General features: G+C 59.7%; 39 protein-coding genes and 5 pseudogenes. 13 read left to right on the top strand and 31 right to left on the bottom strand.

Going from position 1 to position 51,849, the window contains the following annotated elements:
* On the top strand, positions 1-260 hold a 260-nt coding region (locus tag HHL24_RS38250), incomplete at its 5' end, for an IS66 family transposase (RefSeq protein WP_169489448.1).
* Positions 261-1,089: 829 nt separating this feature from the next.
* Here the strand turns inward: HHL24_RS38250 and HHL24_RS38245 are convergent.
* The 3 genes from HHL24_RS38245 to HHL24_RS38235 all read right to left on the bottom strand — a co-directional run bounded on the left by HHL24_RS38245 (position 1,090) and on the right by HHL24_RS38235 (position 3,952).
* Positions 1,090-1,554: a hypothetical protein gene (locus HHL24_RS38245; RefSeq protein ID WP_169490490.1), complete on the bottom strand. Its 465-nt coding sequence runs from the start codon at positions 1,552-1,554 to the stop codon at positions 1,090-1,092.
* 100 nt (positions 1,555-1,654) lie between these two features.
* Positions 1,655-2,218, bottom strand: a complete 564-nt coding sequence (locus HHL24_RS38240; protein WP_169490489.1) for a peroxiredoxin — start codon at positions 2,216-2,218, stop codon at positions 1,655-1,657.
* 396 nt (positions 2,219-2,614) lie between these two features.
* On the bottom strand, positions 2,615-3,952 hold the full coding sequence (locus HHL24_RS38235) for an EAL and HDOD domain-containing protein (protein WP_169490488.1): 1,338 nt from the start codon (positions 3,950-3,952) through the stop codon (positions 2,615-2,617).
* A gap of 298 nt (positions 3,953-4,250) precedes the next feature.
* On the opposite strand from HHL24_RS38235, the gene HHL24_RS38230 reads away from it, so the two are divergent.
* Both HHL24_RS38230 and HHL24_RS38225 read left to right on the top strand, forming a co-directional pair.
* Positions 4,251-6,065 carry a putative bifunctional diguanylate cyclase/phosphodiesterase gene (locus HHL24_RS38230; protein WP_169490487.1) on the top strand — a complete coding sequence of 605 codons (1,815 nt, stop codon included), beginning with the start codon at positions 4,251-4,253 and terminating at the stop codon, positions 6,063-6,065.
* Positions 6,066-6,156: 91 nt separating this feature from the next.
* A complete protein-coding gene (locus HHL24_RS38225) occupies positions 6,157-7,614 on the top strand; it encodes an HDOD domain-containing protein (RefSeq protein WP_169490486.1) in 1,458 nt (485 codons plus the stop codon).
* A gap of 30 nt (positions 7,615-7,644) precedes the next feature.
* On the opposite strand, the gene HHL24_RS38220 is transcribed toward HHL24_RS38225, so the two are convergent.
* The 7 genes from HHL24_RS38220 to HHL24_RS38190 form a co-directional block, all read right to left on the bottom strand.
* Complete coding sequence (locus tag HHL24_RS38220) at positions 7,645-9,144, bottom strand: TolC family protein (protein ID WP_169490485.1); 1,500 nt, start codon at positions 9,142-9,144, stop codon at positions 7,645-7,647.
* The gene (locus HHL24_RS38215) at positions 9,134-10,588 is read right to left on the bottom strand and encodes an HlyD family type I secretion periplasmic adaptor subunit (protein ID WP_169490484.1); all 1,455 of its coding nucleotides are present in this window, start codon (positions 10,586-10,588) and stop codon (positions 9,134-9,136) included. The genes HHL24_RS38220 and HHL24_RS38215 overlap by 11 nt, the downstream gene beginning before the upstream one ends.
* Complete coding sequence (locus HHL24_RS38210; protein WP_169490483.1) at positions 10,585-12,762, bottom strand: type I secretion system permease/ATPase; 2,178 nt, start codon at positions 12,760-12,762, stop codon at positions 10,585-10,587. Before HHL24_RS38210 ends, HHL24_RS38215 begins: the two co-directional genes overlap by 4 nt.
* An 80-nt stretch (positions 12,763-12,842) precedes the next feature.
* The gene (locus tag HHL24_RS38205; RefSeq protein ID WP_169490482.1) at positions 12,843-16,727 is read right to left on the bottom strand and encodes a calcium-binding protein; all 3,885 of its coding nucleotides are present in this window, start codon (positions 16,725-16,727) and stop codon (positions 12,843-12,845) included.
* A 387-nt stretch (positions 16,728-17,114) separates the two neighbouring features.
* Positions 17,115-17,606 carry a hypothetical protein gene (locus HHL24_RS38200; protein WP_169490481.1) on the bottom strand — a complete coding sequence of 164 codons (492 nt, stop codon included), beginning with the start codon at positions 17,604-17,606 and terminating at the stop codon, positions 17,115-17,117.
* A gap of 613 nt (positions 17,607-18,219) precedes the next feature.
* Positions 18,220-19,302: a hypothetical protein gene (locus HHL24_RS38195; RefSeq protein ID WP_169490480.1), complete on the bottom strand. Its 1,083-nt coding sequence runs from the start codon at positions 19,300-19,302 to the stop codon at positions 18,220-18,222.
* A 337-nt stretch (positions 19,303-19,639) separates the two neighbouring features.
* The gene (locus HHL24_RS38190; RefSeq protein ID WP_169490479.1) at positions 19,640-21,016 is read right to left on the bottom strand and encodes an EAL and HDOD domain-containing protein; all 1,377 of its coding nucleotides are present in this window, start codon (positions 21,014-21,016) and stop codon (positions 19,640-19,642) included.
* A gap of 275 nt (positions 21,017-21,291) precedes the next feature.
* Between HHL24_RS38190 and HHL24_RS38185 the strand changes: the two genes are divergently transcribed.
* The 3 genes and pseudogenes from HHL24_RS38185 (at position 21,292) to HHL24_RS38175 (ending at position 23,913) form a co-directional block, all read left to right on the top strand.
* Positions 21,292-22,035 (top strand): acetoacetate decarboxylase, encoded by a 744-nt coding sequence (locus HHL24_RS38185; RefSeq protein WP_169490478.1) that lies wholly within the window; start codon positions 21,292-21,294, stop codon positions 22,033-22,035.
* A gap of 336 nt (positions 22,036-22,371) precedes the next feature.
* Positions 22,372-23,103 (top strand): annotated as a pseudogene (locus HHL24_RS38180) (acetoacetate decarboxylase); the annotation flags it as partial.
* Between the two features lie 93 nt (positions 23,104-23,196).
* Entirely contained in the window at positions 23,197-23,913 is a 717-nt protein-coding gene (locus HHL24_RS38175) for an SDR family NAD(P)-dependent oxidoreductase (protein ID WP_169490495.1), read from the top strand.
* A 66-nt stretch (positions 23,914-23,979) separates the two neighbouring features.
* Here HHL24_RS38175 and HHL24_RS38170 read toward each other — a convergent pair whose 3' ends face one another.
* The 11 genes from HHL24_RS38170 to HHL24_RS38120 form a co-directional block, all read right to left on the bottom strand.
* Positions 23,980-24,774 carry an ABC transporter substrate-binding protein gene (locus tag HHL24_RS38170; protein ID WP_169490476.1) on the bottom strand — a complete coding sequence of 265 codons (795 nt, stop codon included), beginning with the start codon at positions 24,772-24,774 and terminating at the stop codon, positions 23,980-23,982.
* Between the two features lie 270 nt (positions 24,775-25,044).
* Positions 25,045-26,103, bottom strand: coding sequence for a succinylglutamate desuccinylase (astE, locus tag HHL24_RS38165; RefSeq protein WP_230417746.1), 1,059 nt, complete (start codon positions 26,101-26,103; stop codon positions 25,045-25,047).
* Positions 26,087-27,427: an N-succinylarginine dihydrolase gene (gene astB / locus HHL24_RS38160; protein ID WP_169490475.1), complete on the bottom strand. Its 1,341-nt coding sequence runs from the start codon at positions 27,425-27,427 to the stop codon at positions 26,087-26,089. The genes astE and astB overlap by 17 nt, the downstream gene beginning before the upstream one ends.
* Positions 27,428-27,436: 9 nt before the next feature.
* Positions 27,437-28,900 (bottom strand): succinylglutamate-semialdehyde dehydrogenase, encoded by a 1,464-nt coding sequence (astD, locus tag HHL24_RS38155; RefSeq protein ID WP_169490474.1) that lies wholly within the window; start codon positions 28,898-28,900, stop codon positions 27,437-27,439.
* A gap of 2 nt (positions 28,901-28,902) precedes the next feature.
* Entirely contained in the window at positions 28,903-29,940 is a 1,038-nt protein-coding gene (gene astA, locus HHL24_RS38150) for an arginine N-succinyltransferase (RefSeq protein WP_169490473.1), read from the bottom strand.
* A complete protein-coding gene (gene aruF / locus HHL24_RS38145; RefSeq protein ID WP_169490494.1) occupies positions 29,937-30,995 on the bottom strand; it encodes an arginine/ornithine succinyltransferase subunit alpha in 1,059 nt (352 codons plus the stop codon). Before aruF ends, astA (HHL24_RS38150) begins: the two co-directional genes overlap by 4 nt.
* 54 nt (positions 30,996-31,049) lie before the next feature.
* Positions 31,050-32,285, bottom strand: a complete 1,236-nt coding sequence (locus HHL24_RS38140) for an aspartate aminotransferase family protein (protein WP_169490472.1) — start codon at positions 32,283-32,285, stop codon at positions 31,050-31,052.
* Between the two features lie 226 nt (positions 32,286-32,511).
* The gene (locus HHL24_RS38135) at positions 32,512-33,561 is read right to left on the bottom strand and encodes a GlxA family transcriptional regulator (protein ID WP_169490471.1); all 1,050 of its coding nucleotides are present in this window, start codon (positions 33,559-33,561) and stop codon (positions 32,512-32,514) included.
* Between the two features lie 37 nt (positions 33,562-33,598).
* Complete coding sequence (locus HHL24_RS38130; protein WP_054043063.1) at positions 33,599-34,390, bottom strand: ABC transporter ATP-binding protein; 792 nt, start codon at positions 34,388-34,390, stop codon at positions 33,599-33,601.
* 79 nt (positions 34,391-34,469) lie between these two features.
* Positions 34,470-35,183, bottom strand: a complete 714-nt coding sequence (locus HHL24_RS38125; RefSeq protein ID WP_169490470.1) for an ABC transporter permease — start codon at positions 35,181-35,183, stop codon at positions 34,470-34,472.
* A gap of 4 nt (positions 35,184-35,187) precedes the next feature.
* On the bottom strand, positions 35,188-35,877 hold the full coding sequence (locus tag HHL24_RS38120) for an ABC transporter permease (RefSeq protein ID WP_169490469.1): 690 nt from the start codon (positions 35,875-35,877) through the stop codon (positions 35,188-35,190).
* 274 nt (positions 35,878-36,151) lie between these two features.
* On the opposite strand from HHL24_RS38120, the gene HHL24_RS38115 reads away from it, so the two are divergent.
* The 4 genes and pseudogenes from HHL24_RS38115 to tnpC all read left to right on the top strand — a co-directional run.
* Entirely contained in the window at positions 36,152-37,129 is a 978-nt protein-coding gene (locus HHL24_RS38115; protein ID WP_230417745.1) for a LysR family transcriptional regulator, read from the top strand.
* 405 nt (positions 37,130-37,534) lie between these two features.
* Positions 37,535-37,882, top strand: coding sequence for a transposase (locus HHL24_RS38110; protein ID WP_054043694.1), 348 nt, complete (start codon positions 37,535-37,537; stop codon positions 37,880-37,882).
* The gene (gene tnpB / locus HHL24_RS38105) at positions 37,849-38,214 is read left to right on the top strand and encodes an IS66 family insertion sequence element accessory protein TnpB (RefSeq protein WP_169490468.1); all 366 of its coding nucleotides are present in this window, start codon (positions 37,849-37,851) and stop codon (positions 38,212-38,214) included. Before HHL24_RS38110 ends, tnpB begins: the two co-directional genes overlap by 34 nt.
* Before the next feature lie 62 nt (positions 38,215-38,276).
* Positions 38,277-39,617 (top strand): annotated as a pseudogene (tnpC, locus tag HHL24_RS38100) (IS66 family transposase); the annotation flags it as partial.
* Here the strand turns inward: tnpC and HHL24_RS38095 are convergent.
* Both HHL24_RS38095 and HHL24_RS38090 read right to left on the bottom strand, forming a co-directional pair.
* The gene (locus tag HHL24_RS38095) at positions 39,615-41,696 is read right to left on the bottom strand and encodes a recombinase family protein (protein ID WP_169490467.1); all 2,082 of its coding nucleotides are present in this window, start codon (positions 41,694-41,696) and stop codon (positions 39,615-39,617) included. The pseudogene tnpC and the gene HHL24_RS38095 sit on opposite strands and share 3 nt — an antisense overlap.
* On the bottom strand, positions 41,683-41,886 hold the full coding sequence (locus tag HHL24_RS38090) for a hypothetical protein (RefSeq protein ID WP_169490466.1): 204 nt from the start codon (positions 41,884-41,886) through the stop codon (positions 41,683-41,685). Before HHL24_RS38090 ends, HHL24_RS38095 begins: the two co-directional genes overlap by 14 nt.
* A 306-nt stretch (positions 41,887-42,192) precedes the next feature.
* Between HHL24_RS38090 and HHL24_RS38085 the strand changes: the two are divergent.
* Positions 42,193-42,411 (top strand): annotated as a pseudogene (locus HHL24_RS38085) (transposase domain-containing protein); the annotation flags it as partial.
* Between the two features lie 188 nt (positions 42,412-42,599).
* Here HHL24_RS38085 and HHL24_RS38080 read toward each other — a convergent pair.
* The 8 genes from HHL24_RS38080 to speB all read right to left on the bottom strand — a co-directional run bounded on the left by HHL24_RS38080 (position 42,600) and on the right by speB (position 50,742).
* The gene (locus HHL24_RS38080; RefSeq protein WP_169490465.1) at positions 42,600-43,055 is read right to left on the bottom strand and encodes an Lrp/AsnC family transcriptional regulator; all 456 of its coding nucleotides are present in this window, start codon (positions 43,053-43,055) and stop codon (positions 42,600-42,602) included.
* Between the two features lie 214 nt (positions 43,056-43,269).
* Positions 43,270-44,385, bottom strand: a complete 1,116-nt coding sequence (locus HHL24_RS38075) for a succinylglutamate desuccinylase/aspartoacylase family protein (protein WP_169490464.1) — start codon at positions 44,383-44,385, stop codon at positions 43,270-43,272.
* A 480-nt stretch (positions 44,386-44,865) separates the two neighbouring features.
* Positions 44,866-45,645 carry an ABC transporter substrate-binding protein gene (locus HHL24_RS38070; RefSeq protein ID WP_169490463.1) on the bottom strand — a complete coding sequence of 260 codons (780 nt, stop codon included), beginning with the start codon at positions 45,643-45,645 and terminating at the stop codon, positions 44,866-44,868.
* A 139-nt stretch (positions 45,646-45,784) separates the two neighbouring features.
* Positions 45,785-46,897 carry an arginine N-succinyltransferase gene (gene astA / locus HHL24_RS38065; protein WP_169490462.1) on the bottom strand — a complete coding sequence of 371 codons (1,113 nt, stop codon included), beginning with the start codon at positions 46,895-46,897 and terminating at the stop codon, positions 45,785-45,787.
* Positions 46,894-47,931 carry an arginine N-succinyltransferase gene (locus HHL24_RS38060; RefSeq protein ID WP_169490461.1) on the bottom strand — a complete coding sequence of 346 codons (1,038 nt, stop codon included), beginning with the start codon at positions 47,929-47,931 and terminating at the stop codon, positions 46,894-46,896. The genes astA (HHL24_RS38065) and HHL24_RS38060 overlap by 4 nt, the downstream gene beginning before the upstream one ends.
* Positions 47,932-47,947: 16 nt before the next feature.
* Positions 47,948-49,192 (bottom strand): aspartate aminotransferase family protein, encoded by a 1,245-nt coding sequence (locus tag HHL24_RS38055; RefSeq protein WP_329606807.1) that lies wholly within the window; start codon positions 49,190-49,192, stop codon positions 47,948-47,950.
* A gap of 72 nt (positions 49,193-49,264) precedes the next feature.
* Positions 49,265-49,705, bottom strand: coding sequence for a helix-turn-helix domain-containing protein (locus tag HHL24_RS38050; RefSeq protein ID WP_206003198.1), 441 nt, complete (start codon positions 49,703-49,705; stop codon positions 49,265-49,267).
* A gap of 188 nt (positions 49,706-49,893) precedes the next feature.
* Positions 49,894-50,742, bottom strand: a complete 849-nt coding sequence (gene speB / locus HHL24_RS38045; protein WP_169490459.1) for an agmatinase — start codon at positions 50,740-50,742, stop codon at positions 49,894-49,896.
* A 392-nt stretch (positions 50,743-51,134) separates the two neighbouring features.
* On the opposite strand from speB, the pseudogene HHL24_RS38040 reads away from it, so the two are divergent.
* Positions 51,135-51,541: pseudogene (locus HHL24_RS38040) on the top strand (IS6 family transposase); the annotation flags it as partial.
* 67 nt (positions 51,542-51,608) lie between these two features.
* Positions 51,609-51,849 (top strand): annotated as a pseudogene (locus tag HHL24_RS38035) (IS6 family transposase); the annotation flags it as partial.

The raw sequence follows: 51,849 nt of genomic DNA, 5'->3' as shown, positions 1-51,849 counted from the left end.
AGATGCAGGCGAGCCAGGTGTGGCGCTTCATTGCCGATCACCGGGTACCGTTCGACAACAACCAGGCCGAACGCGATATCCGCATGCCCAAGCTCAAACAGAAAATCTCAGGGTGTTTCCGTGCGGTATCAGGCATGGAAGCGTTCTGCACGATCCGCTCCTACCTTGCCAGTCTGCGCAAACAGAACCGTTCGCTGATCGATGCGCTGGCTTTGGGCTTCGCCGGATTCGTCGTTTCGCCGCTTCCGGCTGCTGAATAGTTACGCCGCCGCAAAGAAAGTAAGCAAAGAAAGCGGCTCGAACCGCTCATGCTAAGTGGGCACCCTTGCCTGGAGGGGGTAGTGGCTCCGTGGAATCCGGGCCCTCGCACCTTCGAGCGTTAGTGACAAAGGCATCATCAGCTCCCACTCCGCACTGCGTGCGTCGCGGACGGGTCTGCATGGGAAACCAGAGGCTTCGTTTGGCGCGGCGGAAGCCGTCGGCTTCGCCTCGGCGACGCGCCTCTGCACTCACCCGCCCCCCCCCACTTCAAATGATATGTCGGTGTGCTGCAGTCACAGTCACGGTCGCAGTTGCAGTTGCAGTTGCAGTTGCAGTTGCAGTTGCAGTTGCAGTTGCCATCACGGTCGCGATGGCGATGGCGATGGCGATGCAATGACGGGCCACGGCTCGGTGGCAAGACGCGGCGCCAAAACGTAGCGTGTGGTTTTATGAAGTACGCTTCGGTGCGCGCAGCGCCGCCGGAAGTATGACGCCCTTGTCACTCACGCCGAATGTGCAAGAACACAGATTCCAGATGCGCCACTACCCCCTCCAAGGCAGGAGACCCGCTTAGCAGGATTGGTTTGAGCCGCTTTCTTTTGCCTACTTTTCTTTGCGGCAGGCAAAGAAAAGTAGGTGCCTGCCCCGCACAGGGGCGACGCTAATAGACCACTAACAATTCAAGGAAAGGCCAACGCCCCAGGCAACCAGACAGTAAGCGCCGAGCAGGCAAACAGACGAAACAAGCGCCGCGCAGGCAAACAAATCAAGAAAAGCCCACCGCCCCAGGCATACAGAAAAAAAAGCGCGCCGCAGGCAAAAACATCCCTAAAGCCTCTGCTCAACAGCAAGCAAAAAAATCCGCGCCCACTGCTTAGCCTGCCGCTCGCCCAGCATGGGCAAAATCCAAACCTGATGCTTAGCGTCCTTGACGGTCAAAGCGACCTGCCATTGAGCATCATGGCCTTGTACCTCAGCGCCAAGCAGATCGGCAAAGATATAAGCACCCTGCTCGCCGCCAAGGCGAATCTCACATAGCCGCTTACCGGCAGCGAGCCGGACCGCCCCCCAGGTCCCGTTAAGCTCATGAGTCCAATCGCCATCGCGAATATTCGGCGCGACTTCCTTCCGACGCCGCCACCAATAGACAACCGCGGCAATCAAAAGCAAAACAACAAGAACAGCAACCCCCACCGCAACGGCCGACCCAAAAGCCGCCTGCAAGGCATAAAAAGCCCGCACTGCGCCATACACCAGCGCGATCAACGCAATGAATGCAACAAGAATCGGCATCGCAAACTCGCTAGACAAAAAGTCAGCCTAGCACGAGCAACGCCCAAACCTAACGGCAAGAAACCATTGCGAAAAATGCGCAGCCACGCAAGGTGAGGCGTTACGGCTGCTTATGTGTCGCCGCCCAATCCTTCACCGCCTTCAACGTGTTCTCGACGTGCTTCTCCGGCGACAGGCTCGTGTACTCGTAGATGATCTTGCCGTCCGGCGCGATCACGTACGACACGCGATTGGCCATGGAGCTATGCATCGGCAAGCCAGCATCATATGCGCCGATTACCTTCGAGTCGGCATCCGCCGCCACCGGGAATTTGCTGCGGCATTCGCTCACCGAAAACTTCGTCAACGTGTCGATGTTGTCGTGCGACACGCCGATCACCGTCGCGCCATACTTCTTGTACTCGTCGACGGCTTCAGCAAACTCGTGGGCTTCGATCGTGCAGCCCTTCGTGAACGCCGCCGGATAGAAATACAGCACCACCGGCCCTTTCTTCAGCTCGTCGGCAAGCGAATACGTGTAAGTCTTGCCGCCTAGCGAAGCCTGTGCGGTGAACGGCGGCGCGGTATCGCCCGGCTTGAGCGTGGCAGAGGCCGTCAGCGAATGCATCGCGAATCCCACCGACAGGACGGCGGCCAGTGCCACCGGTATGAGCTTCCTTTTCATCTGCAGTCCCTCGAAACGTTAATGCACGCGGTTGGCGCGATCAGCTGAAGGTCGCGGCGTTCGGCTGAACACCGGCAACCTCGACACGCTATTGGATCACGTACAGATAAGGTACGTCAGAACCTGCCTAAAAGATGCATACGGGAAGAATATGTCCTCGAGCCTGTGCCTGTGCCTGTGCCTGTGCCCGCAGCGGCAGCGGCACAATGCAACCCAATGCAATGCATTGCAATGCACGATCGCCCGGCGCCTGGCTGCCGGCTTGCCATGCCGCCCTCGCCCGCACCCTTTGTGGCACACGGCGATGCCAGTACCGATCCGAGCCCGTCCCGCCGCTTGAAAGCAGGCGACGCATGGGGAGTGGCGCCCGGGCGGCGCCGCAGCGGCGCTCAGGCTTCAAGCGGCCGCTTCTTCGATATGCGCGCCGAACCACGCCGCAGCGGACAGGTTCAGCTCCGCCAGCACCTCGGGCGTGAGCGCCGCGAAGCCGGGCGGCGCATCGGGTCCGGCTGCAATCGAGGTGGCATCGCCCCCCTCACCGGCCGCTTCGGCGATTCGTAACAAGGCGCCGAGCGCGCCACCGCGCGTAACGATCGCTTCGCGAATCTGCGGCGCCAAGCCGAGTTTCTCGAGGACAGCCGCGGGTGTGCTGCCGAGCACCACGTGGACCAGAGAAAAAATCCCGGTCATGAAAGCGGCATCGGCAAATTCGTCATCGGACGGGCGCAGCCAGCCTGCGGCCAGTTCCATGAAGCGCGAGCGCGTACCGGCCAGTTGCACCAGCGGATCGGCGCGCCACGGCAGATCGCCGCTGTCCGCGTACAGCAGCAGTTGCGCCCAGCGCGCGATCTGCCGCGTGCCGGTGGCGATGATGGCCTCGCGCAGCGAGGCGATATTGCGCCCCAGCCCGAACGCGCTCGAATTGACGAGGCGCAGCAGTTGCACCACCACGCTCGGGTTCAACTTGAGCTCCGCTTCGAGTTCGACAATCCCGGCATCGCGCGACAACAGCGCCAGCAAACGCAGCAGGCCAGGGCGCGGCGAGCGGTTGCGCGGCGCGGCCAGCACCTGCGGCCGCGCGAAGAAGTATCCCTGGAACAGATCGAAACCGAGCTCGCGAGCCAGCGCAAAGTCTTCGCGCGTCTCGACCTTCTCCGCGATCAGTGTCTTGCCATGGCCGCGTATCGTCGACGCCAGCTTTGCCAGCGCGGACCGCTCGGTCTGCAGGAAGTCGATCTTGACAATGTCGGCGTGCGGCAGCGCGGCGAGCAGTTCGTCCGACAGTTCACTGACATCGTCGAGCGCCACCTGAAAGCCGGCGCGGCGCAACTCGGTCAGCCGACGGCCCAGATGCGCATCGAACTTGACGGTTTCGAGGATCTCGAGCACGAAGCGCTCGGGCGGCATCAAATGGACGATGTCGTTAAAGAGCAGCGCGCGGTCGATGTTGACGAAGCCGCGGTGCTGGCCCAGCACGGCCGCCACGCCGATCCCGCCGATCGCGCGCGCCACGACCTGCGCCGTCGCCTGGGCGTCGTCGCTGACCTCGGCGTAGTTATGCGCGCCGGCTCGAAACAGCAATTCATAAGCATTGAGCGCGCCGTCGCGATCGAGAATCGGCTGGCGGCCCAGATAGACGAACTGTGCTCCGGACGCGGGGTCGGCGTATTCGGCACATTGTTCAAGCACCTCGACGTGCCGGGGGATTGCCCTGACAAAGTGACGTTCAGACATGGATCATCGGTGCAAGTGTTCGGAAAGCTTTGCAGTGACGTCATAGCCGGCACTGCACAACGGGTTTGCCGTATTAACGGACGCGAAGCGGTTGCACTTTAACCGAATCGCTGCCGCAACGACGCCGAGCCGCGCAGCCGCTTCCTTACCATTTGTTTTTCGCAGCAGGCGCTAAAGATTTCCCGCCGCCGGTCGTTATCTCGTTCTGATGGGGCGGCCTGATACCTCTTGACCGCCCGGACACGGCGGGCAGTGAGCCGCCCTGCCTGCAGACGAACACAGGTTGCCAGCGACAAACATGGAAGCGAACAGGATCACCGCGCCCCGCCGGGGCTCCTTGCGCACGGTCATCGACCGGGTTCGTGCGTTCGGCCGGCGTGCCCACAGCAAACCGCAGGCACGCGCAAGCCGCACTGCGCAACTGGAACAGGTGGTCGGCGCGGTCGACCTGCTGGCGCACGTCGATCACGAACTGCACTTCCTCTATGTTTCCGACGCCAGCCTGCGCTTCATCGGCTATCACCGGGAGTACCTCGAAACCATCACGCTGCACGATCTCGTGGCGCCCGCCGACGTGCCACGCCTCGATGCGCTGCTGACACGCGCCACCGCGACCGGCAATGTCGAGAAGGCCACGCTCGGCCTGATCAAATCGCTGACCTATCCGATCACGGTCGAGCTGCGCGTGGTGCGCAGCAACCACGACGGCGTCGACGGCTATGCGATCGCCGGTTTCGACGTCTCGGCCTGGCGTGCCACCGAGGAACGCCTGACCCAGGCGCTGCACCTGGACCGTCTGACCAACCTGGCCAATCAGCCGGCGCTGATCCCCGCGCTGCTGGACGCGCAACAACAAGCCGACGCCCACGGCACGCCGGTCGCATTGCTGCTGCTCGACCTCGACGACTATCAGCGCGTGAATCGCGCGCTCGGCTACGATGCCGGCGACGAGATGCTGCGCGACACCGCGCGGCGCATATTGAACATGACGAGCCCGAGCGAGACGGTGGCACGCGTAGCCAGCGACGAGTTCGCGATCCTCGTGAAACCCGCGGCCAACCGCACCGACGCGGCGGCCGCCGCCGAAACGCTGGCGCGCCGCCTGTTGACGGCGATCCAGCAACCGTACGTCTTCAACGGCCAGCAGGTGCATCTGTCGGCGAGCATCGGCATTGCGCTCTACCCCGACGTGCGCCATGCCAACGACAACGCCGCCCACGACACTCACCTGCTGCGCTGGGCCGACCATGCCTTGCTGCAGGCCAAGGCGGCCGGCGGCAACACGCTCGCCTTCTACGTTCCGGACGACAACCCCGCCGACGCCGAGCGCCTGAAGCTGGAGGCCGACCTCTACGACGGTGTGCGCAATGGCGAGTTCTCGCTGCACTTCCAGCCGATCACGAGCAGCCGCACGCACGGCGTGGTCGGCGTCGAAGCGTTGATCCGCTGGTTGCACCCGGTGCACGGCCTCGTTCCCCCTTCGATGTTCATTCCGCTCGCGGAATCGATCGGCCTGATCAACTTCCTCGGCAACTGGGTGTTGAAGGTCGCCTGCATGCAGCTGATCCAGTGGGACGCGCAGGGCATCTCCTTGCAATACGTCGCCGTCAACGTGTCGCCGCAGCAGTTCCGTGATCCGCGTTTCAAGGACAGCGTGCGCGAAGCGATCGAGTTGACGGGTATCGATCCGCGGCGCCTTGTGTTCGAGATCACCGAAAGCCTGCTGATGCATGACCCGGCGCATGCCAAGGTCCTGCTCGAAGATCTGACCGCGATGGGCATCCGCTTTGCCGTCGACGACTTTGGCACCGGCTATTCGAGCCTGGCATACCTGCAACGTTTCCCCCTGGCCAAGCTCAAGATCGACAGGAGTTTTGTCGAGAATCTGCTAACCTCCCGGAACGATCAGGCAATCGTTAGCGCTGTCGTCGGACTCGCGCAAACACTCGATCTCGAACTGGTTGCCGAGGGCGTCGAAACGGAAGCACAGCGCACCCTGCTCACCGAGATGGGATGCGACCACATTCAGGGGTGGCTCGTCTGCAAGGCGTTGCCCTCCGACGAACTCGCGCAGCGTTTCGAAGCGCGCACGCTTCACTTGCACACCGTATAGCGATGCAGGCAAACCTGGTGCGCGGCAGAAGATACCGGCTTGATGCCGGTGTAGCACTCATTGGAACATGTATGGTTTTTGCGGGACTCACATGGTAAAGGCGGCGGTGCTCGACCGGCTCTGGACGCGAATGAGCGAGCGCGGCGATTTCCCCATGCTGTCGCAGTCGCTGCGCACCACCATGGCGGCGATGAACAACGACGACCTCGACTTCACCGGCCTCGTGCAGGTCGTGTTGTCGGATTTCGCGTTGACGCAAAAAGTGCTGCGGCTTGCCAACTCGGCCATGTACATGGCGTTCGGCGGCAACATCACCACTGTGTCGCGCGCGCTGATGGTGCTCGGCATGGACGCGGTCGGCCATCTGGTGGTCGGCCTGAAAATCGTCGATCACTTTCATCACAGCGCGCCGCGCCGGATCGACGCGAAACTCGAATTGAACCGCACGCTGTTGTCGGGCTGCGTTGCGCGCAAGCTGACTGAGCGCGGCGATCTGCGCGCCGGGGAAGAAGCCGTGGTCTGCACGCTGATGCGGCAGATCGGCAAGCTGCTGGTGGTGTTCTATCTCGACGCCGAGTGGGATCAGATCCGCCGGCATATCGAAGACGGCACACTCGAAGCCGATGCCTGCGTACTGGTGCTCGGCGTTACGTTCGACGAAATCGGCGCCGAAGCTGCGGTGCGCTGGCGCTTGCCCGACATGATCCGTTCCGGCATGGGCGAGTTCGACCCGCTGGATGTCGAACAGCCGCGCCAGGTGCAGTGGCTGCGCGCCATCACCAATTATTCGACGGCGGTTGCCGACGTGCTGACCCAGCAGAACGTGCCGGACTGGCAGCGCGAGGAACGCATCGCCGAACTGGCGCAGGAATACAGCCACGCGCTGAACACCGATCCGGAAGTGCTGCATCAGATGAGCGTCGCGCTTGCCCGCGAAGAAGGCGGCGACGGCGTGATGGCCGAGATCGTCGAGTTGCGCGCCAATGCGGACGCAATCGCGCGCGAGGCGCTCAATCCAGAAGCGCGCATCGCGGCGGGGGTGGGCGATCTGCGCGGCCTGCCCGACGGCAGTGCGCTCGCGCCGGCGCTGGCGCTGGCCGCGGAAACCGTGCTGGCAGCGCTCGGCTTTGCGCGCACGGTGGTGTTCGTCAAGCACAGCAACGGCACCTTCAAGGCGCGCCTCGGGCTCGGCCCGAAGATCGACGCGGCGCTGCCGAAGCTGACCTTCAACACAGCCTTCGAGCCCGACGTGTTTCATCTCGCGATCGCGAACTCGGTCGGCATCTTCATCGAGAACGCACGCGACCCGAAGATGGTCGCGCGATTACCGGAATGGTTCCGACGTTCGTTCGACGATGCCCGCGCCTTCGTGCTGCTGCCGGTAGTCGACGAAACCGATCAGACGGTGGCGCTGTTATACGGCGACTGGTCTCATACGCAGGAGCCGCGCCGGATATCACAGAAGGAAATGAGCGCGTTGAATGAATTGGCAAAGGAGTTAGGACGTTTTTTCGGCTTGGGGCAGATGCGGGAAATGGAGACGACGTGAAGACGTGGCGTGATCGTTGATCACGGTGCTTCACTCTTTCCGGTTTTGTATTTGCCCTAAGTCGAGTTTGCCGAGGCTCGCCGCCAGACTCAGGCGCGCCACGAACCAGTCGGACAGCGTCGCGATGCGTTGATGCCGTGCGGCGACGAGCGCATCTTGCGCGTGCAACAATTCAATGATGCTCGCCACGCCGGCTTTATAGCGCGCCTGCGTGGCATCGAACGCGAGGGCGGCGTTTTCCTGCAAGGCGTCGGCCTGCCGCACGGCTTGTGCACCTGCCTGCACCGCCTCATAGCTCTTCCAGACATTCAACGCGACTTGCTGTTCGGCCTCGGCGACGTTCGTCTGCTGAAGCGCCGTCTGCGCCCTCGCCTCGCGAATCCGGTAAGTCGAGCCGAAACCCTCGAACAAAGGAATCGTGACCCGAACGCCGACATAACTGCTGCGCGACGTCGAGGACATCCCTCCAGTTGTACCGATCGATGCCGTTGGCCGATTGCTGCCCGAAATCCCAGCCTCGAGACGAACGCTTGGCAAAGCTTGCGCACGCATGCTGTCCTCCGAGGCCTCCGAGGCGTGCAGTTCGGCACGCGCCGCCTGCAGACGGGGATGGTTATCGAGCGCCTGATCCAGGAGCGTCCTGATCGGGTCCAGTTGCGGTGTGGTTCTCTGCATGGCAGCCCGCACATCCGCCAGCACGATCGGCACATCCGGACTTAACCCCATGTCGATCGCCAATGTACCGATCGCTTCATGCAGCGCGCTTTTTGCCTTAATGACGCTCAACGTCGCCTGATCATGTGCTGTGCGGGCTTGCAATTCGTCAGCGATCGACGCGACGCCGGAGTGCGTCCGAGCCTGCGCGGCCGCGAGACTTTGCGCCGCGTTGGCTTGTGCTTCATGTGCTGCTTCGGCTTGCGCTCGTGCGGTCACCGCGGCGAAATAATCGTGGGCGCTTGTATAAAGCACATCGAGCACCGCGCCATTGAACGATTGATTTGCGGCGATCATCAATTCACGCGCCTTCCTGACTTCCGCCGAACGCGCACCAAAATCGAACACGACCCATTCGAACGCCAACTCGGCCGCCCGTGCCGTGCCGTTGTACGATTCCTGCACTGCCAATGTGTTTGCTGACGCAGTGCTCGCTCGGTTGAGCGAGCCATTCAAGTTTCCCGACAGCGTCGGCCATTGAGCGGCCTGCGCTTCACCCAAACGCGCGGCTTGAACCTGCGCGCTTGCCCATGCGCGGCGGGTCAGCGGATTGCGGCACAACGCACGCGCCGCCACGTCCTCAAGTCCCAGCGGTGCGCTCGGCAAACCAAATTCGCAAGCCGCCACACCCGTGACCTCCGAAACGGTTGAAGCAACTGGCGGCGCAGTAATTTCGAATCGAGTGCCGAGAGGATCGAAGGCACCTGCCCCAACCTGCGCGGCCACCCAGGTTGGCAGGAGCGTAGCGGCAGCAGCAAAGAGACGACATAAGGCGAGCGACTTGCGCTGCGCTGATCGATGCTGACTAGCGCTCATGCAAACTCTCATCGACCCGCGTCAACAAAGGGCTCAGAAAATATTCGATCAATCTGCGCTTGCCCGTTTTGATCTCGACGCTCGCCGCCATGCCGGGACTGAGCGCGACGCGCTGACCGTCGATCATCATGCTCGACCGCTGCAGTTTGAGCCGCACTGCGTAGATCAAGCCGCGTTTTTCATCCTCGATCGCATCGTGTGAAACGCTGACCACCTCGGCCGGCAACGTGCCGTAACGGGTGTACAGAAAGGTTTCGATTTTCGCAGCAGCGGCTTGCCCCACGGCGACAAACCCGATGTCCTTGTTCTCCAGGAAAGCTTCGATCTCGGCGGGATGTTCGTTCGGGACAATCACCATCAAAGGTTGGGCGGCAGTCACGACGCCACCGACGGTATGCACCGCAAGTTGCTGCACGGCGCCGTCCACCGGCGCTTTGAGCGTCATGAAGCGATCATGCGCGTCTGCCTTGATGTACTCCTGGCGAAGCTCGGCCGCTTTTTGCGTCGCGTTGCCGAGGTTTTCGAGCGTCGCTCGGCGGGTCGAAGCAACAAGTTCTTCGCGTTGACGCCGCGCGCTCACGATCGCGGCGCCTATCTCGCCCATGCGGCTTTTCTGCGCGGCCAACTCGCCTTCCTGCTCGATCCGGACTTGCTGCTTCTCCAGATACTCATGACGTGAAACGTAATTCTTCGCCGCGAGCTCGTCGAAATCCGCTTCGCGGGTGCGGGCGATTTGCAACGTGCTTTGTAGCCTGCGGATCACCGCGCCGACAGTTTGCAGTTCGGCTGCATTGCGCGCGATTTCCGCGTCGAGACGCGCAAGCTTTGAACGAAACTCGGCGAGTTCGCCATCGAGAAAACGCTGCTCCTGTTCGACACGAGCCTGCGGCGGCAGCAGTTCGGCTGGCACTTGCGCATTTGTCCCGATCTCGATGCGTTGAGCCGAACCGCTATCAATACCTTTGAGCAACGCGCTGGCGCGCGCGGCGCTGAGCCAGCTTTCCGCCCAGTCGTCGCGCAAACGCAAACGATCCGCCGACGAAGCTGTCGAGTCGAGTTCGACGAGCACATCGCCCGCATTTACCAGCTTGCCGTCGCTGACATGGATCGCGGTGACTTTCGCCGTTTCTATCGACTGGATGATTTTCGCGCGGCCGTCCGGGACGATTTTTCCTTGCGCTGTCGCGACAATATCGATCTGGCCGAACACGGCCCATAGCAATGCGATCAACAAGAGCGAGACGATCGTCGCCATTGCAACGCGTGGCAACGGCGAAACCGGACGGCGTTGCAATTCCAGTGCCGCGGGGAGGAATTCAGATTCACCGGCTAACCAATGCGGTGCGTTCCGCTCGCGCACACGCCAAGCCGCGCGCCATACTTTCAGATACTGGCGCGCCATGTCCCGAGCCGCACCTAGCCATAGCAGCGCACGGATCGTCATACGCCCGCCTGCAAATTCCACAGCTTGGCGTAGGCGCCCTTTGCTGCAAGCAGCGCGTCGTGCGAGCCTTGCTCAATGATCGCCCCGCGCTCCATCACGATGATCCGGTCTGCCCGCCGCACGGCTGACAAGCGATGCGCAATCACCAATACTGTGCGTCCCCGGCAGATTGCTCGCATGTTGTCCTGCACGATGCGCTCCGACTCGTAGTCGAGCGCGCTGGTCGCTTCGTCGAAGATCAGAATGCGTGGCTCGTGCATCAGTGCCCGGGCGATGGCGATGCGCTGCCGCTGGCCGCCCGATAGTGTCGAGCCATGTTCACCGACTGCCGTGTCGTAGCCTTCCGGCAAGCCGACGATAAACTCATGCGCGCCAGCCAGTTTTGCGGCACGCATCACAGCATCGAGTGGCGCGCCGGGATCGGTCAGGGCGATGTTGTCGCGAATGCTCCGGCTGAACAGCACGTTCTCCTGCGACACGACGCCGACTTGACGCCGCAATGACGTCGTATCGATCAACGCGAGGTCCTGTCCGTCGATCGTGATGCGGCCTCGCTCCGGTGTATAAAGCCGCTGCACGAGTCTGGTCAGCGTGCTCTTTCCCGAACCGGACTGACCGACGATGCCAATCACCTCACCTGCCGCGATCGACAGATTCACGCCGCTGAGAATCGCGGGGCCGTCCGCGCGATAGCGAAACACGACCTCTTCCAACTCGATACGTCCTTTGACGGCAGGCAACGCACTCTTTGCGCCGGCCGCTTCCGTGCGGCTATTCAAAATGTCACCGAGACGCGCAACGGAGATACCTGTTTGCTGGAAATCGGTCCATAGCTGAGCGAGCCGCATGATCGGCCCCGCGACCTGACCGGCCAGCATGTTGAACGCGATCAATTCGCCGACTGTGAGCTTGCTGTCGATCACGAGCCGCGCACCGACCCACATCAGCGCCACGGTGACGAGTTTGTTCACGAGGCTGACGCCGCCACTCGCCCAGATACCGACCGTTGCGGCGCGAAACGTCGCGCCGATATAGGCTGCAAGCTGGTTGTCCCATTGACGCGTCCATTGCGGCTCGACGGCCATCGATTTGACCGTGTCGATACCGCTAATCGTTTCGACGAGGAACGACTGATTTTCCGCGCTACGGGCGAACTTCTCGTTCAGACGGCGGCGCAGCACGGGTGTGCAAGCCACCGAGAGCAACACGTAACAAGGCAGCGACACAAGCACGATCAACGTGAGCCAACCGCTGTAGAACAGCATTACCGCGATGAAGACGAACGAGAACAGCAAGTCCATCACGAGGGTGATTGCGTTACCGGTCAGAAACGCGCGAATGTTCTCCAACTCGCGCACGCGCGCGACTGAATCGCCGACGCGTCGTGCCTGAAAATACGCAAGCGGCAATTTGAGCAGATGGCGGAACAGACTTGCTCCGAGCTCGACGTCGATGCGGCTCGTGGTGTGCGCGAACACGTAGCTGCGCAGCGCGGTGAGCCCAACGTCGAATAGCACAACGATAGTGAGACCGACGGCGATCACGTCGAGCGTGGTCAGCCCGTGATGCACCAATACCTTGTCCATCACGACCTGAAAGAACAGCGGTGTGATTAGCGCCAGCACCTGGATAAAGAACGAGACGACCAGCACCTCGGATAGAAGACGCCGGTATTTGATTAAGGCCGGAATGAACCAGGTGAAGTCGAATTTCGTCAGCTCGCCGAGCATCGATGCTCGTGAGGCGAACAGGATCACCTCCCCGGGCCAGTCGCCTTTTAGTACTTCCATGTTGATAGAGACGGGCTGCGCGGCATCGGGGCGCTGTATGACCGCTTTGTTCTTCTCTATGCGGCCGATGACGAAAAAGTCGCCGGCCTGGTCAATAGCGACAGCAGGCAGCACAACACGGTCCAGACGATCCCAACGAACCTTTGTGTGCTTCGCGTTGAGTCCGAGCGATTTTGCGGCAAGCAGAAGCTGAGTCGTGTCGAGTGGCGCGGCTCCCGGCTTGAACTCGTGCGCCAGTTGATCAGGATCGGCCGCGATGCCGTGATAGCGCGCCAACATGACGAGACAGAAGATACCTGGGTCAATGGAAGGAGCGGCGGATTTGAGCGGAGAGTGCTGCGTATGTTCGCTGTGCGGCGTATTCAGGACGGCGTCGGGTTGCATTCGGTATTGCTTTCTGCGTGCTGCGGGTAGGCCGGTCGCGCGACATGGCTATCGCGCGACCCTGAGCATGATGGTTCGAACTAGAAGCAGTTGGCTGCGATCGGTGGAGTCAGCGCCTGGCTTGCGCCCTGCTGCCACGCCGAGTCGGCCATAGCCGGTGGCGCGATGCTCGCCATCGTCTGGATCAGCAGATCCAGTTTGCTTTCGATGTACGCCGATGCGTTCGCCGTGTCCGGGGCGAAAGTTCGCGTCGCCGACATGAGCTTCGGCTGCGTTGCGAGCGCCTTTGCGTTGATCGTGGCCTTGTCCCACGTGGTGCCGTCGGCAAAACGGAACTGTTCGACGCCGTAAGGAAGAGTCGAACCGCTCTCGTAGAACTGCATCTTGATACGAAGCACGTTGTCAGAACCCGACAGCGTGACCAGCAGATCCGTGCTGTTGCTGTCGCGACGCACGGTGACGTCAGCGGGTTTGACATCGGCGTCGAACAGTACGACGTCGGTGTCCTTGCAGTTAGGGTCGTAGGCCTCCTCGATCGTGTCGTTGCCCGAATGACGGCCGAACAGATACGTGTCGCTGCCCGTGCCACCGATCAGCAAGTCGTTGCCCGCGCCGCCGTCGAGTATGTCGTCGCCGTTGTAGCCGACTAGCACGTCGTTGCCCGGTGTGCCTTGCAATGCCATCAGGGCGACGGTTTGCTTATCCCAGATCGTGCCGTTGGCGAATTTGAACTGTTCGATGCCGTACGGGAAGTCCGAACCGCTCTGGAAGAACTGCATCTTCACACGCAGCACATTGTTCGAGCCGGCAATCGTGAGCAGCAAATCCGCGCTTTGGCCGTCGCGACGCACGGTGACGTCTTCCGGACGGATATCTGCATCGAACAGCACGACGTCAGTGTCCTTACCGCTGGGGTCGTAGGCCTCCTCGATCGTGTCGTTGCCCGAAAGGTGGCCGAACAAATATGTGTCGCTGCCAGTGCCACCGATCAGCAAGTCGTTGCCCGCGCCGCCGTCGAGCACGTCGTCGCCGTTATAGCCGACTAGTACGTCATTGCCTGGTGTACCTTGCAATGCCATCAAGGCAACGTCCTGCTTGGTCCAGATCGTGCCGTTGGCGAATTTGAACTGTTCGATGCCGTACGGGAAGTCCGAACCGCTCTGGAAGAACTGCATCTTCACACGCAGCACGTTGTTCGAGCCGGCAATCGCGATCAGCAGATCTGCGCTTTGGCCATCACGACGCACCCTCACGTCTTCTGGACGGATATCGGCATCGAACAGCACGACGTCGGTGTCCTTGCCGCTCGGGTCGTATGCCTCCTCGATAGTGTCATTGCCGGAGTTGCGGCCGAACAGATACGTGTCGCTACCGATGCCGCCGATCAGCAGGTCGTTGCCTGCGCCGCCGTCGAAGATGTCGTCACCGTTGTAGCCAACCAGCACGTCGTTGCCCGGCGTGCCTTGCAATGCCATCAAGGCAACGTCCTGCTTGGTCCAGATCGTGCCGTTGGTGAATTTGAACTGTTCGATGCCGTACGGGAAGTCCGAACCGCTCTGGTAGAACTGCATCTTCACACGCAGCACGTTGTTCGACCCGGCAATTGTGAGCAGCAGATCCGAGCTTTGGCCGTCACGACGCACCGTCACGTCTTCCGGACGGACGTCGGCATCGAACAGCACGATGTCAGTGTCTTTGCCGCTCGCGTCGTACGCCTCCTCGATCGTGTCGCTGCCGGAGCTGCGACCGAACAGATACGTGTCACTGCCTGTGCCGCCGATCAGCAAATCGTTGCCGGCGCCGCCGTCGAGTACGTCATCGCCGTTGTAGCCAACCAGCACGTCGTTGCCCGGCGTGCCTTGCAATGCCATCAAGGCAACGTCCTGCTTGGTCCAGATCGTGCCGTCGGCAAACTTGAACTGTTCAACGCCGTAGGGGAAAACCAAACCGCTCTGATAAAACTGCATCTTGATACGCAAGACGTTGTTCGAACCGGACAACGTGACCAGCAGATCAGCGCCTTGACCGTCACGACGCACAGTAACGTCCTGCGGCCGGATGTCCGCGTCGAAAACCACCGCGTCGGTGTCGTTGCCGTACAAGTCGTAGGCCTCTTCGATCGTGTCGTTACCCGAGTGCCGTCCGAACAGGTATGTGTCGCTGCCCGTTCCTCCGACCAACAGGTCATCGCCTGCGCCACCGTCAAGCACGTCATCGCCGGCACCACCGTAAAGCGTATCGTTGCCGTCGCCGCCTAGCAGGATGTCGTCGCCGCTGCCGCCGTTGAGCACGTCCTTGCCTGTGAAGCCGATCAGAATGCTGCCCGACATCGGGCCACCGGTTGCGGCGTTCAGCGCGCCGCTGCCGAATGAGATGCCTAGTCGACCAAGCGCCTCGCGCAACGCGTCGCTTTGGTGCGCTTCGACATAACTGCGGAGTTCCGCGCCGATGTCGAAACCTTGTTGCAGCCAGTTCACGCCGAAAGCTTTCGTCAACCCGGCCAGCACGAACGCGACATCCGCCGCGCCGACCACGCTCTCGGCCGCTTTCAGTTTCGACATCATGCCGCTGAAGTCCACGTGCACCTGACCTGCGTCGTTGACGTCATACGCGATTGCGTCGAGATAAGGCTTCCAGACCGTCTGCATCGCGATGGCTTTGTACACCGACTCGACAAGCGTCGACCAGGCGTTCGACACATATTCGCCGCGTGTACCCGACAGGCTTACCGTGCCTTGCGCGTTCGCGCCCAGCATCGTGCCGGACATTTTTTCGAGCACCATGAGACGGCCGAGCCAATCGGCGTCGGTAGCCAAGCCCGTGATTGCCCGCTTGCCGGCTTGTTCCAGTGATTGAGAGGTGGTCATACCCGATGTCGCCGCCCACGCCTTGAGCAACGGCTCGATTAACGCTTGCTGTTCAACCGCGGTCTTTGCATGCGTGATCCGGTCGAGCAGCGTGCGCAATGCAGCACCTTCCGGGGTATCGAGGCTCGCGGCTTGCCAGAGGTCGCGCACATTGCCTGCGCCCTGCACGTACGGCATCGCGATCACATCGTCACGCAGCGGGATGGTCGTATCGAACTTCTGATGTAGCGTGTCCTGCCCGAACCAGATTTCCTGCATGTCCCGTTCGACGGGCACGCCGTCGACGATCTGCACGAATGAGCCGGTGCCGCGCACCATGTTGCCGTTTTCGAGCGTGCGGATGGTTGCGTCTTTGCTCAGGTTGATCGAGACGATGCCGAGTTCGTCGAGGCTCAACAGTTCGCCGGATTGTGAGGCGCCATCGCCGTTTGCATCGCGCCAGATTCTTAGTGAAGACCAGATCGCGTCGTTGCGGTCGATGATGCCGTCTTTGTTTAGGTCGAACTCTCGGAGTGCGTCGAAGCCGTTCGCGGCGAGGGTGCCGTTCGCTAGCGGTGTGAAGTTGCTGAAGAGTTCTGCGCCCGAGTCGATCGTGCCGTTGTGGTTACGGTCGAGAACGAGGAAACCGTCGCCCGCGCTGATCCAGCCGGTGTGTGTGCGGCTGCCGCTGGCGTCGAAATCGAAGTAGGCGGTGGAAGTGTCAGGGTTAGTGGTGTGGATGCCGTCGCCGTCGATGTCGAGGATGAGGGGGTCGACGAGATTGGCACCAAAGAAGTATTCCTTTGCGAATTTCAGGACGTCGTCGTACTTGCCTTTAAGCCAGTTCGAGAATGCATCGGCGAAATCTCCGACACCGGTAGCGACAGAGTTCAGCATGGCGCCAATGTCACCTACGGCATCACTAATTGCGTTTCCAAGCGCACTTTGTAAGGCGGCCGCGGCGTCTAGCATGTCATTGATGACGCTCGTCGTTTCGTTTCCAGCAAGCATCGACGCGATGCTGAGGCCGACGCCGGCGACAAGAAGGGCTGCGCCCACTCCGGCGAGTCCAGGGACAGCCGCACCGCTGACGATCGAGAGTCCGGCGACGTTCAGCATGACTCCGCCGATCAGCGAGGACGCATCGCCAATTGCCGCGTATAAGGTTCCAGTGCTTACCGTACCATTTGGAACTTGCGACGCGAGATCGGAAACGTCGTTGACCAGAGCCGCAGCGCCAATCAATGGTCCGAACCAAGCAATACTGCCAACGGATGTTCCAACGGGAAGAACAGACCTTCCCACGGAGCCCATCAAGCCATCAACGAATTGAAGGGTTGACAGTGCCGCTTGATATCCCGAACCCTTCTGCCCCTCAGCGACGGCACCAACCGACTTTCCAACCTGCGCAGCGTTTTGACCGTTCGCCAACTGGCCAATAGCAATGCCGATGTAATCAACGTTCAAGCCCTTCATAACACTACCCCTCGACTTCCGATCCAGTTTTCAGATAAAAATCTTACGTAACACGATAAAATAAATTAAAACCATAGAAATCAACAAAAATTTGCAAAAAATCGGACTATTCTGCGACTCGTAGTATTTAACTGCTCGATCAAATGCCAATACCTCTTCTTCACCTTGACGGACCTCAAAAACCTGTCGCTGAGAAAATGCCCAAAAACTTCTCTTCTGAACGTACCAACCAATAACCACTTGCTTGCCATCGATATTTTTCCCACCCCGGATCTCCTGGGGACAAAACCCTACGTCCAAACCAGACTGACGATATCCGCAGTGATACGTCCCTCCGTCCGCATCTCCGATCAGAGATATGTATTCACCTCCCCTGTATATTTTTCCAAACTTTACGACACCCGATGAATAGCTGAGCATTTCACGCATGGGTGGACTGTAGAGCAATACCCTGATTGGCCCGCTTCCGAAATAGAAAACAGCCATCGTCAGGCAAGTAAATTTAAATAGCTTAGCAAGCATATTTACGATTCGCAGATACGGAAGATTTCTAGCAACATAAAACAATCACTTGCCACGGAACAAGTGTGTTCGACTTATCCAAATTCACATTTAATACCGCTTGAGTTGCCAACCAAATGCATGTGCGCGCCAGCAATGCAACGAAACCCGATGCGTAGCTACGCATCAGACGGATAGGGACCAGCCGAGAGATACCCTGATCCGACTTATTACATCGGTAAATTACAGCACTATTTCATCGAAGGCAAAATGAAATATTCTAAATTGACAAAAAATTACCCAATTGCACAAATGGCCTGCCAGCCAGTTAGTCGATAACCACGCATCGTCTTAAATTTTCCTAATAAATATCGAATAGATTGAGACGACCTCCAATGCTATGGGATGCGCAACGATGCGCCGTCCACGCGAAAGGCGCATATCCGCACCAACATTTCCTCAGCGCTCAGCACTTCTTCCGCCGAGCCAACCGGTGGTCCCGAGTTACCACCCGACATCCTCAACCACGACCACCGAGGATGCATTCCACTCACTGCCCTATCGTCTTCCCGGCAGCCCACTGCCCGACTAGAGTTCGCGCTCACCGACTCTTATTCACCCGCACAGCCCCCACCTACTCGATATTCAAAACCCGCACTCCAGTCAAGCGCACGCCAAACCTGTTGACGTATTCGTCAATCTCCACCCGTTGCCCTACCTGCCAATCGTTCCGCGAACCGGTGCCGCAGAAGCGGATTTCGCGCTTGAGTGTCGGCTCCAGCAGATATACCGGTGTGCGGCATCCTTTCGTCGATGTTTCTGATCGCAAAACGAAGGTCTGAACGGCGCGTACCTGCCCCGGCGTCCAGCGAAACTCGATCAGGTTAGCGAGGTGAAAGAACACTGCAGCGACGCAGGAGATGAACATCCCTACAACTAGCGTATGTGCCGCTCGCAGAACACCTGGCACTCTCAACGCTTGGACCGGCCAGTTGCGACGCCTCACTACCACCGCAAACTGAATCAAGCACGCGGTCGCTAATACGCTGGCGCCGAGTGCCCAGGCACCTATGTAAGCAGGGTAAAAAAGCAGGTAGTCGGAAACGAGCACGAGTAAGTCAACGATCGATACACTCCCCACTGCGACTAGTCCAAACAACAATCGGCGTCCTACCGGCACACTCGTTTGTGGCACAACGCGACGGTTTGTGGCGCCCAGCCATCCACGAATGCCACCAAAGATATGGCGGACAGTGTGAACGTCCTTCGACGTGTAGATGACAAAGCGCGCGCCGTGTGGTCCAACCAGAATGATCGATGAATTAAGCCTCACTCCACGGCGGTGGAAGCCAATCGGTTCATCAAACTCTGCCGCGGGCCCCGTGAGAATTACACCGGGCCGGTCTCCGAATTGCACGCGCTGAAATCCGTGGCGAACATTGCCGGAACGATCGACGATGATCGGCGGCGCCGTTAGACCAGCGATCAAGATCCTGCGAAGAACAAGCGCACTCATGCCGAGCGCAGCGGGCAACCAGAACCAGCGAGTGCCAAATAGTCCGCCGCCTCTTATCGCCACGATAAGAGGCGCGATCAGTACCAACAGCGCCAAGACCAACAGAAGAATATTGATGATGAAAAATCTGACCCGATAGCCGGTCGAAAACGTTATCTGGAAAGCGTCAGCAGCGCCGTTATAGCTGACAGAAGCAGCCATGGGTGCGATAGATGTGTCAAAGGGATGGCAACCAATCCTTTCATACCGAAAGATTGACCCGAAATCTATCGCATCTAACCAAGGTGCGCTATCGGTCACTTCTGACAGCGCCGTCAGGATTCAAGGAAAGTGATTGCCTCAGCCCTCGGCCAAGTACTCACTCAAGCCACGGCACGTCGTAAACGCAAAACGGCGAAGCCGTGCTTCGCCGTTTTGCAATAAATTGCCTGCGCCTCTCAATCGACATTTGGGGGAAGACTGCATCTACTTGCGCCGCGACATTCCCGCCCGCGCTTTAACGCACGTCAGCCAGCAATTGGCCAACCGACCTCCCCCCTCAATCCTCAATCCTTTCCAACCCCTCCGCACTACGATCCGCAACCCCAGCCCAAGCCCCCGCAGCCAGCCCGAGCAGCGCGATCTCTTCCACCGTCAACGGTTGCAAGCGCGCGCACAAGGCATCGATCTCATCCCACGCCCCACGCTCGAGCGCTTCGACCGCCGTCAGCAGCAACCCCAGCACGCCCTGCCGATGCAAGATGCCCGCCTGAATCGGCCGCGATAGCGTCAGCACATTCAGCGTGCTTTCGAGCGAGCCGCCGAACACCGCATCGACAAACGAAAACACGCCGGTCAGAAACGCCGCATCGGCTTCGTCGCGCCCGGCGTCAGGCAAGCGTTCGATTGCCAGTTCCATGAAACGCGCCCGGGTCGCCGCCAGTTGCAGCAGAGGATCGTCTTCGAGCGCCACCTTGCGGCCATCCGCATACAACAGCAATTGCGTCCAGCGCGCGATCCGATTCGTGCCGGTCGCGTTGATCGCCTCGCGCAGCGTCGTGACCCGGTGGCCGACTGCAAGGCCGCTCGAATTCGCGAGCTTCATCAGATGCATGACCAGCACCGGGTTCAGCTTGAGTTCGGCTTCGAGTTGCGCGACGGTTGGGTCGCCTGACAACAGTTGCAGCAGATTCAGCAATGCATGCCGTGGCGCACTGACACGCCGCGTCGTCGAGGTCTGCGCACGCGCGAAGAAATACCCCTGGAAACGGTCGAAGCCGAGCTCTCGCGCCGCTTCGAAATCGGCCTGCGCATCGAGACCCAGCGCGATCAACAGCTTGCCCGCTGACTTGAGTACGCTCGCCAATTTAGGCAACAGCGCTTTCGGCACGCGCGTGAAATCGATCTTGACGACTTCGGCGTAGGGCAACAGCTTCGCGAACGTCTCGTCGGGCTGCGTCACCTCGTCGAGTACGAAGCGATAGCGCCGGCCGTGCAATTGAACGATACGCGCGATCAGCGCATCGTCGACCTCGATCGACGGCGACAATTCGAACATGAAGCGGTCGGTGGGCAAGCGCAGGATCGAGTCGTCGAACAGCATCTCGCGGCTTACATCCACGTAAGCGGGATGCCCGGTGAGCGCACCGCGCACATTGCTCTGGATCAGACCGCGAATCACGGCGCGCGCCACGAGCTGCGCCGGCTCGGGCGCGCGGCCCGGCAATGCATCGGCATCCGTAGCCGAATCAGCGGCCGGTGCTGCACCCGCGTCAGGTTCGGCGACCGCAGGCAACGCCGGCGCGCGCACTTTGATCTCATATCCGCACAGCATGCCGTCCCGATTCAGAATCGGCTGACGCGCGAAGCTGGCGTTCAATTGCGCATCGTCCGTAGCACTCGTCTGGCTCGGATTCTCGATTGCGATGCTGGTCATTCCGGTCCCCCGCTACGCGCCGCCCAGGCGCTTCCTGCTGTATTGTGGTTTTCGCTGCACCGCTCACGCCCATCCAGGCCCTGAGGCCTTTGCGCGTGCGGTGGGCCCGGCGATTTTAGCGCAGGCCGCCGGGTGCGGACATGTCAACGCCGCAATATCTCTAAATAATTGGATGCCCGCCTCGCTGAAGGCCGGGAAAGAATCGACGATACTCTTGTGCAGTGCAAAAGCGTTCCACCGCCCGCGCTACCCGCCTTCAACCACCAAGGAAAATCATGGACGTCAAAAGCGTGCTGTCAAATGCCTTCGCGATGCCGATCACGAGCCCGGCGTTTCCGATGGGTCCGTATCGTTTCATCGACCGGGAATTCCTGATCATCACTTACCGCACCGATCCGGACAAACTGCGCGCCGTGGTGCCCGAGCCGCTCGAGATCGGCGAGCCGCTCGTGCATTACGAATTCATTCGCATGCCTGATTCAACCGGCTTCGGCGACTACACGGAAAGCGGTCAGGTTATCCCGGTGTCATACAACGGTGTGGCAGGCGGCTACACGCTGGCCATGTATCTGGACGACCACCCGCCGATCGCCGGTGGCCGCGAGCTGTGGGGCTTTCCGAAGAAGCTCGCCAAGCCCGTGCTCGAAGTGCACACCGACACACTTGTCGGCACGCTCGATTACGGCCCGGTGCGCATTGCCACCGGCACGATGGGCTACAAGCATCGGCAACTGGATCTCGCGCAGCAACAGAAACGCCTCGAAACGCCGAACTTCCTTCTGAAGGTGATTCCGCATGTGGACGGCACGCCGCGAATTTGCGAGCTGGTGCGCTACTACCTGCAGGACATCACACTCAAAGGTGCATGGACGGGTCCCGCCTCGCTCCAATTAGCGCCGCACGCGCTGGCGCCGGTCGCGGAATTGCCGGTGCTCGAAATCGTCGAGGCACGGCATCTGATTGCCGATCTGACGCTCGGACTCGGTGAGGTCGTATTCGATTATCTACAGCCGCGCTGATCAGCAACGCTTTCGGCACCGCAGCGTGCCGAGCCATCTTGAAAACGGCCGCTTGCGGCCGTTTCTTATTTCGAGATGCTAAGTTAAGAATACTTTCCAATAATCGAAAAGATTTGATGCTGGTATTGCGAATAATCAACAGCACGACGCACGCTAGAATCAATCCATCACAGCCGAAGGCCAGACCCAAGCCCGCATTCTAAATGCGGTGTCCCACCGCTATCTGCGACCAACCTTTCATCATATTTACTTCGTTATACGAATTACATAACAGAATAAAAATCCAATCGAATAGCGAGCCACCCTTCACCTCCACCACAAAAGACAACCCTCACCATGAAAATCAATTCCGTTTTGCTCAACGCGTTTTCCATGCCGGTGACAAGCCCTGCATACCCCATGGGCCCATACCATTTCGTCGACCGGGAATTCCTGATCGTCACCTACCGCACGGATCTGGCCAAGCTGCGGGCCGTCGTGCCGGAGCCGCTCGTGGTGCACGACCCGCTGGTGCATTTCCAATTCATCCGCACGCCGGACTCCACGGGATTCGGTGACTACACCGAGAGCGGCCAGGTCATCCCGGTGACACTCGACGGCGTCGCCGGCAGCTACACACTGGCCATGTATGTGGACGACCATCCGCCGATCGCCGCCGGCCGCGAACTGTGGGGCTTTCCGAAGAAGCTCGCGCGACCGGATCTCGGCGTTCACACCGACACGTTGGTAGGTACGCTCGACTACGGCCCGGTGCGCATCGCCACCGCCACCATGGGCTACAAGCACTACTCGCTCGACCTCGCCAAAGAGCGTAAGCGGCTGGAAATGCCGAACTTCCTGCTGAAAGTGCTACCGCATGTGGACGGCAAGCCGCGCGTGTGCGAACTGGTGCGCCACTATCTCGACAATATCGAACTGAAGGGCGCGTGGACGGGGCCGTCGTCCCTGCAACTATCACCTCATGCGCTCGCGCCGGTGGCCGATCTGCCAGTACTTGAAATCGTCGAGGCGCGCCATCTGATTGCCAATCTCACACTCGGCGCAGGCCAAAGCGTATTCGACTATCTGGACCACTCGCAGATCGTCGCGGCGCCTGGCAACCGCCGTGTGCGTGCTTCTTCATTGAGTTTTTTCGGGGACTTAACTAAGCATGTCTAAATGATGAGCAGCGTCATTGGAAAGATCGCTGTCGTGACCGGCGCGGCCGGCGGCGTCGGCAAACAGATTGCGCTGGCGCTGGCACGCGCCGGCGCGATTGTCGGCGTCGCCGACCTCAACTTGCAGGGAGTCAAGGAAGTTGCACAACAGATCCGAAAGAGCGGCGGCACGGCCGTCTGCATGGCAATGGACGTCACGAACGAGAACGCCGTCAACGAGGGCATCGATCGGGTGGTCGCACAGTTTGGCGCGCTCGATGTCCTCGTCGCGAACGCCAGCGTCGAGATCATCAATCCGCTTGAAAGCAATTCGTTTTCCGACTGGCGGAAGATGCAGGCGACCCATGTCGACGGGGCGTTTCTGACTACGCGTGCGGCGCTCAAGCACATGTACAGGGACGACCGCGGCGGCGTTGTGATCTACATCGGCTCGCTGGATGCGCAGGACACGTCGCCGCTGATGGGCGCCTACGCGGCGGCGAAACACGCCTTACTCGGAATCGCTCGCGTACTGGCCAAAGAAGGAGCGCGGCACAACGTGCATTCGTATCTGGTGTGCTGCGGCGCTGGGGACGACGATGTGGTCAGGCACGTGGCGCCTGGCGGCGGCGCCGAAGCCACGTTTGCGACCGCGCACGCAGTCGCGCAGACGGCCCTGCACCTGGCGGGCAACGCAACCCGCCCTTCAGCGGCGCACTCGTCGCTCGACTGTGTAAAGTGACGCTGCAATGCAAACCGGCCGCGCAGGCGGCCGGTTTGCATACAACGGAAAACAGCGGTCCAAGCCTTACTTCAACACGACCTTCACGTCGAAGTACTTGGCTGCGAAGCGGTCGATCGTGCCGTCCGCCTTCAGTTCCTTGAGCGCCTGGTTCAGCGCGTCCTTCAAGGCCTTGTCGCTCTTGCGGACGCCGTAGCCCACGCCCGCGCCGAGCAGCTTCTCGTCGGTGACGGCCGGGCCGGCGAATTCAAAGCCTGCGCCTTGCGGCTTCTTCAGGAAGCCCTTCGAAGCGGCTTCCGCATCCTGGAACGCGGCGTCCAGACGGCCCGATGCGAGATCGGCGTAGATCTGATCCTGCGTCTGATACGGCACGACGTCGACGCCAGCCGACGCCCAGCGCGCCTTCGCGTACGCTTCCTGAATCGTGCCTTGCAGCACGCCGACGTGCTTACCCTTCAGCGAGGCCGCTGTAGGCAGCAGACCGCTGCCCTTCTTCGCGATCATCTGATTCGGGATCGTATAGATCGGATCGGTAAAGTCGATGGCCTGGCGGCGCTGGTCGGTGATCGTCATGTCCGAGTTGATCGCGTTGAACTTGCGCGCTTCCAACGCCGGAATCAGGCCGTCGAACGAATTCTCGACCCACACGCATTTCGCTTTCAGCTTTGCACACACAGCATTGCCGACGTCGATATCGAAACCTTGCAGTTCGCCCGACGGCGACTTCGATTCAAACGGCGCGTACGACGCCTCGACGCCGAAGCGCACTTCCTTGATATCTGCCGCCGATGCCGAGCCTGCTGTTACCGTCGCCGTCGCGAACAGCGCGAGCGCGGCCATGTTTCGCCAATTCATCTTCATTACGGGTGTTCCTCTACGGTATTGAATAAGACGGAGCCGAATCCGGGCAAGCATGATTGCCGCGCCAAAATTGCGATTCAAACTCGTGCGGCCGGTGTGGTGCAGCGCAACAGCCGCGAGGGCGGGATTGTACAGGCTTCGCAAAGCACGCCTGGCGGGCGAGGACATCGCCCTCTTTCACGCGACACCGAATCGATGCACGGCGAAGGTGCAAATTCGTGTCGCGTTCAGGCAAGCGTTAGTGTGTGAAGGAGGTGAAGCGGCGTGCGGTTAAACGAGCTTCGAGAGCGTGTCCTGCGTCGTCTCGACCACCATCAAACCGGCGCGCAACCCCGGCTTGACCGTCGCGTTCGGAAACACGATACGCTCTTCGTCGTGACGGACGGTGTAGCGATACTCGCCATCGCGTGCGAGCAAGGTGCCCTTCACGAAGGGCGTGAAATTCGGCACATCTGCGGCAACCAGCAATTCGAACGCGTCGCTGTGCTTGGTGAGCTGGTCGATCACAGTGAACACGCGCGGCATCGCCGCGGGCACGTTGCCGTTCTTCGTACCGGCCAGCAGATGGCGCAGCGCTTCGTCCGCACCGGCGAAACGCGTCAGATCGTTCTGACCGAACGGACGCACCTTGCCGAGTTCGAGGGTACACGCCTCGGCGCCACAGGCCTGCGCGGTGAAGTGTGAGTACGTGTTGCCCTTGGTGGTGTGCAGCAGGACCGCGCTGATGCGCGCTTCACCGAGCCACTCGAACATAGCGCGCGAAAACGGCTTACCAGTGTGCGGCAGCAAGGCGAATTGCTCGAAAGCCGACGGGCGGATCGCCGTATGCATGTCGACGTGCCATCGGGCGCCCTGCTCTTGCGATGCAGCGGCAAAGAACTGTGTTGCCGCACGCTCCAACGCGGCCGCTCGCGGCGCTTCGTGGCTGTGCGGCACCTGCTCGTGACGGCCGCTGAAAAGGCGGTTCAGATCGTCATCGCGATACCGGCACGCGTCACGCATTGCATCGACATTGCCGAGAATCACCAGCAGGCGGCAGGTCAGCGCGGCGCGGCCCTGTGCGATATCGCGCACAAGATACGAAAGCAGTTCGATCGGCGCGGTCTCGTCGCCGTGCACGCCGGCTGATGCGAGCACGCTGCGAGCGGCTGCGTCGTGCGAAGCCGGTTCGAGTTGCAAAATGCCGTCGTCGAGCCACGACCAGCGCACGCCGTTGTTGGCACACGCACCCTGCGTTGCCTGCGCGCCAGGCCGCGTCCCCGCCAACGTGTAGGCGAGGAAATCGTCGAGCATCGGAGCCGGCATGCCGTGCTCAGCGCTGGAAGTCATACAGCGAGCCCAGACCGAGAATCTGCGTCAATTCGTCGAGCGCGGTGCGCGACTCGGCGAGCAATTGCGGATCGGTCAGATCGGACGGTGCGAGACGATCGCGGTAGTGCTTTTCGATCCACGTATCGAGGCGGCCGAACAGGTTGTCGTTGATCCACACGCCAGGCGTCACCGCCGCGCGCTCCGCATCGTTCAACACGACACGCAGACGCAAACACGCCGGACCGCCGCCGTTCTTCATGCTTTCGCGCAGATCGAACACGAGCACGTCGTCGATCGGACCGGTATGCGAAGTCAGCTCGTCCAGATAGGCGCCCACGCGCGCGTTCTCGCGACATTCCTGCGGCACCACCAGCACCTGCTTGCCGTCCGGGCGCGTCAACAACTGACTGTTGAACAGGTACGACGTGACCGCGTCGGACACGCTCACTTGCGCGTCCGGTACTTCGATCACGTTGAACTCGGCCTTCAGCCCCGAGAGCTTCGTGCGCAGTTCGTCGTACACCGCGTTCTGCTCGACAAACGCGAGCTGGTGGCAAAACAGCGTATTGCGATTGCCGACCGCGATCACGTCGTTATGGAACACGCCCGCGTCGATCACGTCGGGGTTCTGCTGCGCATACACGGTGGCCGCTTCTTTCAGACCGTGACGATGCGCGACCGCGCGGCTCGCTTCGAACGTCTGACGTGCGGGAAAACGCTTCGGCTCGGGTCCGCGGCGATATTCGCTGCGGCCGTACACGAAGAATTCGACGCCACGTGTGCCGTATTCCGAGCAAAAACGCGTGTGGTTCGCCGCACCTTCATCGCCGAGTGCGGGTGTGCCAGTCAGCGCTTCATGCACCGCGAAACGATCGGCGTCGCTGAAGATTGCGCGCAAGGTACGGCGCGTCGATTCATGCTCGATCGCGCGATGCAACTTGCTGCACAGATTGGCCGGCGTGAAATGGACGCGGCCGTCGTGCGTGTCGGCCGACGGACTCACCGTCGCCGCATTCGCGGTCCACATCGCCGAAGCCGAACTCGCTGCGGCCAGCAACTCGGGCGCGTCTTTGGCGACGCGTGCGATCACCGTCGCGTCGTCGCCCGAAAAACCGAGTTCGCGCAACAGGCGCATCGAAGGACGCTCCTGCGGCGGCAACACCCCTTGATGAAAGCCGAGATCGGCCAACTGCTTCATCTTGCGCAGGCCCTGCTTCGCGGCCGCTTTGGGGTTGGCAACCGACTTCTCGTTGTTCTGCGAGGCGACGTTGCCGAACGAGAGTCCCGCGTAATTGTGGGTCGGGCCGACGAGACCGTCGAAATTGGCTTCAGTGGCTTGCATCGTCGATCCTTAGAATTGAAGGCCCGGCGAAACGCTCGCGGGCATTTGCAGTTGCGCGCTTTCGACGGACGCCATCGGATACGCGCAGTAGTCGGCCGCGTAGTACGCGCTTGGCCGGTGATTGCCCGAACGCCCCGGGCCACCGAACGGCGCGCCCGACGATGCACCGTTGGTCGGGCGGTTCCAGTTGACGATGCCCGCGCGGATGGTGCGCTGGAAATGCGTCCACAGTGCTTCGTCGTCGGCGAGCAGGCCGGCGGAGAGGCCGAATTCGGTATCGTTGGCTTTCTCGAGCGCTTCGTCGAACGTGCCGTAGCGAATGATCTGCGCCAGCGGTCCGAAATGCTCTTCGTCCGGCAGCTCCTTCACGGCGGTCACGTCGAGAATCGCGGGCGTGACGAAGCCGAGTTTCGGATCGCGCTGCTCCATCTTCAGCAGCGCCTTCGCGCCGTCGGCCAGGAGACGCTCCTGTGCCTCGACCAGACGCGAAGCCGCACGCGCGGAAATCACCGCGCCCATGAACGGCTGCGGATCGGCGTTGTATTCGCCGACGCTGATGCGCGAAGTCACTTCGGTCAGGCGTTCTACAAAGCGGTCGCCGAACGCGTCATTCGGTACGAAAATGCGGCGCGCGCACGTACAGCGCTGCCCTGCCGAGAGAAACGCCGACTGAATCGTGTGATGCACAGCGGCGTCGACATCTGCCACGGGCCCGATCACGAGCGGATTGTTACCACCCATCTCCAACGCGAGGACGATCTCCGGACGGCCACCGAATTGCTTGTGCAGCAATGTTCCGGTATCAGAACTACCCGTGAAGAACAGGCCGTCGATCTGCCGATGATTGGCGAGCGCAATGCCCGTCTCTTTCTCGCCCTGCACGAGGTTCAGCACGCCAGCGGGCAAGCCTGCATCGCGCCAGATCTGCACCGTGACGGCGGCCACACCCGGCGCGAGTTCGGACGGCTTGAACACCACCGCATTACCCGCGATCAACGCCGGCACGATGTGCCCGTTCGGCAAGTGGCCAGGGAAGTTATACGGCCCGAACACCGCGACCACGCCATGCGGACGGTGCCGCAGCACGGCAGTGCCGTCGGCCATCGGCGAACGTTTTTCACCGGTGCGCTCGTTATAGGCCTGAATCGAAATCTCGACCTTCGCCGCCATCGAAGCCGCTTCAGTGCGCGCTTCCCACAGCGGTTTGCCGGTCTCGCGCCCGATCGCTTCGGCGAGCGCTTCCTTGCGTTCCGTCACGAGCGCGGCGAAGCGGCGCACCACGGCGCACCGCTCGTCGAGACTCAATGCCGACCACCCCGCGAACGCACGGCGCGCGCTGCGCACCGCACGATCGACGTCGTCCGCCGAAGCGCTGTTGCCTTCCCACACCGTCGCGCCCGTACCCGGGTTACGCGACGCGAATGCGGGTCCTGTGCCGGCGGCCCATTCGCCGTCGATGAAAAGCTCGCTCATGATCATCCTTGTTTGTGTTTCAGCGGCAGCACCCGCACCGGGTCGCCTGCCTTGACGTCGAGTGCAGCCGCTTCGGCGGCGCTCATGCGGAACACGCCGTCTTGCGGCACGCCCGCGGCCACGCCCACGCGAAAATCGCCCAGCGACGTATTCGATACCAGCGAACGCGGCGCATCCTGCGGCGCGCCCGCCGGCACATTGGCGATCTCGACCGGCACCACCACGCTTTCGCGCACGGTGCGCAAGTCGGCGATATGGCATTCGAGCACCGGACCTGCATCGAAGATATCGACGTGATTCTCGTAGCGCAGCCCTTCGGATTCGAGCATGCGGCGCGCCGGAATCGTGTCGCTGTGCGTGAGGCCGACGCATTCCTGCGCTTCTTCCGGCAACAGTTCGACATACACCGGATAACGTGGCATCAACTCAGCGAGAAACGCCTTGCGGCCGTGCGAGCTCAGATAGTCCGCCGCGTTGAAATCGATCTGGTAGAAATGCGAGCCGACCGCGCGCCAGAACGGCGAGGTGCCTTCCGCATCGAAATGGCCGCGCAATTCCGCGCACAGACGCTGCGGAAAGCGCTCGCGGAACTGCGCGAGAAACATGAAGCGCGAACGCGACAGCAAACCGCCGACGCCGCTCGTGCGGTAACGCGGGCTCAGGAACAGCGAACACACTTCGGCGTAACCCGTCAGGTCATGCGAAATGTTCAGTGCGCGCATGCGCGTCCAGATGCCGAGGTCCTGGCTCGCGTGCACGACCGTGCTCACGCGGTAGTTGTAGAACGGCTGCTGCAGGCCGACCGCGGTTTCGATCCCGCATACGCCGGCCACGTCGCCAGTGTCGGTGTCTTCCATCACGAAGAAGTAACCGGCTTCGTGCGGCTCGGCCTTGTCTTCCATCGTGCGGCGCGCACGTTCAACGCGCGCCGCGAGTGCATCGCGATCCGGTTTGAACGTGGTGAGGCCGGGTCCGGTCTCCTGCGCGAGCCGCATGAGCGCGTCCACATCGCCTCGTTGCACAACGCGAACGACGATCATTGTGCGTCTCCCGAAGATTCTTCCTGCTGCGGCTGATGCAGCGGCACGCAGCGTACCGCGTCGCCCTCCTGCACGCCGAGTGCGGCGCGCGCCGCATGCGACAGCGACGCGCCGGTTGCTTTACCGCCCGACAATTCACCAAGCACGCAGCGGAACTCACCATCCGCACCGTTATGCGCGATCAGATACGTCGAGCCGTCGGCCGCCGTGCCGGCTTCATGCACCACACGTGTTTCATTGCGCGTCACGCAGGCGCTGCGATCAACCTGCGCGGTCAACACCGGACCCGCGTCGAAAATATCGATGAAGCGATCCGTCTCGAAGCCTTCTTCGAGGTGAATCTCATACGCGAGCAGCGCCTTCGAATCCGGCTCGCCGAGCACACGCTGTGCTGCTTCCGGCAGCAACGGTACGTAGATCGGATAGGTCGGCATCACTTCGGCGATAAAGGTACGGCTGCGGCCACCCGATTCGATTTCGATGTCGGCGAAGTTACGGCCGAAGAACTTGCGCCCCACCGCTTCCCAGAACGGCGACACGCCTGAGTCGTCGGTCACGCCAAGCAACAGCGAGAACACCTCCGGCGTGAAGCGCTTGCGATTGGCGGCGATATACATCATTCGCGCCCGCGACATCAGATGCGCGGCCGCATCGCCACGCAGCGACGGGTCGATGTAAAAGCCCGCCAACCGGCTCTTGCCCGTCAATTCGTGCGACATGGTCAGCGCATGAATCTTGCGATTCACGTGCAGCTCACGCGACGCATGAATCAGCGCGTCATTGCGAAACGCGTAGAACGGGTCCGAATATCCGGCTGCGGCGACGATACTCGCCGTGCCCATTAGCTTGCCGCTCTCCGCATCCTCGAGCACGAACAGATAGAACTCCTCGCCCGGGAAATCGACGTCCGCGCGAAAGGAGTCTTCCGACAACGCAACGCGCGCTTCGAGCGCACGGCGGTCGTGCGGCAGCGAATGCAGCACCGGTTGCGCGGTGCGCGCCATGTGTTCGAGCGCATCGAGATCCGCGAGGCGGCTGGGGCGTACGAAGAGCATCATCGTTCCTGTTGAATGTGACGCATGATCAATGCAGTAAGTCAGTGCCAGCGATCACTTCGACGCCGCTTCAGTTTTCGCGCCGGCGATCTCTTCGATAGCCTTCGCCAGACGCGCGAAGCCTTCATACATATCGTCGAGCGGCATGATCAGCGACGGCACGAAACGCAGCACGTCCGGACCCGCCATCAGCATGATCACGCCGTGTTGACCCGCAGCCGTGACGAAATCTTTCGCGCGGCCTTTGAACGCATCGGTCAATTCAGCGCCGATCAACAGACCCTTGCCGCGCACTTCCTTGAACAAGCCAAAGCGTTCGTTGAGCTTCGCGAGTTGGCCCTTCAATGCTTCGCTGCGAGTGCGCACGCCTTCGAGCACCTTCGGATCGCTGATCAACTCGACCACCTTCTCCGCGATCGCCGCGCCCAGCGGATTGCCGCCGTAGGTCGTGCCATGCACGCCGACCTTGAAATGCGCGGCCAGTTCGTTGGTGGTCAGCATCGCGCCGATCGGGAAACCATTGCCGAGCGCCTTCGCGGTGGTCAGGATGTCCGGCGTCACGCCGGTGTCCTGATACGCGTAGAAATAACCGCTGCGGCCCACACCCGTTTGTACCTCGTCAAAAATCAGCAGTGCGCCGTGCTCATCGCAGGCTTCGCGCAGCGCTTTCAGGAACGCCGGATCGGCCGGGATCACGCCGCCCTCGCCCTGGATCGGCTCGACGATCACCGCACAGGTTTGCGCGCCGATCGCTTTCTTCGCCGCTTCGATATCGTTGTACGGCAAGTGGGTGATGCCGGCCGGCACCGGGCCGAAGCCTTCCGAATACTTCGGCTGGCCGCCGACGCTCACGGTGAAGAACGTGCGGCCATGGAACGACTGCGTGAACGAGATGATTTCGACCTTATCGGCGCCATGACGCTCGAACGCGACGCGGCGCGCCAGCTTCAATGCCGCTTCGTTCGCTTCCGCGCCCGAGTTGGCGAAGAACGCGCGATCGGCGAAAGTCAGGTCTTCGAGACGTTTGGCGAGGCGCAGCACCGGTTCGTTGGTGTAGCCGTTACCGATGTGCCACAGCTTGCCGCCCTGGTCGTGCAGGACCTTCAGCAGTTCAGGATGGGCATGACCGAGCGCGGTGACGGCAATCCCGCCGGCGAAGTCGATATAGTCGCGGCCTTGCGTATCCCAGACGCGTGAGCCGAGACCGCGATCCGGCACGAAGGCGGCGGGAGAAAACACCGGCACCATCACTTCGTCGAAAGTCTGGCGTGTCACAGTCAGGTCGTTCATGGCAAATCCTCGTTACAGGTGAGAGGTAATACACGTAGTGTAGGAAACCGCACGCGATACGTCTTGCGCATACGCGACGCTTTCTATGAGCTTCCGGGCGGATATGTCGCGCGGCTTGCAAACTGCGCGCTTCCCGGCCGTTTATTTCGCCTCTCCGGCTTGCCTGTTCGGCTTACCGGTTTGGCGGCTCATTGCGCCGCCGGCTCAGCTTGCTTGTCCGGCCGGCTTATTCCGCCTGGTCGGGCCGTTCGATCAACGCGGCCGGTCGCGGCTCACTGGCCGCGGCGCCGGTCGCGCCGGTCTGCTTGTCGATCCAGTTACGACGATCCTCGCGTGGTGTGACACCAAAGCGTTCGCGGTAAGCATTCGAAAAGTGCGCTGCCGACGAAAATCCGCAAGCGAGGCTGATCTGCACCACCGATTTGCTGGTGCGCTGCAATTGCGTGCGCGCTTTCGAAAGCCGCAGGCCAAGATAGTATTTGGACGGCATCGAACCGAGGTACTGACGAAACAGCCGCTCCAACTGGCGCCGCGATACGCCGACGAGACCCGCAATTTCGTCGGTGGTCAACGGGTCTTCGATATTCGCTTCCATCAGCATCAGCGCATCGTTCAGGCGCGGATGGCGCTCGCCTGGCGCGGTCACGAACGGAATGCGCTGCCGCTCTTCACCCGCGCGCAGCACACCGACGCCGAGCGTATCCGCAATCCGGTCCGCCAACTCGGGGCCGTGATCACGGCCGATCATCGCCAGCATGAAGTCGACGGTTGCCTGACCGCCCGCGCAGGTGGCGCGATCACGGTCGATTTCGAAGATCTGCTGGGTGACGATCGAGCGCTCGAACTGCTCGGAGAACTGCTGATAGGTTTCCCAGTTGACGCTCACACGATAGCCGGACAACTGCCCCGCCATGGCGAGCCACCAGACGCCGTGATGAATGCCGGTGACGAGCGGCGTGCGCTGCCCGACGCGCGAAAGACTCGCGAGAAAGAGGCGATAGTCGGCGAATTGCTGGAACCGTTCGCTGACGATGATCAGCCAGTCGCACGCAATCGCATCGCCGAAGGCGGCATCGACCGGCCATTGCGCCCCGCCCGACAAGGGCACCGCGCGGCCGTCCCACGAACATACCTGCACGCGGTACAGCGCCCGGCCGTCGATTTCGTTGGCGAGATTGAGGGCGTCGACGATCGGCCCGACGCCCGACATCGACACCGGCGGCAAGGCGACGATTGCGACCTGCGTGGTGCGAGCCGGGTTGGACGTGCGAGCCATCACTTGTCAGTAAAACGCGAAAAGCGCGAGCCGCGCGTTACTTCAGACTGCCGGACAGGAATTGCTTGAGCCGTTCGCTGCGCGGCGTGGTCAGCACTTCAGCGGGCAAGCCCTCTTCTTCGGTGCGACCCTGGTGCAGAAACATCACGTGGTTCGACACATTGCGCGCAAAACCCATTTCGTGCGTGACGACGATCATCGTGCGGCCTTCTTCGGCGAGCTTCTGCATCACCTTCAGCACTTCGCCGACCAGTTCGGGGTCGAGCGCGGACGTAGGCTCATCAAACAGCATCACGTCGGGGTTCATTGCCAGCGCACGTGCAATGGCCACGCGCTGTTGCTGACCGCCCGACAGATGCGACGGATACTGTTTTTCCAGACGCGGCGCGAGACCCACCTTCTCGAGATATTCGCGCGCGCGTTCTTCGGCTTCGCGACGCGACATACCGAGCACATGAATCGGCGCTTCGACGATGTTCTCGATCACATTCATGTGCGCCCACAAGTTGAAGTGCTGGAACACCATCGCCAGTTTCGTGCGGATGCGTTGCAGCTGCTTGTGATCGGCCACTTCCAGATTGCCGGCGCGGTCGGCTTTGGTCTTGACCATTTCGCCGTCGACGACGATCTGCCCCGCGTTCGGCCGCTCCAGAAAATTGATGCAGCGCAGGAAGGTGCTCTTGCCCGATCCGCTCGCGCCGATGATGCTGATCACGTCACCCTTGTTCGCGTTCAGCGACACGCCCTTGAGCACTTCGTTGTCGCCGTAGCGCTTGTGGATGTCCTGAACGGCGAGCTTGCAAGCTTCGGTTTGAGTCGTGTGGAGCAAGATGCTCTCCCTTTGAAAATACGGATCAATCTACGTGACGGCGCGAACCCGCCGCGCCGCTGCATCGAAACATGCCTGCTCAGTGCGTGCGCACCGCGAGGTAACCCAGCCAGTGACGCTCCGCGCGGCGGAACAAGGCTACCAGCGCGAATGACACCACCAGGTAAATCAGCGCCGCGAGGCCGAACGCATCGAACGACTGATACGTGGCGGAATTCGCATCGCGCGCCACCTTCAGGATGTCCGGCACCGTGGCCGTGAACGCGACCGTGGTGGCGTGCAGCATCAGGATCACTTCGTTACTGTACAACGGCAGCGCCCGGCGCAGCGCGGACGGTATCACAATGCGGCGGTACATCGTGAACCAGCTCATGCCGTAAGCACGGGCCGCTTCCACTTCACCATGCGACGTCGAACGGATCGCGCCGGCGAAAATCTCGGTGGTGTACGCGCAGGTGTTCAGTGCGAAAGCGAGAATCGCGCAGTGAAAGCCGCTGCGGAAAAACGCGTCGAGCAACTGATGCGAGCGCACGAATTCGAGGCTGTACATGCCGGTGTAGATCAGCAGCAGTTGCACGTACAACGGGGTGCCGCGAAACACGTAAGTGTAGAGACGCACCGGCGTCGACAGCCAGCGCTTCTTCGACACGCGCGCCACCGCGAGCGGAATCGACGTGAAAAATCCGATCCCGATCGACGCCACCAGCAGCCACAGCGTGACCGCCAGACCGGACATGCGCTGACCGTCCCAGTACAGGAACGCGCGCCAGAATTGATTGAGAATGTCGATCATGGTCTTAGAGCTCCGCGTGGCGCACGCCGATCGAATAGCGCTTTTCCAGCCAGATCAGCACGAGATTCGACGCGGTGGTGATCGCCAGATAGATCAGCGCGGCGACCAGAATGAAGAAAAACATGTTGAAGGTGCTCTTGCCGGCGTCCTGGGCGGCTTTGACGACATCGGCGAGACCGATGATCGACACCAGCGCCGTGGCCTTGACCAGCACCTGCCAGTTGTTGCCGATGCCCGGCAGCGCGAAGCGCATCATCTGCGGAAACAGGATGCGCGTGAACACCCGTGCACCGCTCATGCCGTACGCGCTGCCCGCTTCGAGCTGGCCGCGCGGCACCGCCAGAAACGCGCCGCGGAAGGTTTCGGTGAAGTACGCGCCGTAGATGAAGCCGAGCGTCAGGACGCCAGCCACGAACGGATCGATATCGAACTGCGGCAGATTGAGCGCGTCGGTGAGATTGTTGACCGCGATCTGGATGCTGTAGAACAGCAGCAGCATCAGCACGAGGTCGGGCACCGAGCGGATCAGTGTCGTATAGCCGGTTGCGATCGCCCTGAGCGGGCGGTTGAACGAGAGTTTCGCCGCCGCGCCCGCGAGGCCGAGCAGCACGGAGGCTGCCAGCGACAGGACGGACAGCTCGATCGTCTGGATCGTGCCGGCCAACAAGACCGGACCAAAGCCGTAAAGTAACATTAGTGTCCCTCCTGGTCTATTTTCTGATCAAATTTTGAAGCGGCAATTTGCCGACATAATTTGATATCCTAATCTAATAAAGTGATGATTATACTTGGCTTGGCCGATTTGTATGAGTCCTCGAAGCATCGCACATCAAGCTGCGAGGAGGCGAACTGCGGCTCGATTTTCAGACGACCAGGCAGCGTCGCGGCGATGGGATCTATCGAGCAGTGTCCGTCTCACGCTTTCGCGCAGTCTCGTTTGTCGCACAATCATAAGGCCGCACTTCCTGATGAAAAATAGACGCCAAAAAAAGCTTGGTTTAGAATTTCATGAACTATCGCTCACAAGAGTATCTATGTCCTACGGTCCGTCCGAGATCAAGCTGATAAGAGTTTACGCCAGCGTTGTACAGAACCAGGGATTCGCTGCGGCGCAAGAGAAGCTGAACCTGTCGGTATCTGCGATTAGCACGTATATGAGTCAACTGGAGACTCTTGTAGGCGTAACCCTTTGCCATCGAGGGCGAGGCGGCTTCCGATTGACTGAAAAGGGTCGCCTCTACTACGCAGAAGTCCAGGCGTTGTTGGACCGGCTGGATTCGTTCGAGTCCTATACCTCGGCACTGAGGGACGATCTGGGAGGATCACTTAATGTCGGGTTGATCGATAGCATCGTAAGCGACCCGGCGCTTCCTCTGGCTGCGGTCATCCGTGAATTCATCAGTCTGCACCCGAGAGTGCGTCTTTCGATGCACGTAGCGAACCCATATGAATTGCAAGTTGCTGTGACGGAGCGACGTATGGATCTAGCGATTGGTACGTTTCCCACGTCGATGAATGGGTTGGTATTCCAGGAACTTTACAACGAGCAACATTGGCTCTACTGCGGTGATCAGCACGCGCTCTATGGCGTTGAACAGCCGAGCATCTATGAAATTGAACGTCAACCTCTGGTAGGCCGCGGATTCTGGCATAAGGCGGAACACGCTCACCACGAATCAAGTTCTGAGGTGGGAAGCGCCGAAAACATGGAAGCCAGACTGCTTTTAATCCTGTCGGGCTGCTTCATCGGCTATCTGCCTGAGCACCTTGCAGGTCTTTGGCAACATCGCTCACATCTGCGCGCGCTCGCGCCGGAATCCTTTAGCTATCAAGCCAAATTTGCACTCTGCATCAGGCGCGACCGCCAGCGCGATCGACACGTCATGGCATTTCGCGACTTCCTTTCAGCACAATTCAAAGGCAACACTACGACAGGCAGAGGATAAATTCCGTGCCAGCACAGACCAGTTGCGTTCCAGCATCGGTAATCGGGCTTGCAAAATGGCGTGAAACCAGACGTGGCGCCGAAACGGAGGTATCGTCTTCAGCTTCCTGAGAGAAACAATTCAGCGTGACGTATGCAGTTCGCTCGCCCATGTCACCTTCAACACGGACCGCATATGTTGTGTGAGGACCGACACGTGATCTAGAAATCGAGCGGTGTCGTAAATGTTAATAGCGTCGAATGCTCTAACTTGAACAAAGTGGGGTGCGCCTGCTCGTCAAGATAGACAGACAAGGCGCGATTCGTCATGGACGCTATGTCCTGCGTAAGCGCACGGCGAACCCATCTTGAACGAAGCGGTATAGCACGTGAGGATAGTGTCCACCAGGATAGCCAGGTGGACACTATGGAAGCAAAGAGAATTCGTCGTACACATGGGGCAGAACTGAAGGCGGCGGTAGTCGACGCCTGCCGCCAACCCGGTGCATCAATCGCGGCCGTGGCATTGGAACACGGCATCAACGCAAACCTCGTTCACCGCTGGCTGCGCCAGGCCGAGTGCGCTGCGAACGAGGCAGAGGTCGTTCCCGCACGTATAGAACTTGCCGGCGGCTTCATGCCGCTGTCGTTGCCCCAGTCGACGCCGGGCGATATCCGCGTTGAAGTACGGCGTGGCGGCAGTGTCATCACGGTGAGCTGGCCGGTGCAGGCGGCCAGCGAGTGCGCGACGTGGTTGCGCACCTGGCTCAAGTGATCCGTATCGATGCGGTGTGGCTGGCGATCGATCCGCTGGACATGCGTGCAGGCACCGACACTGCACTCGCCCGGGTCGTGCAGGTCTTTGGTGCCGCGCATCCTCACCACGCCTACCTGTTCGCCAATCGCCGCGCCACCCGCATGAAGGTGCTGGTCCATGACGGAGTCGGTATCTGGCTCGCGGCGAGGCGCCTGAACAGGGGCCGCTTCGTGTGGCCGCAGCCCGGACTGGGCACCAAGCAGTCAATGACGCAGGAACAACTCGCCGCCCTCGTGCTGGGGCTGCCCTGGCAACGTATCGGCGAGGACGGCGTGATCCGTGTGATCTAGCGACGGACAATCGGTGCTCGTGCCAATTCAGGCGCTGGCGGGTCGCTGGCACAATAACCGGCATGATCAATACGACCCAACTCCAGGACATGGACGCCGCGCAGCTGCGGGCTCTGGCTATGGAGTTGATGTCGGAAGTGCGTGCCCGGGACAGCGAGCTGCGTTTCAAGGATGCCCGCATCGCTCAACTCACCCATGAGATGGCGGTGCTCAAGCGGTGGAAATTCGCCGCACGAAGCGAGAAGCTTGGCGCAGAGCAGCAGAGCCTGCTGGATGAAGCCATCGATGCCGATCTGGTCGCCATTGAGCACGAGATCGAACAACTGGGCGCCCAGTCGAAGGCCGACGCGATCCCGAACAAACCCCGCCGTATGCCGCTGCCGGCAAACCTGCCGCGTATCGAAGTTCGTCACGAACCGGAGTCGACAACCTGCGGTTGCGGCTGCCAGCTCAGGCGCATCGGCGAGGACGTCAGCGAGAAGCTGGACTACACACCGGGCGTGTTTACCGTTGAGCGTCATGTGCGCGGCAAGTGGGTGTGCGCCAGGTGCGAGACCCTGATTCAGGCACCGGTTCCGGCTCAGGTGATCGACAAGGGCATCCCCACTGCCGGGTTGCTGGCACAGGTGCTGGTCGCCAAATACGGGGACCACCTGCCGTTGTATCGGCAGGAAGGCATCTTCGGGCGCGCCGGGTTCGCCATCCCCCGCTCGACACTGGCGCAGTGGGTCGGCATGTGCGGAGTGCAGTTGCAGCCGGTGGTCGACGCACTCAAGGAACAGATGCTGCGGCATCGGGTGATGCACGCCGATGAGACGCCTGTCGCGATGCTCAGTCCCGGTAGGGGCAAGACACAAAGAGCTTATCTATGGACGTATTGCCCCGGGGCCTTCGAGGATCTGAAGGCAGTCGTCTACGACTTCGCTGACAGTCGGGCGGGTGAACACGCGAGGGACTTCCTGGGAGACTGGCGAGGGCAACTCGTCTGCGATGACTTCACCGGCTATAAAGCACTGTTTGCACAGGGCGTGACCGAACTCGGTTGCATGGCGCACGCGCGGCGCAAGTTCTACGATCTGCATGCGGCCAGCAAGAGCGAGATTGCACAGGATGCGCTTCAGTACATCGGTCAGCTCTACGAGATCGAACGGGAAGTACAGCAGCTCGCTCCGGACGAACGCCTGGATATCCGGCAACAGCAAGCGCGTCCCGTTGCTGAGGCACTGCATGCGTGGATGACACAGCAACGCGTGCGGGTGAGTGAAGGCTCAGCCATCGCCAAAGCTCTGGACTACAGTTTACGCCGATGGGTGGCGTTGACGCGTTACCTCGACGATCCGCAGGTGCCGATTGACAACAACTGGTGTGAGAATCAGATACGTCCAATCGCGACGGGGCGTTCATTGTGCACCTCCTGCTGAATCCTCGATAAACATTGAGAGTTGCCCTTCGATGGCGCCGCGACACGGGCGGAGCTTCCGGGTGGTCAGCGCAACGCCCACCGCCTCGGTATGCAAGTCGCTTGCACGGATTTGCCATGGAGCGTCGGCCATCACTTGCTCAGCGGGCAGGATCCGGTCCTTGATCAGGCGGCGGATGACATGATTGGTGACGCCAAGCACTTCCGCTGCCTCGGACATCGTCAACCAGTCACCTTCCTTCTCAGCCGACTTATAGGCGTGAATGTCTCGCACATGCCGTACGGATCTAACCCGATGCGCAGTCCAGGTCTTGCCTTGGCCCGTCCGTATGCCCATCCTGTTTAGCGATGCGGCGATGTCCTGATCAGACCATCGGGTAACCATGCTGCGGATGACTACGAGCGCTTCGTCAGACGTGCTGCATCCGTGTTCGCCTGTCTTGGGCTTGCGGATGCGCAACTGTGAATGCTGGCCTCCTTGCCAGTGAATCGTGAGAATAACTTCACGCGTCGTCTCATCCACGTCCGCAACGATATCGACGATCAGCGCCCGAGCCAGTTGCTGGCGCATGCGCATGGTGACACCCGGAGCATTCCAGGCGCCGTTGAGGTCCTCGGCAAGCTGGGTGAAGTCAGGAGCAGGGCTGGCTGGCGCTGGTGTGCGCGCAGTCTCCAGACGTGCCTGGCAGGCCTGTACGCGACGCAACGCCGCTTCCCAGTTCTTCTCTAACTGTGCGGCAATCAAACGGTTATCAGGGTCGCAGGCGGCGTAGCGTCGTTCTGCCAGTGTGGCTTCGTATTGAGCCTGCTGCAGGTCGAGCTCGATGATCCGCCGCTGCTCATTCAGGCTGTCCATATGCATTTGCTCGGCCTGCAAGGCCGCCTCAATCGCCATTGGCTCCACGACACGCATCAGTTCTCTCGCAATCGCGGCGTCTATGCGCGAGCCACCGAAGCTCATGCACTTCGGTGGCAGGTCAAAGCGATAGCATCGGTAGACCGGTCGCGGTGTGCGTCCAGTATAGGCCACCGACAAGCGGCGTCCGCAGCGGGCGCAACCGAGCAGACCTGCCAGCAAGGCTCGCCCACCACGCCCCGATTTTACGTCGCCGGCTTTGCCGTAGGCGTTGGCAGCGAGCAGCTTCTGGTTGCGCTCGAATTCTGCCCAGTCGACGTAGCCTTCGTGGTGCTCCTTGAGCAGAACCTCCCACTCCTCCAACGGCTTGGGGTGCTTGTAGCTCTTGTGTGCACGGCCATCGACGATGGTTGTCTGCTTCCCGCTCTTACCATAAGCATAGGCCCCGGCATAGAACGGATTCCTGAGCACCGAGATCACGTTACGGTAACGTATCAGCGTCCAGTCGAAGTGCGTCAGGCTCGTGCGATCAGTCGGGCGTGGGAAGTGGACCTGCTCGGATCGCAACGACAGGAAGGTCTGTCGCGCACTACCCCGTTCACGAAATCGAGTAAAGATCAGGCGTATCACTTCCTGCAGTCGCTGGTTTGGATCGAGACCCAGTCCGATGTCACGATGCCAGAGGTAGCCAATCGGCACGCTGATGCGCAATTCACCGCGCTGAGCCTTGGCACGTGCGGCATCGAGCATACGCGTTCGAAGTATGTTGAGCTCGAACTCGCTGATGCTGCCCTTCATACCTAGCAATAGCCGGTCGTTCGGCCGGCAGGGATCATACACGCCATCAAGGTCGATGACCCTCGCCTCGACGAGACCGCAAAGTTCGAGCAGATGGTGCCAGTCGCGCCCGTTACGGGCAAGACGTGATGCATCCAGGCAAAGGACAGCCCCGACTTCACCGGCACAAAGCAATGCCACGAGGCGCTCAAAGCCGGGTCGCGCCACCGCTCCGCTCGCCGATCGGCCCAGATCGTCGTCGATGACCTCGATGTCGCGAAATCCGCGACGCTTTGCTTCGTCCACGAGCCCGTACTGGCGACGCTTGCTCTCGAGGTTCATCTGCACCTGGGCCTGCGTCGACTGCCGGACATAAACTACTGCCTTGCGCTTGAGAAGGGGCGCCGGCAGACGATCAACGTTCGTCATCGTCAGACTCCTTGCCGATGGCGACGCCTGCGGCCTGGAGCAGCAGGTTCGCAAGGTGTGTGATTGCCCTTGCGCGCTGCGCCGCGCTCATTCCCTGAAGCTCGGCGGTGTCGAACCTCAGACTCATCTGAGACAGCGTTAGTGCAGGCGGTTGTGGGCGTAGGAATACGCCCCTTGGCAGCTTGTCCATTGCGTTTCTCCCGGACGGTAGTGGAACCGTCCGGCGAGTGTGCACGCAAGCTCCAGTCAACCAGCAGCCGGTCGAGTTCGCTCAGCACCGCAACTGTGACGCGCGGCTCGCCCAACGCCATGCCAGAACACATGACTCGATCCAGCATCCATGCCGACACGACCCTCACTACGCCTGGGCTGGCCTCGACGTGCACCACGCGACCACCGCTTCGTTCCTCGACGTCTCGTACCTTGACGCGACGCCCATGCAAGGGATGCCAACGGTAATGGACTTCAACTTCCTGCCCGATATGGGCAGAATGATCGCGAACTTGCCATCGGTCGCAACAACTGGTTGTTCGCGGGTTCCCTGCGTGCTGGCCGACGCGCCGCTGCGGCCATGAGTTTGATCCAGTCGGCGAAACTCAACGGCCATGATCCGTACGCGTATCTCAAGGACGTGCTTACGCGACTGCCGACGCAGCCCGCAAGCCGCCTCGAAGAACTCCTGCCGCATCGCTGGCAGCCGTCTCTGCAGGCCTGAACCGCACGTTGCCGTCAAGATGGGATGACCGGCCGCTTACTGTCCTGCGTCAATCCTGCGCTCCGGCCGGTGTCCTTAAGGCCGTCCCTGTGCGGCTCTACGAGCAAATGTTTGCGATGGATTGTGCGGTCGAACTCACGTGCGAAGGACGATTAGCTTGCCGAAAACACGCACGCACCAGCGAACTGTCAATCACCGCGGTCAACTTTGCGCGCCAGGATAACTGAGGTCGTTGTGCGCGTCACACCTTCCATCGCTCCGATATCTTCCAGGAGTTCATTAAGTCGATCTGGCGAGTCAGTGCGAATCCACGCGACAGTATCGAACTCCCCGCTAACCGCGCACAGTAGTCGAATCTCTATAAGCTTCGCAAGGCGTCTTTCAACTTCGCGGACATATTTCGGTTCGATTGCCATACCGACGTACGCGTGAATACTGGCGTCGAGTACACTTTGACCGAGCCGCACGCTGTAACCAACAATGAATTTTTTTTTCTCGAGACGGGTGATGCGAGAGACAACTGTTGTGCGAGCAATGCCGAGTTTTCGCGCAAGATTGGCAACTGTTTCACGAGCGTTTTCTTGAAGCAGTCCTACGAGCCTTCTGTCAATATCATCGAGCTGGTCGCGCAGAGGGTGCGTCATTTAGCTGCCGGTCCTGTGGAATATCAAATTGTTTAGATTATGCTCCGCACTTAGGGGCGCAAGCAATGCAAAGCTACGGCTAGTTCCTTACAGCAACCCGGATTTAAATTTTTTCTCTGCGTCGGGCGCGGTATTCAGGCTCTGCCGCAAGCGAACGACTGATCAATCTAAGCATGTACGACTTATGTGAGATCTAGCCTGATGACGGCGGAAATTAAGCCAGCAATAGCGGGCCAGTGCGAAACGACTCGGCACTCGCAATTCGGGCTACCTCCATTCCGGATATGGCGAAAATCGCCGTCTCACGCGCATACAGAACTCCTGCAACAGTTGCCTTCACTGTGACGATCAGATCAGAAAGCGGGTCAATAATATCCGCGACTTGGTCGTAGGCGTTTACCCACGAACCGACCGGGACGCGGAATACCAGCAGACCTGTCGCAGGAGCAAGGATCGGCGCTGCCCCCGCCAGCGGTGTCGGCGGGTACTCGAGCGCAGGCATGACGGACGGCTCACCATCAATGAGTTTTTTAAACATCAAAAAGTCTATGATAGCTTGGGCGTCCTGCTCCGCCAAATCATACGACACATCACGCTGACCGCGCAGTTCGATCGTTGCAGCGAGCGGCCCGACTGGAATGGGAAAACGGCCTCCATATTGTTCGTGCAGCTTCCTCCAGAAGGCGACATATACCTCATCGAATGGCTGTCCTCCAGAATCCACGGCGAGAAGCGAAGCTTTAGCTCCGATGTACCGCGCGAGTGGTTCAACGTCGGACCACAGATCTGGACTAGTATAGAGATGAACTACGGCATCCCGATCGCAATGTAGGTCGAGCACCACATCTGCGTCGTAGGACAGACGCTGCAGCACAAGCCGTAGTGAACTAAGCTCAGTGGATGCACTCTGTGCGTTGAGCGCCGAATGCATTGCCCTGTGTATCACGCAATGGTTTAGCTCAACGTTGTCGCTCAGCGAGCGCTCAAGTTCGGGGGATAGCGCAGTCGAGAAATCGTAAAAATTACGATTAAAGTTTTGTCCACTATTTACTTCAAAGCGACCGACGCGTTGCCCAAAAACTACTTGATTAAGTCCGATCGGATTGGCTACCGGTACTATCACGATTTCGCCGTTAAGCCTTCCATTTTCTTCGAGTTGAGAAAGCTTGCGCTGCAGAACGGTGGAGACGAGCATGCCGGGCAGTTCATCGGCGTGAAGTGACGCATGTACGTACGCCTTCAGTCTGCCACGCGTCCCATAGTGAAAGCTCGTTACAGAGCGAGTAGTACCGGTGGTAGGGGAGACCAATGGATGCTGTTGCTTCTTCATATAGATCTCACCAATCGTGAAAGGAGCAGTAATGATGCACCTGATAGGTTTTGCGCGCTGTCTTCGGCCGGCATCCAGGCGCGCCGCGAGCGCTCTGGCGTTGTGAATGGCCGACTAATTAAAGTACCGCGTCTGCGAATGCTCGCCACCCATCATGCCAACGGGGTGGCGAGCATTTTCGCTGCTCTAATATCCTTCCGGGCGCGACATTTAAGACGCTTATGTCTCTGTACCTCACGTCGCTCGGAAGCTTGTTAGCTACATCGAGTCTATCCACTGAATGTCGTCACAGTTGATAGCCCATCGGGTGCTGCTCGACTATCAGTTCGTCTGACTCCACGACAAAACTGCAAACCGCCTGGTTCGGCCGAGCCTGCCGATTTCGTCCTCCCCAGCTATGGAGGACCATACTACGGACCAGCGGACGCAGGCACCAGCCGGTCGAATGAAAATGAAACCCGTCGTACCCAAAGGTCATTCTCAGCCGCCGTAGATATCGAAGTCGAAATACTTGATAGCGATTTTTTTGTAACTTCCGTCCTTGAGCATTTCGGCAATCGCTTGGTCAATCTTTGCTTTCAAATCGACGTCCTCCTTGCGTAGACCGACCGCCGCCCCTTGCCCGAAGATTGCTGCATCCACCAGTGGGGCACCAACGAACTGAAAGCCGGCACCTCGAGGCGTCTTGAGGAAGCCGATCTTTGCCTGCACCGCATCCTGCAAGGTTGCGTCAAGACGACCGGAAATTAGGTCCGCATAGACCTGATCCTGGCTTTGATACGAAACCACTCTTACGCCCTTGGGTGCCAAATAAGTCTTGGCATAAGTTTCCTGAATCGTTCCTTGCTCAACGCCAATCGATTTGTTAATCAGCGAATCAGCATTGGGCAGTAATGTCACGCCCTTTCTCGCGACCATCTGGGTGGGAGTGTTGAAGATCTTGGACGAGAACGAAATTTCGGCTTCCCGCTTCGGAGTCTTTGTCATCGACGAGAGCACGCCGTCAAACTTCCGGCCCTTCAACGCGGGGATCATACCGTCGAAATCGTTCTCAACCCAAACACATTTGGCTTTGAGATGTGCGCAGATCTCGTTTCCAATATCGACGTCAAAGCCGACAAGCGTGCCGTCGGGACGTTTGGATTCGAAGGGAGGATAGCTTGCGTCGATGCCAAACCGAATGGTCGACCAGTCCCCAGCACATGCACTCATCGACGACGCAGCCAGAATGACGGACACCGTGTAGAGAAAGAATTTCATATTTAGGTATTCCCTTTTTTCATGATGAACTATAAATGGGCGCGTTATCTGCGCCGTGTGGACTTCGGATGACAAAGTACCGCGTACACTCAAGTATCGAATTGATTGGATGGCAACGCGGGTATCGCTCTCGTAGACTTCACGGATGTGTCACGGGACATCCTCGATCGACGTCATCAGAGGGCCACGACGTCAACGCTGTCGTCATACTTGAAGCTGTTTCGTTTGGATAAAGTTTCATTGCTCGTACAAGCGCACCCGGAGCGACATGTAGGGCGGCGGCCTGCTCACGCGTCAATGGGAGAACGTCGTCTTCTGTTTCAGTCGAAAGGCATGCCACTCGAAAATCTTCTATAGAGCCTGTCGAAACGAGGAAGCGTTGTTGTGCTGTCGCACGACGGGTCGAACTACGGCTCGTTTCGACGTTGTATCTGCGGCTATCCCGCATCACCCGAAGTGTGTCAATGCGTGCCTGGAGTACGGGCCCCCCTTCGAAAATATCAATGTGCTTGTCGAGGCGAAATCCCTCGCTTTCCAGCAGACGGCGAGCCGGTGTGGTATCAACGTGCGTCCTTCCTATGCAATCACGCGCCGTTTTCGGAAGGAAGTCGACGTATACTGGATAACGCGGCATGAGTTCGGCGAGGAACGTCTTTTTCCCGAGCGCAATCAAGGCGTCTGCTTCGTGAAATCCGATTCCGTAGAAGTGAGCACCGAGTGCGTCCCAGAAAGGCGACGCTCCGTTTTCGTCGAAATGACCGCGCATCTCCGCGCAGATGTGCTCGCCGAAGCGCTCGCGAAACTCAGCAACGAACATGAGCCGTGATTTGGACAGCAGAGCGCCGTTTCCATTGCCCCGAAAGTCCGGATCCAGGAACAGGGTGCAGAGTTCAGTGGCGCCGGTTAAATCGTGTGACACACTGAGCTTTTCGCTCATCCTCCATGTTCCTAAAGCTAGGCTCCCATGCACATTTGTGTCGATACGGTAGGTATAAAAGGGCTGCTTCATACCTACTGCCACTTCAAGACCGGAGACCCCCACTACCCGCTGACTCGCGGTATCTTCCATCACGAACAGATAACCTTGCTCGCAAAGCGCTACTGTGTGTTCTATCGTGCGCTGAACCCGTTCGAGTCGAGCTACCTGCGCGATTCGATCAGGCTTCAGCGTGGTCATGCCCGGTCCGGCCTTTTCCGCCAAAGCCAGAAGTGCGTCAACGTCCGCGGGACGACCCAGTCGTACTACGATCATGCTTTCCTCCCGTTCGGCACTGGAACAAAACGCACGCTATCGCCTTCATCAACCCCGAGTAGATCGGCTACCGGGCCGGGAAGTGCAACTTCCGGAGGCAGATCCGCAGGCAGACGGATCGCTGTACACCGAAAGCCTTGAGCACTCGTATTGCTAAGCAGATACTCCTGTTCCGCCGCTCCAACAGATCCGCGTACCGCTTTACGCATCAAGCCCTCGCGTACTGAATGGCACCTTTTGAAGGGAGCCGTCAAGACCGGGCCGGCGTCAAAAATGTCAATGAAGTTTGAGTTAAGCAATCCCTCATCCAGGTGACACCGATATGCAGCCTCAGCACTAGAATGGATTTGACCTATTGCCCGCTGGGCCTCATCGGACAGGAGCCCCACGTACAATGGATCTACGGGCAGCATTTCGGGGATGAACGTACGACCCCGCCCGGAAGACTTGACCTCCAGCTGGCCGACGTCGCATCCGAAGAACTTGTAGCCGACGCCGTCCCAGAACGGCATGCGTCCGTTCTCGTCGACCAACCCTGGAAGCATCGTGAATACTTCTTCGGCAAAGCGTTCCCGATAGAGCGCTGCGAACATAAGACGTGCGCTGGACAGGAGCTGTGCGACCGCTGGCTGTTCACGTACCATTTCGCCGAAGTAACAGCCAGTAAGACGAGAGTGCTGCGTAAGGTCATGCGAAATCGTCAATGCGGACACGCGATGATTGACGTTGAGTTCACGAGAGGCATGAACGAGGGCTTCTTCACGGAAAGCATAGAACGGAGCTCGGTGGCGCGCTGTCGCGGCAATACTTGCCACGCCATGCAATTTTCCCGTTGTCGCGTCTTCCAGAACGAAGCAGTAGCATTCGTCGCCAGGTGAGCTGACGTTAGCAGAGATTGATCTGCTGGAGTCTTGCAGCCACTTGGCGAGGCGTTCTGGGTCGGGCGGCAGTGAGTGCAGGGGCGGCCCATCGGAACGAACCATACGTTCGATGTTGTCGAAATCGGACGCGTTGGCGGGACGAACGAAAAACATGCGAACCTTCCAGTGATCAAATCGCTTGCGCAGTTTTTTGGTGGTTGGCTTTGGCCACGATCTCTGCCGCAACCGCCTCGAAGCGCTTTAGCCCTTCCATCAGATCTGCTTCGGGAATAATCAACGAGGGCACAAACCGCACCACGTTTGGTCCAGCCATCAGCAGCACCAAACCATGAGAGCCGCTAGCGGTGACAAACTCCTTAGCTTTGCCGCGGTAATCGCCTGCGAGTTCCGCCCCGATCAGCAATCCTTTGCCGCGAATCTCCCGGAAAACGCCAAACCTTTCATTGATAACGGATAAACCTTGTGTCAGCAGTTGGTGGCGTCGCTTAACGCCTTGCAGCAGTTCAGGACGGTTAACGAGCTCGATCACCTTGTCGGCGACCGCTGAAGCCAAGGGATTTCCGCCATAAGTCGAACCGTGCGTTCCCACGCTGAACGATTTGGCGACCCGCTCGGTGGTCAGCATGGCGCCGATCGGCATTCCGTTGCCGAGTGCCTTCGCCGAGGTCAGGATGTCCGGAATGACGCCATACTCCATGTATGCGAACAGCGAACCCGACCGGCCAACGCCGATCTGCACTTCGTCAAAAATCAGCAATGCGTGGTGCTTGTCGCATAACTCGCGGAGCTTACAAAGGAATTCCGGAGTGGCTGGTATCACTCCGCCTTCACCCTGTACTGGCTCGACTATTACCGCGCAAGTTCTTTTACCGATGGCCTTCTCGGCAGCATGCAGATCGTTAAATGGGATATGCGAGACATCGGCGGGCAATGGGCCAAAACCTTCGCTGTACTTCGGTTGTCCGCCGACCGAGACTGTAAAAAAAGTGCGGCCATGGAATGATTGGGAGCAGGAAACGATTTCGCTCTTTTCCACTCCAAATTTGTCAAATCCATAGCGACGAGCAAGCTTTAACGCTGCTTCGTTTGCTTCCGCGCCCGAGTTGCAAAAGAATACTCGCTCGGCAAACGTATCGTTGGTCAGTCGCTGCGCGAGCCGCAGTGATGGTTCGTTCGTAAATGTATTGCTTAAATGCCAAAGGCGATCCACTTGGCCATGCAGCACATCTATCAATTCCGGGTGACTATGCCCCAGGCTGGTGACGGCAATGCCGCTGGCGAAATCGACATATTCATTACCAGCCTGATCCCAGATTCGTGATCCCTTACCGGCGACTGGAATGTACGATGCCGGCGAGTAATTTGGAACCATCACTTCGTCAAAGGTGTCGCGATTTACTTTTGTAGACAAGATTCAGTTTCCTTAATTAAACGTGTTTTTTCGGGAGCGAGCCGGGCACCAAAGGCAATATTTTTCGACAAGTGATTACGCGAGGGCGGTGAGGACCGGGTCGGAAATCTCGCGAGAGGAGCGTTTTTTAATCTCCTTGGTCTGCTCATGGAGAAAGCGCTCTTCGCGAGGACCGATGCCAAAGTGGATGCGATATGTGGCAGAGAATTGCGGCCCCGAGGCAAACCCACAAGATAGCCCGATCTGTACCACCGATTTCCCGGTCAAACGCAACAATGTCTTTGCATGATCAAGGCGAAGCCGCGTGTAGAAACGCGACGGAACAACGTAAAAATGGTGTTTGAACAAAAGTTCAAGCTGTTTTCGCGACATGCCCACAGAGCGTGCTAAATCGTCTGTCGTGAGCGGTGTTTCGAGATTGTTCATCATTGTCGAAATCGTTTTCTGGATTTCTATTGATAAGGTTTGCGGATCTATAAAGAACGGCGAATTTAAAGGCCTGTCTCCGGTATTCATATTAGTCTTTCGAATTTTTTGATTCCCATCTTTCCAACTGGACATGATGGCCAATAGCACGGCGAACTTTTGACAGTCGTTCCGCGACCGCTTGATGCAGACGAGGAGTTCGGCAGCCGTCACCGTTTGACGAACAGAGCGCGGCGCCTGCCCGAATCACCATTTTCCCGGTGGGTGCGTACCGTCTTCTACGGCCAATCGTCGCGGCCACGTCCGCCAAGCATGCACGCGGCAAGTTCCTTTACCAGCTTTGCGGCGACCATTGCGGTTTGGCTGTGAGTGTCGCGGTGGGGGTTTAACTCCACTACGTCTGCGCCAACCAGTGGCGCGTCAATTGCATGCAGACAGTTGACCAGCTCCCGAACAGACATCCCACCTGGCTCATAGTGAGAAACGCCCGGTGCGTATGCGGGATCAAGAGCGTCCAGATCGATTGAAACGTAGACTGGCCCCGAGAAACGTAGATCGGCAAAGCGGTTTAGATTGCGCATGCTGATCACCTCGACACCAAATTTTTCTGCTTGCGCATTTTGATGTCCAGTCATCGTCCGGATACCGACTTGGACCAGCCGCGTCGCAAGTTTCTCTTCCATGACCCTTGCGAATGGCGATGCATGCGACCACCGGTTGCCGAGCAATTCGTCATATAGATCCGGGTGGGCGTCGAAGTGTACGACCGTGAGTTCGTGGTAGATTTCTCGGAACGCGCGCAATACCGGATAGGAGATTGAGTGGTCGCCTCCCAAGGTGATCAAGGGGTGGCCGGACGAAAGGCAATCAGCCACCCTGGCTTCGCATTTCTTGAGCATGTCGGCGTCGTTCGGCGACACGTGCAAATTTCCCACGTCCACGAACGTTCCGTCAGCTTTTAGATTGATCCCTTGTTCGCTCCACCAGTTGCTCGAGTCACTCGACATTGCCGATCGGATTACGTCCGGAGCGAAAGCGGCGCCGCGGAGGAAGGATGAGTTGAAATCCAGAGGGATTCCAAGCAGGGTTACCGATTTGGACAGATTTCCGTATTGGCCGACGTTCATTGTGACAATCCCTTTTTCATTTCGGATAGCTATCTACATAGGCAAAGGTTTTTCCCAGTGCTTAGGGCCGGTGGGCCGTTATATGCAAGCCGTTGTCTGAGAAGTAAATCGCTTGTCGAGCGGTTGAATCAATGCATTGCCGTGGAAATAAGGGTTGCACACGACATGACTCATACGCGACTGGAAGAAAGTCTAAGCGGCTCGACGCACCGAAAAAAGACGAAAAATATTTCATATTGAGGCGTTTTTCTTGCACTTCGACGACTCAACCAGACGTATCGACGATGCAAGCGGAGGGCATGTGCAAAAAGGGTGGGTATACCCTTGGTGGTTATGTTGCAGTAAGGCGGTCCGCTATCATGTGTGGAACGACATGAACGACCGAAAGCCCGATGAAGACGATGAATCCGGCGGTGGCCCAGGTGATCAAACGCCTGCATTATCCGCTCGACGTGAGCCTGACTTGCGTACGCTGGTACGTTGCCTATACGCTGAGCCTGCGGCACCTCGAAGAAATGATGGCTGAGCGTGGCGTTTCGGTCGATCATTCGACTGTGCACTGCTGGGCCATCAAGCTGCTGCCGGTATTGGAGAAAGCGTTTCGCCGCTGCAAGCGGCCGGTTGGTAGGAGCTGGCGGATGGACGAGACATACATTGCGTCAAGGGCGAATGGCGGTATCTTTACCGGGCCGTCGACAAGGACGGCAACACCACTGACTTTCTGCTACGCGCCCATCGGGACAATACTGCAGCCCGGGGTTACTTTGAGAAATCGATAGCCCAGAACGGCGTGCCCGAGAGGTTCTGGTGCAAATAGGCACGGGGAATCGGTTAAAGTTGTCAGCCTGACGAACTGGTGACCGGTGATGAGCAAGCGGAAAGGTCTGGAGGGGTTGTTCGATGGACGGCATTTTGATCGGGAGATCATTGTTCTCTGCGTGCGCTGGTACCTTCGCTACAAGCTCAGCCTGCGCGATCTGGTCGAAATGATGGCCGAGCGGGGACTGTCGCTGGCGCACACCACGATCATGCGTTGGGTGAAGCGTTTCACACCGGAGTTCGTGAAGCGCTGGAATCGTTTTGCCGTACCGTCAGGGCGGTCATGGC

The sequence above is a fragment of the Paraburkholderia polaris genome, from assembly GCF_012927345.1.
Taxonomy (GTDB): domain Bacteria; phylum Pseudomonadota; class Gammaproteobacteria; order Burkholderiales; family Burkholderiaceae; genus Paraburkholderia; species Paraburkholderia polaris.
Note: the sequence above shows the minus strand (reverse complement) of the source record. Positions and strands in the feature narration are given on the sequence as shown.

Bases quoted from the DNA above. Each gene is read 5' to 3' on its own strand.
- HHL24_RS38095 (WP_169490467.1), bottom strand. From the start codon at position 41,696: ATGACGAACGTTGATCGTCTGCCGGCGCCCCTTCTCAAGCGCAAGGCA.
- HHL24_RS38170 (WP_169490476.1), bottom strand. From the start codon at position 24,774: ATGAAGATGAATTGGCGAAACATGGCCGCGCTCGCGCTGTTCGCGACG.
- HHL24_RS38090 (WP_169490466.1), bottom strand. From the start codon at position 41,886: ATGGACAAGCTGCCAAGGGGCGTATTCCTACGCCCACAACCGCCTGCA.
- HHL24_RS38215 (WP_169490484.1), bottom strand. From the start codon at position 10,588: ATGACGATCCGTGCGCTGCTATGGCTAGGTGCGGCTCGGGACATGGCG.
- astE (WP_230417746.1), bottom strand. From the start codon at position 26,103: ATGACTTCCAGCGCTGAGCACGGCATGCCGGCTCCGATGCTCGACGAT.
- HHL24_RS38205 (WP_169490482.1), bottom strand. From the start codon at position 16,727: ATGCTGAACGTCGCCGGACTCTCGATCGTCAGCGGTGCGGCTGTCCCT.
- HHL24_RS38125 (WP_169490470.1), bottom strand. From the start codon at position 35,183: ATGATCGACATTCTCAATCAATTCTGGCGCGCGTTCCTGTACTGGGAC.
- HHL24_RS38135 (WP_169490471.1), bottom strand. From the start codon at position 33,561: ATGGCTCGCACGTCCAACCCGGCTCGCACCACGCAGGTCGCAATCGTC.
- HHL24_RS38115 (WP_230417745.1), top strand. From the start codon at position 36,152: ATGAAAAATAGACGCCAAAAAAAGCTTGGTTTAGAATTTCATGAACTA.
- HHL24_RS38075 (WP_169490464.1), bottom strand. From the start codon at position 44,385: ATGAAGAAGCAACAGCATCCATTGGTCTCCCCTACCACCGGTACTACT.
- HHL24_RS38060 (WP_169490461.1), bottom strand. From the start codon at position 47,931: ATGTTTTTCGTTCGTCCCGCCAACGCGTCCGATTTCGACAACATCGAA.
- HHL24_RS38235 (WP_169490488.1), bottom strand. From the start codon at position 3,952: ATGTCTGAACGTCACTTTGTCAGGGCAATCCCCCGGCACGTCGAGGTG.
- HHL24_RS38245 (WP_169490490.1), bottom strand. From the start codon at position 1,554: ATGCCGATTCTTGTTGCATTCATTGCGTTGATCGCGCTGGTGTATGGC.
- aruF (WP_169490494.1), bottom strand. From the start codon at position 30,995: ATGCTCTTCGTACGCCCCAGCCGCCTCGCGGATCTCGATGCGCTCGAA.
- HHL24_RS38080 (WP_169490465.1), bottom strand. From the start codon at position 43,055: ATGACGCACCCTCTGCGCGACCAGCTCGATGATATTGACAGAAGGCTC.
- HHL24_RS38195 (WP_169490480.1), bottom strand. From the start codon at position 19,302: ATGGCTGCTTCTGTCAGCTATAACGGCGCTGCTGACGCTTTCCAGATA.
- speB (WP_169490459.1), bottom strand. From the start codon at position 50,742: ATGAACGTCGGCCAATACGGAAATCTGTCCAAATCGGTAACCCTGCTT.
- HHL24_RS38225 (WP_169490486.1), top strand. From the start codon at position 6,157: ATGGTAAAGGCGGCGGTGCTCGACCGGCTCTGGACGCGAATGAGCGAG.
- HHL24_RS38230 (WP_169490487.1), top strand. From the start codon at position 4,251: ATGGAAGCGAACAGGATCACCGCGCCCCGCCGGGGCTCCTTGCGCACG.
- HHL24_RS38240 (WP_169490489.1), bottom strand. From the start codon at position 2,218: ATGAAAAGGAAGCTCATACCGGTGGCACTGGCCGCCGTCCTGTCGGTG.
- HHL24_RS38210 (WP_169490483.1), bottom strand. From the start codon at position 12,762: ATGCAACCCGACGCCGTCCTGAATACGCCGCACAGCGAACATACGCAG.
- astD (WP_169490474.1), bottom strand. From the start codon at position 28,900: ATGAGCGAGCTTTTCATCGACGGCGAATGGGCCGCCGGCACAGGACCC.
- HHL24_RS38120 (WP_169490469.1), bottom strand. From the start codon at position 35,877: ATGTTACTTTACGGCTTTGGTCCGGTCTTGTTGGCCGGCACGATCCAG.
- HHL24_RS38175 (WP_169490495.1), top strand. From the start codon at position 23,197: ATGAGCAGCGTCATTGGAAAGATCGCTGTCGTGACCGGCGCGGCCGGC.
- HHL24_RS38110 (WP_054043694.1), top strand. From the start codon at position 37,535: ATGGAAGCAAAGAGAATTCGTCGTACACATGGGGCAGAACTGAAGGCG.
- HHL24_RS38140 (WP_169490472.1), bottom strand. From the start codon at position 32,285: ATGAACGACCTGACTGTGACACGCCAGACTTTCGACGAAGTGATGGTG.
- HHL24_RS38220 (WP_169490485.1), bottom strand. From the start codon at position 9,144: ATGAGCGCTAGTCAGCATCGATCAGCGCAGCGCAAGTCGCTCGCCTTA.
- astA (WP_169490462.1), bottom strand. From the start codon at position 46,897: ATGATCGTAGTACGACTGGGTCGTCCCGCGGACGTTGACGCACTTCTG.
- HHL24_RS38070 (WP_169490463.1), bottom strand. From the start codon at position 45,645: ATGAAATTCTTTCTCTACACGGTGTCCGTCATTCTGGCTGCGTCGTCG.
- HHL24_RS38190 (WP_169490479.1), bottom strand. From the start codon at position 21,016: ATGACCAGCATCGCAATCGAGAATCCGAGCCAGACGAGTGCTACGGAC.
- astA (WP_169490473.1), bottom strand. From the start codon at position 29,940: ATGATCGTCGTTCGCGTTGTGCAACGAGGCGATGTGGACGCGCTCATG.
- HHL24_RS38200 (WP_169490481.1), bottom strand. From the start codon at position 17,606: ATGCTTGCTAAGCTATTTAAATTTACTTGCCTGACGATGGCTGTTTTC.
- HHL24_RS38050 (WP_206003198.1), bottom strand. From the start codon at position 49,705: ATGAATACCGGAGACAGGCCTTTAAATTCGCCGTTCTTTATAGATCCG.
- HHL24_RS38185 (WP_169490478.1), top strand. From the start codon at position 21,292: ATGGACGTCAAAAGCGTGCTGTCAAATGCCTTCGCGATGCCGATCACG.
- astB (WP_169490475.1), bottom strand. From the start codon at position 27,427: ATGCAAGCCACTGAAGCCAATTTCGACGGTCTCGTCGGCCCGACCCAC.